Annotated in this window: 55 protein-coding genes and 1 tRNA gene (2 of these 56 cut by a window edge); 33 read left to right on the forward strand and 23 right to left on the reverse strand. The window is 35.1% G+C overall.

Going from position 1 to position 57,671, the window contains the following annotated elements; all coding sequences use genetic code 11:
* The 3 genes in view from rnr to AABM59_RS00270 are tightly spaced (at most 40 nt apart) and all read left to right on the forward strand, a layout consistent with a single transcriptional unit that may run on beyond the window.
* On the forward strand, nt 1-937 hold the final stretch of the coding sequence (gene rnr, locus AABM59_RS00260) for a ribonuclease R (protein ID WP_338406972.1). It extends 1,244 nt beyond the left edge of the window; 937 of the gene's 2,181 nt are visible here — the last part of the coding sequence; its start codon lies beyond the left edge, outside the window; the stop codon is at nt 935-937.
* Nucleotides 938-942: 5 nt separating this feature from the next.
* Nucleotides 943-1,611, forward strand: a complete 669-nt coding sequence (locus tag AABM59_RS00265) for a head GIN domain-containing protein (protein ID WP_338406973.1) — start codon at nt 943-945, stop codon at nt 1,609-1,611.
* A gap of 40 nt (nt 1,612-1,651) precedes the next feature.
* Nucleotides 1,652-2,329 carry a LysE family transporter gene (locus AABM59_RS00270; RefSeq protein WP_338406974.1) on the forward strand — a complete coding sequence of 226 codons (678 nt, stop codon included), beginning with the start codon at nt 1,652-1,654 and terminating at the stop codon, nt 2,327-2,329.
* A 118-nt stretch (nt 2,330-2,447) separates the two neighbouring features.
* Here the strand turns inward: AABM59_RS00270 and AABM59_RS00275 are convergent.
* A tRNA-Cys gene (locus tag AABM59_RS00275) sits at nt 2,448-2,518 on the reverse strand.
* 139 nt (nt 2,519-2,657) lie between these two features.
* A complete protein-coding gene (folB, locus tag AABM59_RS00280) occupies nt 2,658-3,017 on the reverse strand; it encodes a dihydroneopterin aldolase (protein ID WP_338406975.1) in 360 nt (119 codons plus the stop codon).
* A gap of 117 nt (nt 3,018-3,134) precedes the next feature.
* Between folB and AABM59_RS00285 the strand changes: the two genes are divergently transcribed.
* Nucleotides 3,135-5,225, forward strand: a complete 2,091-nt coding sequence (locus AABM59_RS00285; RefSeq protein ID WP_338406976.1) for a glutamine--tRNA ligase/YqeY domain fusion protein — start codon at nt 3,135-3,137, stop codon at nt 5,223-5,225.
* Nucleotides 5,226-5,600: 375 nt separating this feature from the next.
* Here the strand turns inward: AABM59_RS00285 and AABM59_RS00290 are convergent, their stop codons facing one another.
* Entirely contained in the window at nt 5,601-6,584 is a 984-nt protein-coding gene (locus AABM59_RS00290; protein ID WP_338406977.1) for an SPFH domain-containing protein, read from the reverse strand.
* A 285-nt stretch (nt 6,585-6,869) separates the two neighbouring features.
* Here AABM59_RS00290 and AABM59_RS00295 point away from each other — a divergent pair, with 285 nt between their 5' ends.
* Complete coding sequence (locus tag AABM59_RS00295) at nt 6,870-7,166, forward strand: hypothetical protein (protein WP_338406978.1); 297 nt, start codon at nt 6,870-6,872, stop codon at nt 7,164-7,166.
* Nucleotides 7,167-7,345: 179 nt separating this feature from the next.
* On the opposite strand, the gene gltX is transcribed toward AABM59_RS00295, so the two are convergent.
* A complete protein-coding gene (gene gltX, locus AABM59_RS00300) occupies nt 7,346-8,851 on the reverse strand; it encodes a glutamate--tRNA ligase (RefSeq protein ID WP_338406979.1) in 1,506 nt (501 codons plus the stop codon).
* Nucleotides 8,852-8,936: 85 nt separating this feature from the next.
* Nucleotides 8,937-9,965, reverse strand: a complete 1,029-nt coding sequence (locus AABM59_RS00305; RefSeq protein ID WP_338406980.1) for an alkane 1-monooxygenase — start codon at nt 9,963-9,965, stop codon at nt 8,937-8,939.
* 130 nt (nt 9,966-10,095) lie between these two features.
* Between AABM59_RS00305 and AABM59_RS00310 the strand changes: the two genes are divergently transcribed.
* The 6 genes from AABM59_RS00310 to AABM59_RS00335 all read left to right on the forward strand — a co-directional run bounded on the left by AABM59_RS00310 (nt 10,096) and on the right by AABM59_RS00335 (nt 19,878).
* Nucleotides 10,096-13,353, forward strand: coding sequence for a hypothetical protein (locus AABM59_RS00310; RefSeq protein ID WP_338406981.1), 3,258 nt, complete (start codon nt 10,096-10,098; stop codon nt 13,351-13,353).
* Entirely contained in the window at nt 13,350-13,772 is a 423-nt protein-coding gene (ybeY, locus tag AABM59_RS00315; RefSeq protein ID WP_338406982.1) for an rRNA maturation RNase YbeY, read from the forward strand. The genes AABM59_RS00310 and ybeY overlap by 4 nt, the downstream gene beginning before the upstream one ends.
* A 79-nt stretch (nt 13,773-13,851) precedes the next feature.
* Nucleotides 13,852-15,723, forward strand: coding sequence for a tRNA uridine-5-carboxymethylaminomethyl(34) synthesis enzyme MnmG (gene mnmG, locus AABM59_RS00320; RefSeq protein ID WP_338406983.1), 1,872 nt, complete (start codon nt 13,852-13,854; stop codon nt 15,721-15,723).
* A 134-nt stretch (nt 15,724-15,857) separates the two neighbouring features.
* Nucleotides 15,858-16,706, forward strand: coding sequence for a class I SAM-dependent methyltransferase (locus AABM59_RS00325; RefSeq protein WP_338406984.1), 849 nt, complete (start codon nt 15,858-15,860; stop codon nt 16,704-16,706).
* 246 nt (nt 16,707-16,952) lie between these two features.
* The gene (locus AABM59_RS00330; RefSeq protein ID WP_338406985.1) at nt 16,953-17,510 is read left to right on the forward strand and encodes an OmpH family outer membrane protein; all 558 of its coding nucleotides are present in this window, start codon (nt 16,953-16,955) and stop codon (nt 17,508-17,510) included.
* 97 nt (nt 17,511-17,607) lie between these two features.
* The gene (locus tag AABM59_RS00335) at nt 17,608-19,878 is read left to right on the forward strand and encodes a helix-turn-helix domain-containing protein (protein ID WP_338406986.1); all 2,271 of its coding nucleotides are present in this window, start codon (nt 17,608-17,610) and stop codon (nt 19,876-19,878) included.
* A 60-nt stretch (nt 19,879-19,938) separates the two neighbouring features.
* Here the strand turns inward: AABM59_RS00335 and AABM59_RS00340 are convergent, their stop codons facing one another.
* Nucleotides 19,939-20,874, reverse strand: coding sequence for an SPOR domain-containing protein (locus AABM59_RS00340; RefSeq protein WP_338406987.1), 936 nt, complete (start codon nt 20,872-20,874; stop codon nt 19,939-19,941).
* Nucleotides 20,875-20,976: 102 nt separating this feature from the next.
* Between AABM59_RS00340 and dprA the strand changes: the two genes are divergently transcribed.
* The gene (gene dprA, locus AABM59_RS00345) at nt 20,977-22,077 is read left to right on the forward strand and encodes a DNA-processing protein DprA (protein WP_338406988.1); all 1,101 of its coding nucleotides are present in this window, start codon (nt 20,977-20,979) and stop codon (nt 22,075-22,077) included.
* A gap of 8 nt (nt 22,078-22,085) precedes the next feature.
* On the opposite strand, the gene trpS is transcribed toward dprA, so the two are convergent.
* The gene (gene trpS, locus AABM59_RS00350) at nt 22,086-23,057 is read right to left on the reverse strand and encodes a tryptophan--tRNA ligase (protein WP_338406989.1); all 972 of its coding nucleotides are present in this window, start codon (nt 23,055-23,057) and stop codon (nt 22,086-22,088) included.
* Between the two features lie 217 nt (nt 23,058-23,274).
* On the opposite strand from trpS, the gene AABM59_RS00355 reads away from it, so the two are divergent.
* Nucleotides 23,275-24,003, forward strand: coding sequence for a lysophospholipid acyltransferase family protein (locus AABM59_RS00355; RefSeq protein ID WP_338406990.1), 729 nt, complete (start codon nt 23,275-23,277; stop codon nt 24,001-24,003).
* A 53-nt stretch (nt 24,004-24,056) separates the two neighbouring features.
* Here AABM59_RS00355 and recA read toward each other — a convergent pair whose 3' ends face one another.
* The 4 genes from recA to AABM59_RS00375 all read right to left on the reverse strand — a co-directional run bounded on the left by recA (nt 24,057) and on the right by AABM59_RS00375 (nt 27,255).
* Complete coding sequence (gene recA / locus AABM59_RS00360; RefSeq protein WP_338407082.1) at nt 24,057-25,061, reverse strand: recombinase RecA; 1,005 nt, start codon at nt 25,059-25,061, stop codon at nt 24,057-24,059.
* A gap of 118 nt (nt 25,062-25,179) precedes the next feature.
* Nucleotides 25,180-25,689, reverse strand: a complete 510-nt coding sequence (locus AABM59_RS00365; RefSeq protein WP_338406991.1) for an acyl-CoA thioesterase — start codon at nt 25,687-25,689, stop codon at nt 25,180-25,182.
* A 32-nt stretch (nt 25,690-25,721) separates the two neighbouring features.
* Entirely contained in the window at nt 25,722-26,105 is a 384-nt protein-coding gene (locus tag AABM59_RS00370; protein WP_338406992.1) for a DoxX family membrane protein, read from the reverse strand.
* Between the two features lie 4 nt (nt 26,106-26,109).
* Nucleotides 26,110-27,255: a DNA polymerase III subunit delta' gene (locus AABM59_RS00375; RefSeq protein WP_338407083.1), complete on the reverse strand. Its 1,146-nt coding sequence runs from the start codon at nt 27,253-27,255 to the stop codon at nt 26,110-26,112.
* A gap of 270 nt (nt 27,256-27,525) precedes the next feature.
* On the opposite strand from AABM59_RS00375, the gene AABM59_RS00380 reads away from it, so the two are divergent.
* From AABM59_RS00380 to AABM59_RS00395, 4 genes are all read left to right on the forward strand, one after another.
* Nucleotides 27,526-28,713: a phosphoglycerate kinase gene (locus AABM59_RS00380; protein WP_338406993.1), complete on the forward strand. Its 1,188-nt coding sequence runs from the start codon at nt 27,526-27,528 to the stop codon at nt 28,711-28,713.
* A gap of 106 nt (nt 28,714-28,819) precedes the next feature.
* Nucleotides 28,820-30,859: a LysM peptidoglycan-binding domain-containing protein gene (locus AABM59_RS00385; RefSeq protein ID WP_338406994.1), complete on the forward strand. Its 2,040-nt coding sequence runs from the start codon at nt 28,820-28,822 to the stop codon at nt 30,857-30,859.
* Nucleotides 30,860-30,907: 48 nt separating this feature from the next.
* A complete protein-coding gene (locus tag AABM59_RS00390; protein WP_338406995.1) occupies nt 30,908-31,882 on the forward strand; it encodes a DUF4837 family protein in 975 nt (324 codons plus the stop codon).
* 11 nt (nt 31,883-31,893) lie between these two features.
* Nucleotides 31,894-32,340: a GNAT family N-acetyltransferase gene (locus tag AABM59_RS00395; RefSeq protein ID WP_338406996.1), complete on the forward strand. Its 447-nt coding sequence runs from the start codon at nt 31,894-31,896 to the stop codon at nt 32,338-32,340.
* Between the two features lie 3 nt (nt 32,341-32,343).
* Here the strand turns inward: AABM59_RS00395 and AABM59_RS00400 are convergent, their stop codons facing one another.
* Together AABM59_RS00400 and rnpA are read right to left on the reverse strand one after the other, a co-directional pair.
* Nucleotides 32,344-33,984: a S41 family peptidase gene (locus AABM59_RS00400; RefSeq protein ID WP_338406997.1), complete on the reverse strand. Its 1,641-nt coding sequence runs from the start codon at nt 33,982-33,984 to the stop codon at nt 32,344-32,346.
* Nucleotides 33,985-34,057: 73 nt separating this feature from the next.
* Nucleotides 34,058-34,450 carry a ribonuclease P protein component gene (gene rnpA, locus AABM59_RS00405; RefSeq protein WP_338406998.1) on the reverse strand — a complete coding sequence of 131 codons (393 nt, stop codon included), beginning with the start codon at nt 34,448-34,450 and terminating at the stop codon, nt 34,058-34,060.
* 126 nt (nt 34,451-34,576) lie between these two features.
* On the opposite strand from rnpA, the gene AABM59_RS00410 reads away from it, so the two are divergent.
* From AABM59_RS00410 to AABM59_RS00420, 3 genes are all read left to right on the forward strand, one after another.
* Complete coding sequence (locus AABM59_RS00410) at nt 34,577-35,311, forward strand: lysophospholipid acyltransferase family protein (RefSeq protein WP_338406999.1); 735 nt, start codon at nt 34,577-34,579, stop codon at nt 35,309-35,311.
* A gap of 10 nt (nt 35,312-35,321) precedes the next feature.
* Nucleotides 35,322-36,308: an acyl-ACP desaturase gene (locus tag AABM59_RS00415; RefSeq protein ID WP_338407000.1), complete on the forward strand. Its 987-nt coding sequence runs from the start codon at nt 35,322-35,324 to the stop codon at nt 36,306-36,308.
* A gap of 85 nt (nt 36,309-36,393) precedes the next feature.
* On the forward strand, nt 36,394-37,047 hold the full coding sequence (locus tag AABM59_RS00420; RefSeq protein ID WP_338407001.1) for an HD domain-containing protein: 654 nt from the start codon (nt 36,394-36,396) through the stop codon (nt 37,045-37,047).
* 90 nt (nt 37,048-37,137) lie between these two features.
* On the opposite strand, the gene AABM59_RS00425 is transcribed toward AABM59_RS00420, so the two are convergent.
* The 6 genes from AABM59_RS00425 to AABM59_RS00450 all read right to left on the reverse strand — a co-directional run bounded on the left by AABM59_RS00425 (nt 37,138) and on the right by AABM59_RS00450 (nt 42,491).
* Nucleotides 37,138-37,536 (reverse strand): hypothetical protein, encoded by a 399-nt coding sequence (locus AABM59_RS00425; RefSeq protein WP_338407002.1) that lies wholly within the window; start codon nt 37,534-37,536, stop codon nt 37,138-37,140.
* Between the two features lie 145 nt (nt 37,537-37,681).
* On the reverse strand, nt 37,682-38,464 hold the full coding sequence (locus tag AABM59_RS00430) for an enoyl-CoA hydratase-related protein (RefSeq protein WP_338407003.1): 783 nt from the start codon (nt 38,462-38,464) through the stop codon (nt 37,682-37,684).
* 9 nt (nt 38,465-38,473) lie between these two features.
* On the reverse strand, nt 38,474-39,946 hold the full coding sequence (locus tag AABM59_RS00435) for an ATP-binding protein (protein WP_338407004.1): 1,473 nt from the start codon (nt 39,944-39,946) through the stop codon (nt 38,474-38,476).
* A gap of 3 nt (nt 39,947-39,949) precedes the next feature.
* Nucleotides 39,950-40,495, reverse strand: coding sequence for a CopD family protein (locus AABM59_RS00440; protein ID WP_338407005.1), 546 nt, complete (start codon nt 40,493-40,495; stop codon nt 39,950-39,952).
* Between the two features lie 13 nt (nt 40,496-40,508).
* A complete protein-coding gene (gene hemH / locus AABM59_RS00445) occupies nt 40,509-41,525 on the reverse strand; it encodes a ferrochelatase (protein WP_338407006.1) in 1,017 nt (338 codons plus the stop codon).
* 93 nt (nt 41,526-41,618) lie between these two features.
* Entirely contained in the window at nt 41,619-42,491 is an 873-nt protein-coding gene (locus tag AABM59_RS00450; protein ID WP_338407007.1) for an AraC family transcriptional regulator, read from the reverse strand.
* A gap of 227 nt (nt 42,492-42,718) precedes the next feature.
* Between AABM59_RS00450 and hemA the strand changes: the two genes are divergently transcribed.
* The 13 genes from hemA (at nt 42,719) to AABM59_RS00515 (ending at nt 53,276) form a co-directional block, all read left to right on the forward strand.
* On the forward strand, nt 42,719-44,023 hold the full coding sequence (hemA, locus tag AABM59_RS00455) for a glutamyl-tRNA reductase (protein ID WP_338407008.1): 1,305 nt from the start codon (nt 42,719-42,721) through the stop codon (nt 44,021-44,023).
* A gap of 58 nt (nt 44,024-44,081) precedes the next feature.
* On the forward strand, nt 44,082-45,002 hold the full coding sequence (hemC, locus tag AABM59_RS00460) for a hydroxymethylbilane synthase (RefSeq protein ID WP_338407009.1): 921 nt from the start codon (nt 44,082-44,084) through the stop codon (nt 45,000-45,002).
* Complete coding sequence (locus AABM59_RS00465; protein ID WP_338407010.1) at nt 45,002-45,667, forward strand: uroporphyrinogen-III synthase; 666 nt, start codon at nt 45,002-45,004, stop codon at nt 45,665-45,667. The genes hemC and AABM59_RS00465 overlap by 1 nt, the downstream gene beginning before the upstream one ends.
* 44 nt (nt 45,668-45,711) lie before the next feature.
* Nucleotides 45,712-46,740: a uroporphyrinogen decarboxylase gene (gene hemE / locus AABM59_RS00470; protein WP_338407011.1), complete on the forward strand. Its 1,029-nt coding sequence runs from the start codon at nt 45,712-45,714 to the stop codon at nt 46,738-46,740.
* 2 nt (nt 46,741-46,742) lie between these two features.
* Entirely contained in the window at nt 46,743-47,651 is a 909-nt protein-coding gene (hemF, locus tag AABM59_RS00475) for an oxygen-dependent coproporphyrinogen oxidase (RefSeq protein WP_338407012.1), read from the forward strand.
* 141 nt (nt 47,652-47,792) lie between these two features.
* On the forward strand, nt 47,793-48,785 hold the full coding sequence (gene hemB, locus AABM59_RS00480) for a porphobilinogen synthase (RefSeq protein WP_338407013.1): 993 nt from the start codon (nt 47,793-47,795) through the stop codon (nt 48,783-48,785).
* 1 nt (nt 48,786) lies between these two features.
* Nucleotides 48,787-49,293 carry a DinB family protein gene (locus AABM59_RS00485; RefSeq protein WP_338407014.1) on the forward strand — a complete coding sequence of 169 codons (507 nt, stop codon included), beginning with the start codon at nt 48,787-48,789 and terminating at the stop codon, nt 49,291-49,293.
* Between the two features lie 11 nt (nt 49,294-49,304).
* Complete coding sequence (locus tag AABM59_RS00490) at nt 49,305-49,679, forward strand: c-type cytochrome (RefSeq protein ID WP_338407015.1); 375 nt, start codon at nt 49,305-49,307, stop codon at nt 49,677-49,679.
* Between the two features lie 70 nt (nt 49,680-49,749).
* Nucleotides 49,750-50,229 carry a hypothetical protein gene (locus tag AABM59_RS00495; protein WP_338407016.1) on the forward strand — a complete coding sequence of 160 codons (480 nt, stop codon included), beginning with the start codon at nt 49,750-49,752 and terminating at the stop codon, nt 50,227-50,229.
* A complete protein-coding gene (locus AABM59_RS00500) occupies nt 50,219-50,419 on the forward strand; it encodes a helix-turn-helix transcriptional regulator (protein ID WP_338407017.1) in 201 nt (66 codons plus the stop codon). Before AABM59_RS00495 ends, AABM59_RS00500 begins: the two co-directional genes overlap by 11 nt.
* 9 nt (nt 50,420-50,428) lie before the next feature.
* A complete protein-coding gene (locus tag AABM59_RS00505) occupies nt 50,429-50,929 on the forward strand; it encodes a methylated-DNA--[protein]-cysteine S-methyltransferase (protein ID WP_338407018.1) in 501 nt (166 codons plus the stop codon).
* A 141-nt stretch (nt 50,930-51,070) separates the two neighbouring features.
* Complete coding sequence (locus tag AABM59_RS00510) at nt 51,071-51,784, forward strand: 3'-5' exonuclease (protein ID WP_338407019.1); 714 nt, start codon at nt 51,071-51,073, stop codon at nt 51,782-51,784.
* 52 nt (nt 51,785-51,836) lie between these two features.
* Complete coding sequence (locus AABM59_RS00515; RefSeq protein WP_338407020.1) at nt 51,837-53,276, forward strand: nucleoside recognition domain-containing protein; 1,440 nt, start codon at nt 51,837-51,839, stop codon at nt 53,274-53,276.
* A 120-nt stretch (nt 53,277-53,396) separates the two neighbouring features.
* Here AABM59_RS00515 and AABM59_RS00520 read toward each other — a convergent pair whose 3' ends face one another.
* The 4 genes from AABM59_RS00520 to AABM59_RS00535 all read right to left on the reverse strand — a co-directional run.
* Nucleotides 53,397-54,077 (reverse strand): CoA transferase subunit B, encoded by a 681-nt coding sequence (locus tag AABM59_RS00520; RefSeq protein WP_338407021.1) that lies wholly within the window; start codon nt 54,075-54,077, stop codon nt 53,397-53,399.
* Between the two features lie 91 nt (nt 54,078-54,168).
* Entirely contained in the window at nt 54,169-54,876 is a 708-nt protein-coding gene (locus AABM59_RS00525; protein WP_338407022.1) for a CoA transferase subunit A, read from the reverse strand.
* A gap of 218 nt (nt 54,877-55,094) precedes the next feature.
* Nucleotides 55,095-57,404, reverse strand: coding sequence for a transglycosylase domain-containing protein (locus tag AABM59_RS00530; RefSeq protein ID WP_338407023.1), 2,310 nt, complete (start codon nt 57,402-57,404; stop codon nt 55,095-55,097).
* A gap of 9 nt (nt 57,405-57,413) precedes the next feature.
* Nucleotides 57,414-57,671, reverse strand: partial view of a gliding motility lipoprotein GldH gene (locus AABM59_RS00535; RefSeq protein ID WP_338407024.1) — the 3' portion only. Its footprint extends 222 nt past the window's final position; only the last 258 of its 480 coding nucleotides appear in the window; its start codon lies beyond the right edge, outside the window; the stop codon is at nt 57,414-57,416.

Raw genomic sequence — 57,671 nt, forward strand, 5'->3', positions numbered from 1 at the left:
TCTTAAAATGCAAGATTTAGCTATAGTTTTACGACGAAATAGAATGAATGAAGGCGCTATTTCTTTTGATAAAGTAGAAGTAAAATTCAATTTAGATGATCAAGGAGAACCAGAAGGCGTTTATTTTAAAATATCAAAAGATGCTAATCATTTGATTGAAGAATTTATGCTTTTAGCTAATAGAAAAGTGGCAGAATATATTGGAAAACAAAAGAAAACTTTTATTTATAGAATTCATGATGAACCAAATGAAGATAAATTAATTGCAATGCAAACTGTAATTGCAAAATTTGGTTATAAAATAGATTTCAGAAACAAAGGAGATATTTCTAAATCCTTGAATGCTTTATTAAATGATGTTTCCGGAAAAAAAGAACAGAATTTAATAGACACACTCGCAATAAGAACGATGAGTAAAGCTAAATATTCGACGGATAATATTGGACATTATGGTTTAGCGTTTGATTATTATAGTCATTTTACTTCACCAATTCGTCGTTATCCAGATGTTATGGCGCATCGATTATTACAATTTTATCTCGACGGAGGAAAATCTGTAGATGAAGAAAAATACGAGGCAAAATGTTTACACTCTTCCACAATGGAAGGTTTAGCAACTAATGCCGAACGGGATTCTATTAAATACATGCAAGTAAAATATATGCAGAATCACAACGATCAAGAGTTTTTAGGAGTAATTTCTGGAGTGACTGAATGGGGAATTTTCGTTGAAATTATAGAAAATAAATGCGAAGGAATGGTTCGAATACGTGAAATTAAAGAAGATTATTATACTTTCGACGAAAAACAATATGCCTTGGTTGGTGCTACTACAAAAGCTTTGTTGCAATTAGGCGATGAAATTTACGTTAAAGTAAAAAACGCGGATTTAGTTAAAAAACAATTGGATTTTAATTTTATTAGAAGAAACGAATAAAAAAAATGAAAAACTTACTAATTATTACTTTCGTATTATTAACCCAAATCACACTCTCACAAGTCACGAGAGATCTTGGAGATTTTGACTCGGTTAAAGTTTTTGACAAGCTCAATGTAAAACTAATTCCATCCACTGAAAATAAAGTAATTATCAATGGAAACAGGGAAGATGAAGTTGAAGTGGTGAATAAAAACGGAGAATTAAAATTAAGAATGCCTTTCCCAAAATTAATGTATGGCGATGATATTATTATTACATTATTTTTTAAAAAAATAGAAACTATTGGAGCTAGTGAAGGAACTTATGTTTCGTGCGACAAAACATTTGAACAAACCTCAATAGATTTAGATGCCAGTGAAGGAGCGGAGATAAATTTAGACCTAGATGTCGAGAAAGTAAATGTTAGAGCTGTTACTAGGGGAGTTATTGAGTTATCAGGGGATGCAACGAATCAAAACGTAATTATTACCTCAGGAGGAATTTTCAACGGGAAAGATTTACAAACTTCACAAACAACAGTAAGTGTTTCAGCCGGAGGCCAAGCGTTGGTTTTTGCCGATTTATTAGTAGATGCAAAGGTAAAAGCCGGGGGTTCTATAAGTATTTATGGAAAACCAAAACAAATCAATCAGAAGATAATTTTAGGGGGAACAATTAAGGAAATGCAATAATATTTAATTGAATTTCTATTTTTAATAAATTTTATTTTTAATGATAAACGATATTTTATCTGGTATTCCGTGGGGAATATTTTTAAGTTTTATGATAGGGCCTGTTTTTTTTATATTACTAGAAACTAGTATTGTAAAAGGGTTTAGAGCCGCCTTAGTTTTTGATTTAGGTGTCGTTTTAGGCGATATAGTATTCATCACGATTGCTTATATAGGAAGTTATAGGCTAATCACAAGCCTTAAAGACAACTCCTCTCTTTTTATGTTTGGGGGAATATTGATGCTGTCTTATGGGGTTATTTCTTATATAGGATTACATAAAGAAAAAAAGATTGATACCAATAAAATAGACAACGAGATTATTAGAAAAAACTATTTTGGTTTATTTGTAAAAGGATTTTTTTTAAACATCATTAATATTGGTGTTTTTGGCTTTTGGTTAGCAATTATCATTTCAATAGGACCAAAACTAGAAATGCAAACCTCGAGAATGATGACCTTTTTTACAACAGTAATTATGTCTTATTTATTTGTTGATTGTATCAAGATTGTATTAGCCAAGCAGTTAAAAACAAAGATGACACCCACAAACACTCTTAAAATTAAAAAAGGAATAAGTGTTGTGTTAATGGTTTTTGGTGTTATTTTAATTACCCAAGGTTGGTTTCCCAATGAAAAAGAAAAGTTGAAAGATGTTTTGGAAAGGATAGATAAATAAAAAACAAAAATTACTTAGAATACCCCCACCTAACCGTCCTGATTCAAACCCCTTCTTTACCTAATTTTTCTTAAAAATTAAACATAAAAAAACCTTCAAACCGATTTGAAGGTTTTAGAGGCATCGTCCGGATTCGAACCGGAGTAGGAGCTTTTGCAGAGCCCAGCCTAGCCACTCGGCCACGACGCCATTATTGAATGGACGGCAAAAGTAACTAAAAAGATTAAAGTTTAAAAGATTAAAGTTCAAAAATTTTTAAAAATTAGAAATTGCTTCGCTTGTTCGGGCAAAAACACTATTGAGTAGTAATTTATAATTCCCAATTAACTTAATTTCTAGATTGTTCCATTTCAATAGTAACCGCCTCAACATCACCACCAATTGGTGGATTTAGTTTTGAAACTGCTGTTTTTATCCACAAAACAGATGGAATTTCCTTTAAAGATCTTGTAATAATTCTTTGAACAACGTGTTCTAGTAAATGAGATCGAATAGACATTTCATCTACAACTATGCTATTTAAAAGCACATAATCAACCGTGTCTTTTAATTTATCTGAAATTGATGATTGTTGCAAATCGGTTTTAATTTCTAAATCAACCAAATAGTCAGAACCAATTTTTCCCTCTTCTGTCAAACAACCGTGATAAGAGTAAGTTCGGATATTTTTTAGTTTTATAGTCCCCATGTCTTTAATGTTCAGTTAGTAGCATTCGGTTAAATAAGTAAATAATAACACATCTATTATCTATCTGTCTATTATCTATCATCTAAATTTTTATCTTTGCTAAAATTAAACAAAATTATGTCAACCGAAGATAAATCACTTCATTTTATAGAACAAATCATAGAAGACAACATAACGAGTGGTTTTTCTAAAGATAAATTACGTTTTCGTTTTCCACCAGAACCTAATGGGTATTTACATATTGGTCACGCCAAATCTATTTGTTTGAATTTTGGCTTAGGATTGCGTTATAATGCGCCTGTAAACCTACGTTTTGACGACACCAATCCCGCAAAAGAAGAACAAGAATACGTTGATGCCATTAAAGAAGATTTACAATGGCTGGGTTTCGAATGGGCAGAAGAACGATATGCTTCTGATTATTTCCAGCAATTATACGATTGGGCTGTTCTTATGATTCAGAACGGAAAAGCATACGTCGACAGCCAATCTTCCGAGGATATGGCAAATCAAAAAGGAACACCAACACAACCAGGAGTTGATGGACCATTCAGAAATCGTTCTATTGAAGAGAATTTGACTTTATTTCAAGAAATGAAAAATGGTGATTTCCCTGAAGGAAGCCATGTTTTACGTGCCAAAATAGACATGACATCCACTAATATGTTGATGCGCGATCCATTGATGTATAGAATATTACACCGTCATCATCACAGAACGGGAAGCGATTGGAAAATTTATCCGATGTATGATTTTGCTCACGGTGAAAGTGATTATATTGAGCAAGTTTCGCATTCTATTTGCACTTTGGAGTTTGTTATGCATAAAGAATTATACAATTGGTTTTTAAATCAAATTTATGATGATAAGAAAGTAAAACCCACTCAATATGAGTTTGCTCGTTTGAACTTGAATTATACAGTAATGAGCAAGCGAAAACTGTTGCAATTGGTCCAAGAAAATATTGTTAACGGTTGGGATGATCCAAGAATGCCAACAATTTCAGGCTTACGCCGAAGAGGTTATACTGCGAATTCCATTCGGAAATTTTGCGACATCATTGGGGTTGCCAAACGTGAAAATGTGATAGATGTTTCGCTTTTGGAGTTTTGCTTGCGTGAGGATTTAAACAAGACCGCACCAAGAGTTATGGCTGTTTTAGACCCAATAAAAGTAGTAATCACGAATTATCCATCAGAAAAAGAAGAACTTTTGGATGCCGAAAATAATCAGGAAGACGAAGATGCAGGTTATAGAAAAGTGCCTTTTTCTAGAGAAATATATATTGAAAGAGAAGACTTTTTAGAGGAAGCTCCAGCCAAATTTTTCCGACTGTCCATTGGAAAAGAAGTCCGATTAAAAAATGCTTACATCATTAAAGGAGAAAGTGTTGTAAAAGATTTGGAAGGTAATATTACAGAAATTAATGCCGTCTATGACGAAGATTCCCTTTCAGGAAGTGGGAGTGAAGCCAGTCAACGAAAAGTGGCCGGAACCTTGCATTGGGTTTCCATTAATCACGCCATTGAAGCGGAAGTTCGTTTGTATGACCGACTTTTTATCGACGAATCACCAGATAGCCAAAAAGATAAAAACTTCCTAGATTTTATGAATCCACATTCTTTGCAAATCATAAAAGGATTTGTCGAACCAAGCCTATCCCAAGTTAAACTTGGAGAAAAATTTCAGTTTCAACGTTTGGGTTATTTCAATGTTGATAAAGACTCAGCCGCGTCTAAATTGGTTTTCAATAAAACCGTTGGACTCAAAGATGCTTGGGAAGAAAAAGGAAAAAAAGAAGAAAATTTATTGATGAACACTCAAAAGGAACTCAATAAATATGTCAAAGAAAAAGAAGAAAACACAGCAGAAGCCATTCTAAAATTAATTGTCGACAACATTAAAAGCATTGACAATTTCAGTCTAATCGTAAATACCATTATCAAAAACATAAAAAACGACAACAATTCGTTATTGTTTTCAAATTTAATTTTGAACTTTTCAGACAAGGTTAATGCAAACGACATCGAAAAAGAATCGTTAACAAAACTATATTTGATGTCGTTAAAAAGTCAATTGGCACCGGTTCGGTTTTTTACAATTCAAAATTTAAATAATGATTTACATAATTTTAATGATTTCAAAACACAACTTTCAGAATTAAAAAAAATAGAAAAAAATGAAAAGATCTTGGGGTTATTAATTTAATTTGAACTAAAGTTTTTAACAATTGAAAAATACCTTAATGGGTTGTTTTTTTTGTTATTGACAACACCTATGACACATTATTTTCTATAAAATTCAATAAAAGATGAACACTAAAAAACAGTCTTCTTACAAACAAATAGAATCTAAAAAAATTAAGCTCGAAAAATAACCTAACTATCAGCCAATAGTTTGGAAAGCTCAAAAAAAAGAAGGTTTCACACCAAAAATTATCAACAAAGGTGTTGCGTATTACAAATAAACATTTTTCTGATTCGTGTGTAACTATTCTCGGCGTCACAATTCCAATTATCATCAATTGGTTAAAAAAGAAAAGAGGCCATCAAGCCCCTTTTTTGTGAATTTAAAAAAAAAATATTATTCAGATTCTGTTGATTCGGATTTTTCAGAATCTTTTAATTCGTCATATTCAGTCTTTTTTGGCTTGCCCTTTCGACCTCCTTTTTTCATCATTTCACCCACCTGGTTCGAAGCAGAAAATGATGCCACCATATTATTCAACATATCACTACCAGCTTGCGGAGAATTAGGCAATAAAATTAAATTTGAATTTGCGTCTGCGCCAATAGCTTGTAAAGTGTCATAATGTTGGGTTACTACTATTAACGCAGAAGCTTCTTGCGAATTAATACCCACTTTGTTTAAAACATCAACACTTTCGACCAAGCCACGGGCAATTTCACGTCTTTGATCTGCAATTCCCTGTCCTTGCAAGCGCTTGCTTTCCGCTTCAGCCTTTGCTTTTGCCACAATTCTAATTCTGGAAGCTTCAGCTTCAAACTCAGCTACGGTTTTTTCTCTGTCAGCCGCATTTATTCTATTCATTGCATTTTTAACCTGAATATCAGGATCAATATCCGTAACTAAAGTGTTGATAATCGTGTAACCATAAGTGGTCATTGCCTCGTTTAACTCTCTTTTCACAGCAATAGCAATGTCATCTTTTCTTTCAAAAACATCGTCTAGTTTCAATTTTGGAACTTCGGCACGAACCACATCAAAAACATAAGATGTAATTTGGTCGTGGGGGTATTCTAATTTGTAAAAAGCATCATAAACCGTTTCTTTAACAACCATAAATTGTACAGAAACTTTTAGTTTTACAAAAACATTGTCTTTGGTTTTGGTTTCAATAATAACATCTAATTGTTGAATTTTTAAATTTACTCGACCTGCAATATTGTCGATTAAAGGAATTTTTAATTGAAGACCAGACTGCCGTATGCTTAAAAACTTTCCAAAACGCTCTACCACTACAGAGGTTTGTTGTTTTACGGTAAAAAAAGAAGAAAATAAAATAAACAATCCAATTGAAAGAAGGACGATTAAGGCAATGTTCATAATAAGTAAATTTAAGTTAAAATAATTAACTGTTAAATTACAAAAAAACTTTAGGTCCACCCCTGTTTAATAAAAATTTTATGAAAAAAATAAGTTTTGTTTTTGTTTTCAATAACAGCTTTTGCACAATACAATTATGGGGATTCGAATAGAATAGGAATTTCTATTGGGGTAAATCAATTTAACTTAAATACAAACAATTTTCAAACAAAGCCAGGATCGGTCTTGAGCGTTGGACTTTCAATGTGAGGAAATTTTTATGATGACCGGGACGTGGCTTATGCAATGCAGTTTAGTGAAAAGAATTTTAGTGTTGCCGTAAATAGTGGGTTTACTAAAGAAGACACGAATTATAAATTATCATCAGCCCAAACAACCTTGATGCTAAGCTATAAAATTGTTCAAAATCATTTGAGTATTGAATTTGAATCAACATCCCAAGTGAACGGAAAATTAAAAACCGATTTGTCAAATGAAAACAATATTATTTACGGAACAACATTCCTTGTCAAAGACATTGAAGATGTTTCTAGATTCAATTTTTATCCTACCGTTGGAATTACGTTCGAGGCGAAACACTAAAGGTTAAATATTTATTATCTACAGGGCATCAATAATATTCTTGGGAATTTGAATAGCAAGAACTTAGAAATTGATTTTAAAGGGAGTGCGGGAATTTTGAACGGGAATATTGTTTTGTATTTATAAAAAAGCTTCCGGCCTTTCAAAAGGCGAGAAGCTTTAAATTATATTTTATGATTTTATAAAGAAGCTATTGCTTTCTTAATTCTTTGAATCGTTTCTTCTTTTCCAACGAGCTCCACGATGTCAAATAAATGAGGCCCTTTCAAAGCGCCAACCAAACTCAAACGAAACGGCTGCATCACTTTTCCCATTCCAATTTCGTTTTTAGTCATCCAATCCTTCACAATGGTTTCGATGTTTGCAGCAGTAAAATCCGTTATTTCTCCAAGAACCGAAATCAACTTTTGCATTAAAGCCGGAGTTTCTTCTTTCCAGTTTTTTGATGCTTTTTCGTCATAAGATGTTGGGGCTATAAAAAAGAAATCACTCAATTCCCAGAATTCAGAAACAAAATGAGCGCGTTCCTTAACCAACGAAACTATTTTTATTAAAGAGCTTTCGGGCACAGAATAACCTTTTTCAACCACCACGGCAGCGAAGCTTTTAGCTAAATCTGTATCCTTCTTTTTTACTAAATATTGATGGTTGAACCACTTGTTTTTGTCTGGATCAAATTTGGCTCCCGCCTTATGAACCCTACTCAGGTCGAAAGCGTTTTCTAATTCTTCTAAAGAAAAAATTTCTTTTTCGGTTCCATCATTCCAACCCAATAAGGCTAAAAAGTTGATTACCGCTTCAGGAAAGAATCCCTTTTCCCGATAACCCAACGAAACACCCTCTACTGTTTTCCAATCTAATGGAAACACAGGGAACCCCATTTTATCCCCGTCACGTTTGGATAATTTTCCATTTCCAACAGGTTTCATAATCAGGGGTAAATGGGCGAATTCTGGAGCTTCCCAACCAAAAGCGCGGTACAACATAACGTGTAAAGGCATCGACGGCAACCATTCTTCACCACGAATTACATGAGAAGTTTCCATTAAATAATCATCAACAATATTTGCCAAATGATAGGTTGGCATTCCGTCACTTTTAAACAAAACTTTGTCATCCAAAAGATTGGTTTCAAACTTCACTTCACCACGAATGATATCTTGCAAATGCAAGGTTTCGTTAACTGGAGTTTTAAAACGAATTACAAAATCTTCACCAGCAGCAATTCTTTTAGCGGTCTCTTCAGCAGAGATTGCCAAAGAAGTATCTAGTTTTTCTCGATTGTGCCAGTTGTATATAAATGTTTTACCCTGTTCTTCGTGTTGTTTTCTATGAAAATCTAACCCTTCAGCAGTGTCAAAAGCATAATAAGCATTTCCTGAATTAATTAACTCATCTGCATGTTTTTTATACAAATGCTTTCTTTCGGATTGTTTGTAAGGACCAAATTTTTCATTTTTTCCGATGGTTTCATCTGGAGCAATTCCCAACCACTCTAAGGCTTCTATAATATATTCTTGGGCACCGGGTACAAAACGATTTTGATCTGTGTCTTCAATTCGAAGAAAGAAAACGCCGTTATTTTTTTTGGCAAACAAATAATTGAAAAGCGCGGTACGAACACCGCCGATATGTAAAGGTCCAGTTGGACTTGGTGCAAAGCGCACCCGAACTTGCTTTGACATCTTTGTGATTTTTTTTGCAAAGATAAATTAAATGGATTGGTAGATTGGCAGACTTCTTGAGTTTTTAGATAAAACCTCTAAAATCCTACTTCATTTCTTCGGGTATTCGTTTATTCATAACCGCAAACCAAAGCGGAGGAAAGAATGACAAAATAATAGATGTTGGGTAACCATAAGGCATTTGGGGAGAAATATCGTGATATTCTAAAATTTGATATTTCTTTTGAGATTTATAATGATGATCGCTATGGCGGGTTAGTTCGTAAAGAATAATTCGCCCAAGAACATGATTTGAATTCCAAGAATGTTTCTCTGACACACGTTCATACCTTCCGGATGCGAGTTGGTTTCTTTTTAACCCATAATGTTCTACATAGTTAATGGTTTCCAACAATAGAAAACCCACAATTCCCGCAAACAAAACAAACAAAAACCCTTTGAGTCCACAAAACGAATATATGAGCGCTAAATAACTAATTTGAATTATCGTATACCAAAACATGTCGTTTTTCACAGAAAAGAAGGAACGATTATCAATAGTGTTTAATTTTTTTTGAATTTTCCATGCTTTTTTATAAGTTCCGGTCACGGTTTGAAACCAAAAAGCATATAGATTTTGATTGTATTTTGCCGTTGACGGATCTTCGGGTGTGGAAACATCTAAATGATGTCCATGATTGTGTTCTATAAAAAAATGGGTGTAATGACTTGGGATTAAAAGAAATTTGCCCAGAACCTTTTCAAAAAGATTTTTTCTATGACCCAATTCATGCGCAACGTTAATTCCGTTAGCACTTAGTATAACCCCAAGACTCAATGTCATTCCGATGATTTCGGTTTGAGACACTTCGGTTTGATTAATCTTATACAAACAAAATGCTATTACGCCATATACTATAGGAACATTTAAATAGAGCAATACATCGAAAAACTTGTTTTCTAATCTTTCTGAAACAGCCCCTTGACTATAATTTTTTTTATCTATTGGTAAGAGCAACTCCAAAAAAGGAATTACAACAAAAGCAAACAACAATGCAGAGACCGACCAAAAACCACCTAAATATATTCCCAGAACACCAATAACGGGAATGCTATATGCCCATAAATATTTCATATCAAAAGATTTTTATAAAATTACCAAATCATTTTTAATTCACCAACTATATAAGTTTGATTTATTTTAACTTTTTCTAATTAAGATAAATTAGTACTTTTAGCAGTTCTTTAAACACAAATTATAAATTTTGGAAACGTCAAATTTTATTTATCAAAAATTAGAGCTTTTCATTAAAAAGTTTTACATAAACGAACTCATCAGGGGGATTATTTTCTTTATTGGTTTAGGTTTGTTGTATTTCCTGTTTACACTTTTTGTAGAATATGTTCTTTGGCTTAAACCAACAGGAAGAACATTCTTGTTTTGGGCCTTTGTTAGTGTTGAAACCTTCCTTTTATTTCGGTTTATTTTGTTTCCAATGTTCCAATTGTTCCAACTTAAAAAGGGAATTGATTTCAAAGATGTGTCGAAAATTATTGGCAATCATTTTTGGGAAGTAAGCGACAAACTCACGAATTTCCTTCAATTGTCGAATGACAAAAACCAATCGGAATTATTATTGGCTTCCATAGAACAAAAAGCGAACGCATTGCAACGAATACCATTTGGCAATGCCATTAATTTTAATAAAAACAGAAGGTATTTACCACTTGTGATTTTTCCAATTCTTTTTTTCTTGCTCTTTTATTTGTCAGGAAACAGCAAAATAATTTTACAAAGCTTAAATAGGGTGGTACATTTTCAAGAACAATTTATACGGCCAGCTCCTTTTAAATTTATTGTTTTGAGCAAGGATTTGCAAACGGAACAAAACAAGGATTTTATCATTCTGGTAAAGACCGAAGGAAAAGTGATTCCCGAAAACGCGATGATTTTTATTGGAGACGAAAGTTATTTTATGGAAACTACAAAAGCGGGAGAATTTCAATTTAAAATTGAAAAACCAACATCAAATGTTTTGTTTCACATTGAGGCCAATGCGGTTTCATCTTCTGAATATGAATTAGATGTGTTGGCTGTGCCATCAATCACCAACTTTGAAATGCGGTTGAATTTTCCATCCTATTTGAACAGAAAGGCAGAAATTATAAAAGGAAATGGTAATGCCATTATTCCAGAGGGAACTCGTGTTATTTGGAAAATCAACACCTTAGCAACTCAAAATGTAGAATGGAAAGATTTAACCTCCAATTTCCCTTTTTTAAAATCGGAAAACAACTTCACTTTTGCTAAAAACATTTCTCAAAACACAGAATATCAAATTCTTACTTCGAATGTGAAAGTAATAAATTATGAAAAATTGAATTATCAAATTTCGATAATTAAAGACCAGTTTCCGACAATCATTGTAAATAAAGCTCCCGACAGTTTAAAAGTTGACAAAAGTATTGTTTTAGGACAAATTTCGGATGACTATGGACTTTCTAAGCTCCAAATTGTTTATTACCCTAAAAACAAACCCGAAACACTCAAGCGAGGAACGATTAACGTTAAGAAGGAGGTGTTCGACCAATTTATTTTCGCTTTTCCCGGTAATCTATTCATTGAGCAAGGGGTTTCCTATGAATATTATTTCGAGGTTTTCGACAACGACGCCATTCATCATTTTAAAAGCACTAAATCTTCCGTTTTCTCTAATCGAATTGCAACAGATGAAGAAAAGCAAGACCAAGATTTGCAAGAACAAAACAACAATGTTAATAGATTAGAAAAATCATTGAAAAACCAAGACAAACAAATCTCTGATTTAGAAAAACTTCAAAATTCCAACAAAGAAAAAGAAAATCTCGAATTCAAGGACCGTCAAAAGATAGACGATTTCTTAAAACGTCAAAAACAGCAAGATCAATTAATGAAAAGGTTTGCGGAAAAAATGAAAGACAACATGGATAAATTAAAATCGGATAAAAAAGACGAATTCAAAGAAGATTTGCAAATAAGGCTCGACAATGTTGATAAGGATTTGGAAAAAAACAAAAAATTATTGGACGAACTAAAAGAACTAAATGATAAAATCAAGCAAGAAGATTTGATGGACAAAATGGAGAAGTTTAAACAGAACGCAAAAAATCAAGCCAAGAGTTTAGAACAGTTGGTTGAACTGACCAAGAAATATTATGTCCAGAAAAAAGCCGAACAACTCAAAGACAAACTCGACAAACTTTCAGACAAGCAAGAAAAATTATCAAACAAAGACCAAGAAAATAACATCGAAAACCAAGAAGAAATAAATAAGGAATTTGATAAAATACAAGAAGAACTAAAAGATTTGGATAAAGAAAATAAGGAACTAAAAAATCCGTTGGATGTTGGAATTGACAAAGAACAAGAAAAAAAAATTGACGAGGATTTAAACAAAGCTACCGAAGAATTACAGAAAGACAAGAAAGTAAATGCGAAACCCAAACAGAAAAGCGCCTCCAAGAAAATGAAACAAATGGCCCAAAAAATGGAGCAAAGCATGGAGGGTGGTGAGAAGGAACAACTTGAAGAAGACGTTGCAATGTTGCGTCAAATTCTAGATAATTTGCTTGCTTTTTCGTTTTCTCAGGAAGAGCTAATGGATAAATTCAAAAGTTTTCAAACGGGCTCACCCGCTTTTAATAAAAATTTAAAGCTTCAACAAGATTTAAAACTTCAGTTTAAACATATTGATGACAGTTTGTTTGCGATGTCTTTACGCAACCCAAAACTTGGAGAAAACATCACAAAAGAGTTAGGAAACACCCAATATAATCTAGATAAATCCTTAGAAAATTTGGCCGAAGCCCAAATTCCAAAAGGAGTTTCCCATCAGCAATATGTGGTGTCATCATCAAATAAATTGGCAAATTTTTTGGCCGAGATTTTAAACAATATGCAAATGTCTATGTCGAGTATGGGACCAGGAAAGCCAAAACCCGGACAAGGAGATGGAATGCAATTGCCGGATATCATTAAAAAGCAGGAAGGATTAGCTAAGAAGATACAGAATGGTATAAAAAAAGGACAAAAACCGGGAGAAGGTAAAGAAGGTGAAAACAGAGAGGACGGAGAAGGAGATGCAAAAGCCATTATGGAAATTTACAAAGACCAAAAACAATTGCGGGAGGCTTTACAAAACGAATTGGAAAAACGGGGAATTGGCGGAAACGGTCAAAACACTTTAGAGCAGATGAAGCAAGTAGAAAAACAATTATTAAACAAAGGGTTTAAAAACGAGACTCTCCAAAAGATACTCAACGTCAAACAAGAACTTTTAAAACTCAATAATGCTATGCAACAACAAGGTCAAGAAAACAAACGTCAATCCGAAACCAATAAAAAGATGTTTAACAATCCATCAAAAGCCCTTCCGTCCAACTTATTGGATTATTTAAACAGTATTGAAATATTAAATAGACAATCCTTACCTTTGCGCTCGAATTTCAATCAAAAAGTTCAGGAATATTTCAACACAAAATGACACACTTTAATTACGAAACAGATTTCATTCTTGAGAACGAAGAAACCATTACACAATGGCTATCAAATGTTATCTTGTCAGAAAACAAGAAAGAAGGGGAGATTAACTACATATTTTGCAACGATGACTACTTGCATAAAATCAATCTAGAGCATCTTGGTCACGACACATTAACTGATATTATTAGTTTTGATTATAGCGTTGGAAACGAAATAAATGGGGATATTTTTATTTCCATCGAAAGGGTAAAAGACAATGCTGTCGATTTCGACGTTCCTTTCGACAACGAACTCAAAAGGGTCTTGGTTCACGGGGTTTTACACTACTGTGGCTATAAAGATAAAACCGAAGCAGATGAGCTTTTAATGAGAAAAAAAGAAGATGAAAAGTTAGCTTTGTTTCACGTGGAACAAAAATAATTTTAGGTTGTTTCATGCGAAATATCAGTAAGCACTATTTCACTATTGCTAAATAGTAGAATCATTATAAAGAAGAAAAATGTTTGAAGATGAATATGATGTAATTGTTGTTGGTGCAGGGCACGCTGGTTCCGAAGCCGCCGCTGCAGCAGCGAATTTAGGATCAAAAACCTTGTTGGTCACAATGAGCCTGCAAAACATTGCGCAAATGTCTTGCAATCCTGCTATGGGAGGAATTGCAAAAGGGCAAATCGTGAGAGAAATTGATGCGCTTGGAGGATATTCCGGAATTGTTTCTGACAATACGGCGATTCAATTCAAGATGCTGAACAAGTCAAAAGGCCCTGCAATGTGGTCGCCAAGGGTTCAAAGTGACCGTATGCGTTTTGCTGAAGAATGGAGATTGATGTTGGAAAGAACGCCAAATCTAGATTTTTATCAAGAAATGGTGAAAGGATTGATTATCGAAAACGGAAAAATCAAAGGTATCCGAACTTCGCTTGGAGTTGAAATTAAAGCTAAATCGGTTGTTTTAACCAATGGAACTTTCTTGAATGGATTGATACATATTGGTGAAAAACAATTTGGTGGCGGCAGGGCAGGCGAAAGCGCCGCCTTTGGCATTACCGAAGATTTAGTCAATGCGGGCTTTCAAGCAGGTAGAATGAAAACAGGAACCCCTCCAAGGGTAGATGGAAGATCTTTAGATTATTCAAGAATGAATGAGGAAAAAGGGGATGCCAAACCGGATAAATTTTCATATTCAGACATAACCAAACCTCTTCTTCATCAGAAGTCCTGTCATATGACATACACTTCTCTTGAAGTTCACAATATTTTAAAGGAGGGTTTTGATCGTTCACCTATGTTTAACGGCCGTATAAAAAGCATTGGACCGAGATATTGTCCCTCCATTGAAGACAAGATTAATCGTTTTGCCGACAAGGAAAGGCATCAATTGTTTGTAGAGCCCGAGGGCTGGAATACCGTCGAAGTTTATGTTAATGGGTTTTCTACATCACTTCCCGAAGACATTCAATTCAAGGCTTTGCGTTCGGTTGTTGGTTTCGAAAAAGTGAAATTTTTCCGTCCTGGATACGCCATCGAATACGATTATTTTCCACCAACACAGTTAAAACACACACTTGAAACGAAGTTAATCGAAGGGTTGTATTTTGCCGGACAAATAAACGGAACCACTGGCTACGAAGAAGCGGCTTCCCAAGGATTGATGGCTGGAATAAATGCAGCCTTAAAAGTCCAGGAAAAAGCACCGTTAATTTTAAAAAGAGATGAAGCTTATATTGGAGTTCTTATTGATGATTTGATTACGAAAGGAACCGAAGAACCATACAGAATGTTTACTTCTCGTGCCGAATTCAGAACGTTATTGAGGCAAGACAATGCCGATTTTAGACTAACGCCAATGTCTTACGAAATTGGTTTAGCGTCCGAAAAACGTCTTCGCAGAATGGAACATAAGTTGAACGAATCTGAAAAAATGGTCGCTTTTTTTAAAGAAACCAGTGTTTCTGTAGCTGAAGCAAATCCTATTTTGGAATCAAAAAACACCGCCTTGATTACTCAAGGAGATAAAATGTTCAAAGTGTTTTCCCGCCCGCAAATTGATTTGGAAGATATTATCAAATTCGAAAAAGTAGCTTCATATGTTGCGGAAAATGATTTGGATCAAGAAATATTGGAACAAGCCGAAATTCAAGTGAAGTATTCAGGTTATATCGAAAAAGAAAGAAATAACGCCAACAAACTAACCCGATTAGAAGACGTTAAAATCCCTGAAAATTTCGATTACAACAAGATAAAATCAATGTCGATTGAAGCCAAACAGAAATTAAGCAAGATTCGACCAGTCACGATTTCTCAAGCATCGAGAATTAGCGGCGTTTCTCCAAGCGACGTTTCTGTATTGCTGATTTATATGGGGAGGTAATTAGTTCGCAGTCGAAGTGTTCAGTAATTAGAAAAACAATATTTCGACAGTGTTCCACGTGAAACAAAATAAGATTAACCCTATATAATAAGAGGTTCAGTCGTAAACTGCGACTGAATACTGAATACTAAAACATGGACATTTTAAACAAAAAATATTTTCTTACCGTAAAAGACTATTCGGTTTCTAAGGAAACTTTCGACTTGTATCAAGACGAAGTGTTGGATATGTTAATCACTTTTCCACAACCAAGTATAGAGGATTTAGGCAAGTATTACGAAAGCGTTGATTACATTTCGCACACAGACAGCAAACGTTCGTTGTTTGAAAAACTATACCATTTTATAAAAACTATAGCCTTAAACAACAAACTCGATTTAATAAACTCGCTTCAACCTGATAAAGGCAAAATATTAGATATTGGAGCAGGAACGGGCGATTTTTTATCGGCAGCAAAAAAGGGTGGTTGGCAAACAATAGGGGTGGAACCAAGCGAAAAAGCAAAAGCAATTGCGATAAACAAAGGAGTTTCGTTCGTTGATAAAACAGCAGTATTAGAAAACAATTCCTTTGATGTGATTTCGATGTGGCACGTTTTGGAACATGTTCCAGATTTAGACAAACAAATTAAAGAACTGAAGCGATTGTTAAAACCAACAGGAACATTGATTATTGCTGTTCCCAATTTCAAATCTTTTGACGCAAAACATTATGGAAAATTTTGGGCAGCTTATGATGTGCCCATTCATTTTTGGCATTTTTCGAAAACAGCCATAAAATTACTTTTCGAAAAAGAAGAAATGAAATTGGAAAAAGTCCTGCCAATGAAGTTTGACTCTTTTTACGTGAGCCTACTTTCCGAAAAATACAAATCCGGAAAAATGAATTTTATTAAAGCTTTTTTTATTGGTTTACAATCAAATCTTTCAGCAAAGAAAAATTTCGAATATTCTTCTCACATTTACCTCCTTAAAAACACCTAAATCAATTTTAAGCCGCTTTAAACAAAAGTTTTGTTAGGTTTGGGTGGTTTTTATTGGTTTTTTCTTGGGGCGCCTTATTTGAAGCCTAACGAATCCAATCTAAATAATAAACACTTATGGTTTTTTTAGTTTCGATAGTGAAATCCTATATTTAAAATATTTTTGTATTTTCTTCACTTTTGGTCAATGCTACTTTTTTTTTTATATTTTTGTTGTCAACACTTTAAAAATTAGAAAATCACCAAAATGAAAAAATCGTTATTAATTATTGCGCTTTCAATTTCAATTGTTTCTTGTAACAAAACAGCAGAAGTTAAGGAAGCAAAAACAGCCTATGTAGACACTTCTGTTTTAATGAAAGAATATACAGCCACCAAAGATCTTGATGCTAAATATAAAGCGAAAGGGGAAGAAAAAGGAAGGCAACTTGAAGCCGAAATTGATAGATTCAAACAAGAAGCTTCAAACTTTCAAGCACAAGCACAAGCAAACGGGCAAGCTTGGGCACAACAAAAAGGAGCGGAATTGCAAAGAAGAGAGCAACAATTAGGCCAAGCCCAACAAGCCCTTTCTCAACAATTGCAACAAGAAGGTGGAACAGAAATGGACAGTTTGGTTTCTGGAGTTAAAAAAACCATCAAAGCTTACGGAAAAGAAAAAGGGTATGCATACATTTATGGAACAGGAGATTCTAATGCAACTATTTTATATTCAGAAGACAAATTTGATATCACGAAAGAAATTATCAAATTGCTGAATGACAAGTACAAAGCTCCTGTTGCAAAAGAAGAGGTAAAAAAATAATTTTGTACAATTAGTATATTAAATGTCACGCAATTGCGTGGCATTTTTTGTTATATCAACTTTAAAACAATATTTTAGCTTTTAATTTACACGCCAAATGCAAACTATTTCCGAAGTCGCCGCTTACACCTTGCAATTTGTCAATCAAACGCATCGCTCTATTTTTCTAACCGGAAAAGCTGGAACCGGAAAAACAACGCTTCTTAGAGAAATTATTCAAACCACACACAAAAACACAGTTGTTGTAGCGCCAACAGGAATTGCGGCATTAAATGCTGGCGGCGTAACGATTCACTCGATGTTTCAGTTGCCTTTCGGCGGATTCATTCCCGACAATTCCGCTCCCCATTTTTCAGAAAACATCAAATTTGAAACCAAAGCCACCTTGCGCAGACACTTGAAAATGAGTGGTTTAAAGAAATCTGTTATTCGAAATATGGAATTGCTCATCATTGATGAAGTGAGTATGCTTCGCGCAGACTTATTGGATGCAATGGATTTTATGATGCAAACCGTTCGCAGAAAAAGCACTCCTTTTGGAGGAGTTCAAGTTTTATTTATTGGAGATTTATTGCAATTACCGCCCGTGATTCGGGATGAAGAATGGCGCACTTTAAAAACGTATTACAAAGGAAAATTCTTTTTTCACTCACACGTTATACAGCAAAATCCACCTTTATATATTGAATTGTCCAAGATTTTTCGTCAAACCGATAATGCTTTTATTTCGATTTTGAACAACCTCAGGAACAATCAAATTTCTGCGATAGACATTCAAAACTTGAATCAATATGTAAAACCTGATTTTGATTTGAAAACCAATAAAGGATACATCACTTTGACCACGCACAATGCAAAAGCTGATGCTATGAATGCACAAGCTTTGGAAGATTTAGAAGGGAAATTAGTAACCTATAAACCCGAAATTGTGGGCGATTTCCCGGATAAGATATATCCTGTTGAAGAACATTTAAAACTTAAAGTGGGCGCGCAAGTGATGTTTGTAAAAAACGACTTATCGTTCGATAAAAAATATTTCAACGGAAAAATAGGATTTATACAATCGCTTTCGAGCCAGGAAATACTTATACATTTTCCCGAAGAAAATAAAACTATCGAAGTCGAAAGATATGAATGGCAAAACATCCGGTATAAAGTGGATGAAAACACCAAGGAAATCGAGGAAGAAGTCTCAGGAACATTCGTCCATTATCCAATAAAACTCGCCTGGGCAATAACGGTTCACAAAAGCCAAGGTCTGACTTTTGACAAAGCAGCACTCGACGTTTCGCAGGTTTTCCTTCCCGGACAGGCATACGTGGCATTGTCGCGTTTGCGCTCGTTAAATGGCTTAATTTTACTTTCTCCGTTGCGAATGAATGGCATTTCGAATGATCAAGACGTGATGGATTATTCGCTTAACAAAGCATCGGAAGAAGTTTTAGAGCATTCATTACAATTAGAAACCAGAAATTTTATACAAAACTTTCTCAATAGCAGTTTCGATTGGAGTGATTTGGCACAAGAATGGCGCAACCATAAATTTAGTTATGACGCGAAAGGCGATGGTTCCGAGAAATCGAAACACGCTGTTTGGGCGCGAAAACAATCCGAAGCAATCGAATCCCTTTTGGATCCATCTAGGAAATTCATCCTGCAATTAAACAAACTTTTTAGCCAAGAATCTGTAGATTTGAATCACGTTTTAGAGCGAATAGAAGCTGCGGTCAATTATTTTTTGTTGCCAATGGACAATTTGGTTTTTGAAATCCTTTGGAAAATGGAAGAAGTAAAACGCATCAAAAAAGTAAAGGCCTTTTATGAAGAATTAGTTGTGCTCGAAGAGATGCAAATCAAGTCCGTTTTGCGATTAATGAAAGCCAAATTATTGATAGAAACTGTCGTAAATGGAGAAACAATTTCGAAAGAAAGGCTGTTTTCGGATGAAGTTAAATATTACAAAATTAACAAGTTAAAAATTATCCAAGAAGAATTTAAGGCCGTAAACATAACTTTAATCGAAGATGAGGCCGACTTGGAAAGATACACAAAAACAAAAACACACCCCAAAGAACCTAAGAAACCAACCGTTCAGGAAACCTATGAATTGTGGCTCGAAAAGAACACGATTAAGGAAATTGCAACCATTAGAAAACTCACATCTCAAACTATAGGAACTCATATTGCCAAACTCATTGAATCCGGAACCATCGCAATCACTGCCGTTTTGCCCGAAGATAAAATCCTGGAACTGGAAAAAGCTTTCAGAGGCTACAAAGAAGAAACCCTAAACGGTTTAAAGGAACAATATGGCGAAAAATTCACTTGGGACGAATTGAAAATGTTTAAGGCAAGCTTGAATATTTAATACAAAAAAACTTTTTAAACCAAAAAAAAAAATATTCGATTCGAATAGGTTTTTTTGGGTTTACAAGGGTTCTATCAAAATCCACGCATCGGGGTTGACTGTTTTTTGAATTTCTTGTTTTGCTTTTTGGGCTTCAGTATAAGTAGCGTAACTTCCGTAAAGAACGGGGTATAAACCGTATTTGTTTTGTGGAATCCTCCTTGCTTTATAACCTAAATCCGACAATTTTTCGAAAGATCTTTGAGCATTTTTTTCCTCTCTAAAAGCACCTGCCATAATATGATAGGACATTTTTTCCTCTTTCACCGTAAGTGTAACCGCAGGGATTGGATTTTTAATAAAGAAAGTGGCCTCTTGAATTTTATCTTGCACTTGTTTTTGAACAGCAGTTTCAACAAGAACTGTTTCGTTCGCAATTTGTTGTTGATAAACAGGATAACCAATAGCTCCTGTAACACCCAATCCTAAAACAAAAATTGCGGCATATTTTAAATACACACCCGTTCTTCTTCTTTCAGGGGCCAAGACAATTACTTCATTTTCTTCAAGAGCTTCAATTTTTTGTTCGAATAGTTCTCTTTTCACTTTTGGCGAAACAAAGGCGCTTAATCCAAAAGAATTGGTCAAATAATTAGTTTGTTCGTAAGGCGTAAAAATTAAATTTTTATCAGCGTTAAGCGAAAAACTCCCCACGTTTTTTATGGAGAACAATCCATTTTCCTGTAGCGCTTTTTTCCAATTGAAAACCTCGTATTGAATTGCGCTGACGGCATATTCATAAGATGTTTTTTCCGCTTGCGCAATATGATTGGCCAATAATCCATCGTTGTTTTTTAGATACGCATTGAAAGAAATCATTTTCTTTGGAGGAAAAAACGAATTGGAACTTCCAATTAACTGAGCCGATTGAATTTCGGTCAAAAAAGCCCCGAATCCCGGAACGGTTACACATTGGTAACGGTATAAAAGTTGCGCGATGTATGGTTCAATGTTCATAGTTACAAAGTTACACATTGAAAATAGTTATCAAAATTTTATTCACAATTTTTATTAACAATCTGCATAAATTTTTATACATTTCAACCTCAAACGATTAGTATGACGGAGCAAGAGTTATTTTATTTTTTGGCGTTGCAACAAGTAGAGGGCGTTGGTGATATTATAGCCAAAAAATTGATAAATCATTGTGGAAACGTAGCGTCAGTTTTCGAAACTAAATCACATCAACTTGCTGGAATTGATGGAGTTGGATCTGTATTAATAAAAAACTTAAAGAGTAAATCTATCTTTGAAAAAGCAGAACAAGAACTCGAATTTATAAAAACAAACGAAATTAAAGTGGATTGTTTTCTAGACGATAATTATCCAGAACGATTGAAACATTGCATCGACGGACCAGTTTTGTTATTTTCATCAGGAAACATCGACTTGAAAAACAAAAAAATAATCAGCATTGTTGGAACGCGACAAATCACTTCTTATGGAATGGATTTTTGCCGAAAGTTGATTGAAGATATTGCACCGCTTGACCCCGTAATCGTAAGTGGTTTTGCCTATGGTGTCGATATTTTCGCCCATCAATTAGCGATGGAACACAACTTGCAAACCCTAGGCGTTGTGGCACACGGCTTAAACCAAATTTACCCTAAAACACATAAGAAATATGTTGCCAAAGTAGAACAAAATGGTGGTTTTATGACTGAATTTTGGAGCTCATCCAATCCAGACAAAGAAAATTTTGTACGCAGAAACCGCATTGTCGCAGGAATTTCCGAAGCCACGATTGTCATCGAATCTGCTGATAGGGGCGGTTCTCTAATCACCGCAAATATAGCTAATGATTACAATCGCGATGTTTTTGCTGTTCCGGGAAGAACAACGGACAAATACAGTCAAGGCTGCAACAATTTAATAAAAACCCAAAAAGCGAACCTACTCACCAGTGCTGCTGATTTGGTTTATATCCTGAATTGGGATATTGAAAGTAAAACAAAACCAGTGCAAAAACAGTTGTTTGTCACACTCGAACCAGATGAACAAAAAGTATATGATTACCTTTTAAAAACAGGAAAAGAATTGATGGATATTATCGCCCTTCGATGTGACTTTCCTATTTATAAAATCTCAGGAATGCTCCTGAATATGGAACTCAAAGGTGTGATTAGGCCATTACCAGGAAAATTATTTGAAGCGATATAAATCTTTAATTACTCAAACCCCAATTTTTCTCTTACTCTTCCCAAAACACCATTAGCAACAACGCCTGCTTTTTCGGCGCCGGTTTTTAACAAGGCGTCTATTTCGGCGAGGTGGTTGATATAGTAATTGTATTTCTCTCTTTCGGTTTTAAATTTTTCGACAATCAATTCAAACAAGGCTTGTTTAGCGTGACCGTAACCGTAATTTCCACCTTGATAATTAGCCCTCATTACTTCTATTTGTACTTGCGTAGCCAATAAGGAATAAATAGCAAAAGCATTACAAGTATCTGGGCTTTTTGGATCTTCAAGCGGTGTGCTATCGGTTTCTATACTCATTATTTGTTTGTGCAGGTTTTTGTCATCCAAGAATATATTAATGAAATTATTAGCTGATTTACTCATTTTTCCACCATTAGTTCCTGGAACATACATGGTGTCTTTCTGAATTTTAGCTTCAGGAATCACAAAAGTTTCTCCCATTTGGTGATTGAAACGAGAAGCCACATCGCGCGTGATTTCAAGGTGTTGCAATTGATCTTTGCCGACAGGAACAAATTGGGCGTTGTACAATAGAATGTCGGCAGCCATAAGCATTGGATAGGAAAACAACCCCGCATTGACATCTTCTAATCTGTCGGCTTTGTCTTTGAACGAATGCGCTAATGTCAAGCGTTGGAAAGGAAAAAAACAGCTCAAATACCAAGATAACTCCGCTGTTTGTGGCACATCGGATTGACGGTAAAAAACCACCTTATTTACATCTAATCCACAAGCAAGCCAAGCCGCAGCCGTGCTATACGTATTTTCTCTTAATGTTTTTCCGTCTTTTATTTGGGTTATCGAATGCAAATCGGCAATAAAAAGGAATGATTCGTTTTCGGAATGATTCGACAATTCAATTGCGGGAATGATTGCGCCAAGTAAGTTTCCTAAATGTGGCGTTCCAGTGCTTTGAACGCCCGTGAGTATTTTTGCCATTGTAATTTATACTTAAATAAGTTTTCAAATTTAATGCTTTTATAAATAATTAGCACGGTATTACTTTTTTTTGAGATATTATTTTTGTCATTTCGACGAAGGAGAAATCACACCAACTCTCTTGTTATGTGATTTCTCCTTCGTTGAAATGATATTATTTAAGAATTTTGATAAAATAAAACACAATATTTCGGTTAAAAAAGTAAATTTGGACTCTATGAGAGGAATTAAAATTATTTTTTGGTTGGTTTGGCGCGTTTGGTTTTACATTTTAATGGCCATACCTATTATTATTATGTTCCCCTTTTTGGTGGCTTCTATTTTGACAGATAGCGGCTATCCATACTTTTTTAAAATGGCTAGAATTTGGTCGAAGGTTATACTTTTCGGAATGGGATTTTATTACAAAATAGATAAAGGACAAGAACTAGAAGAGAACAAAAGCTACATGTTTGTTGCCAATCACACTTCGATGGTCGACATTATGCTGATGCTGGTCACAACACGAAAGCCTTTTGTTTTTGTTGGAAAAAAGGAATTATCGAAAATACCACTATTCGGATTGTTCTACAAACGAACTTGTATTTTGGTTGATAGGGGGTGTTCTCGAAGCAGGGGGAAAGTTTTTGAAAGCGCTCGAAAAAGAATCAATCAAGGTTTAAGTATATGTATTTTTCCAGAAGGAAAAGTCCCTGAAGACGAATCTATAGTGTTAGATGAGTTTAAAAATGGAGCTTTTCGTTTAGCGATTGAGCACCATTTAACAATTGTGCCAATAGCTTTTTTAGACAATAAAAAACGATATTCATACACTATTTTTAGTGGTAAACCAGGACTTTTACGAGTAAAAACGCTACCTTTTTTAGAAACTAATGATAAAACAAAATCAGATGTTAATGAAATTCGGGATCACTCTTGGAAATTAATTTACAAGGAGTTAATATAGTCCCATAAAAAGAAACAAAAAAGAGTCCTGCTAAGCGGGACTCTTTTCTAATTTTAAGCATTTTTTTCTTTTATCAAAGCCTTGATTTTGGCCTCTAATTCATCGGCTAATTCAGGATTGTCTTTGATTAAAGCTTTCACCGCATCACGCCCTTGTCCTAATTTGGTTTCACCATAACTAAACCAAGAACCCGCTTTTTTGATGATTTCAAATTCAACGGCCAAATCCAAGATTTCACCAGTCTTCGATATTCCTTCTCCATACATAATATCAAATTCGGCGATTTTGAAAGGTGGTGCCACTTTGTTTTTTACGACTTTCACTTTGGTTCTGTTCCCAAGTACGTTATCTCCATCTTTTATTTGTGTAGAACGACGAATATCCAAACGAACTGAAGCATAAAACTTCAACGCATTCCCACCTGTTGTGGTTTCTGGATTTCCAAACATTACGCCAATTTTCTCTCTCAACTGGTTGATGAAGAAAACCGTACAATTGGTTTTGCTAATAGTTCCCGTTAGTTTTCTCAAGGCTTGAGACATCAAACGAGCATGTAATCCCATTTTAGAATCACCCATTTCGCCTTCGATTTCACTTTTTGGAGTCAAAGCGGCAACTGAGTCAATCACGACAATATCAATCGCGCCAGAACGAATTAAATTCTCGGCAATTTCTAATGCCTGTTCCCCATTATCAGGTTGCGATATGATTAGGTTTTCGATGTCAACACCTAATTTTTCGGCATAATTTCTATCAAAAGCGTGTTCAGCATCTATAAAAGCAGCGATTCCCCCGGCTTTTTGAGCTTCGGCAATGGCGTGCAACGTCAAGGTTGTTTTCCCGGAAGATTCCGGACCGTATATTTCGATCACCCTTCCTCTTGGGTATCCGCCAACTCCCAAGGCTAAATCGATTCCCAAAGACCCAGACGAAATAGTTTCTACCTCCTCAACGGCTTTATCCCCCATTTTCATAACCGTACCTTTTCCGTAGGTTTTATCTAGTTTGTCAAGGGTAAGTTGTAGTGCTTTTAATTTGGCTTCTTTCTCTGAACTCATCTTTTCTTTCATTTTATATTTTGTGTTTCTCTTTTTGTAAAAATACTTCTTTTTTTGGAAGTTTCAACAGGATTTTTTTTCTTAATTATTATAAAGCTAATAGAAAAAGGAATGTGTTTCACACAAACAACGCCTTCAATTCCGTAGCTTCTTCCGGTTTTATTTTTCCTGCAAGTAGCAAACTCAATTGTTTTCTTCTCAAAGCGGCATCGTAACGTTGAATTTCTAGTTCAGTTTCTGGAATTATTGCAGGAACCTCAACCGGTTTCCCTGTTTCATCTACCGCAACAAAAGTGTAAATAGCTTCGTTGGCCTTGGTTCTTTCTCCCGAAAGTCGGTCTTCGACCCAAACATCAATGTAAATTTCCATCGAAGTCTTGAACGCTCTCGATACTTTTGCCTCAACAATCACAACACTTCCCAGCGGAATCGTTTTATTGAACGCCACATGATTTACAGAAGCGGTAACGCCAACCCTGCAGGAATGTCTACCGGCAGCAATGCTTGCGGCACGATCCATTCGGGCTAACAATTCGCCCCCAAAAAGATTATTTAACTGATTGGTTTCACTGGGCAAGACCAAATCGGTTAATATGGTCAAAGATTCTGAAGGATGTTTTGAAGTCATTTTTTATGTAAATTTTATGCTCAATTTTTTTTCTAATTTAACCAATACACCGCCATAACTGCTGGAATAAAATATATAACGATCGTTCTGGCACCATCATAATCTTTAGCTAACCGTTGTCCGAAAAGCAACATCAATAAAGTGATGCAAGAAAAAACAGCTCCATATAACCCAAAGGTTCTTCCATTGCTAACCAATAATTCGACGCAACCAACGACACAAACTATCCCTGAAATTAATTCTAAAACTAGGATGTTCAACAAAGCTAAGTGGACCAGGTTTTTGAGATGAGTTTTAGCAAAATGCCCCTTTAGCCAATCGAGATTATCTTTCCAATGAAAAAGTTTGTCATAGCCTGATTGTATAAAAGTGATGGCTAAAAAAATCAAAATTAAAAACGGTGCAGCGTTATTCATAAGTCTATTTTTTGTGGATTAAACGGGTGAGTTTTATAGATAAATCGGTCAAGATTATTTTGGCGTTTCCATTGCGTTCAATATGGTAAATAGCATCGGACAATTCCTGGAATATTTCTTTAATGTTGTTTCCGTTGACAAAAGGCGCAAAACTTTTAAATTTAAAATCAGCACTGGGCTCAAAATAAACCAAATCTTTTGCCTCATAATTTTGCATTAAACCTTGACGGAAAACATCAATGCAATATTGCAAAAACTTTTTTTGGGTTTCTCTTCCCAAAGCAGCAATTTGTTCACTCCAATGAATTAAATCCGCAATAACAGCAGGATTTCCTTTGGCCTTGAAAGCCGCACGAACCCAAACCACGAACCATTGTTCGAACGGAAATTCGTCGCTATCGTGCTTTAACAAATGCAAGGCTTTATTGTAATTTCCTTGCGCTTGTTGCGCAATTTTAGCGGCTTGTTTTGGTTCTATTTGTTCATGAGAAACCAAAGCCTCGGCAACGACGTTTTCGCTCAATCCAATAAAATGCAACACCTGACAACGAGAACGAATCGTTTGAATGATGTCTTCTTCGTTTTCCGAAATTAAAATAAAAACCGTTTTTTCTGGTGGTTCTTCGAGCAGTTTTAGTAATTTATTGGAAGCAGATATGTTCATTTTATCAGCCATCCAAACAATCATAATTTTATAACCTCCTTCGTATGATTTTAAAGCTAATGATTTTAAAACCTCTTGAGCATCATCGACTCTAATTTCACCTTGTTTGTTTTGAACCCCCAAAACAGAATACCAATCGAACAAACCCCCGTAAGGATTTTCGGCAATAAACAAGCGCCAATCAGCAATGAAATCAATACTTTTTGGTTTAGTTTTAACATCTTCAGTGCTTACTGTAGGAAAAACGAAATGCAAATCGGGATGTGAAATCCTCTGAAATTTTAAATTACAAGCTTCATTAAAACCAGTATTTTCGCCATTTTGATTGCTGCATAAAATGTATTGAGCATAAGCAATCGCCATTGGTAAAGTGCCACTTCCTTCTGGACCAATAAATAATTGTGCATGAGGAATTCTACCCAAACCAGCACTTTGTGTCAAGTGATTTTTGATGTGATCCTGTCCTAAAATTTCTGAAAACTGCATAAGGCAAATATAGAAGAAAATGGTCGATTCTCTAAATTTCATTTGTAAAGTTTTAGAAAATCAGGATTTCAATTTTTTTTATAGTTTTGCCATTATTTTCAGGGTTCAATTCTGCTTTTATTGGATAAAAAAGCAAAAAACAATTTCTTTACTAAATTTACAACGATTGCGTTATTCAATCAAACCTTGTTTTGCCATTTTAGAATTTATCGATTAAATAAAAGTCCTATATTTGCTTTTCTTTCAAAAAAAACTAAAAAAAAAACATCAATGAAAACCATAAATGATTTTGATTTTAAAAATAAAAAAGCCATAATTAGAGTTGATTTTAATGTACCTTTAGACGAAAATTTTAACGTAACCGACACTACCCGAATCGAAGCAGCAAAACCCACAATTGACAAAATTCTTGCCGATGGTGGAAGTGTGATTTTGATGTCGCATTTAGGAAGACCTTCTGGTGTTGAAGAAAAATACTCTTTGAAACATATTTTAAATAAAGTTTCAGAAATACTTGGAATACCAGTTCAATTTGCCGCAAATTGTGTTGGTGAAGAAACAAAAAAAGCTTGCCAAAATTTAAAATCTGGAAGTGTTTTGCTGTTAGAAAATTTACGTTTTCATAATGAAGAAGAAGCAGGAGATGTTGCTTTTGCAAAAGAATTAGCGTCACTTGGAGACATTTATGTAAATGATGCTTTTGGAACAGCCCACAGAGCGCACTCCTCCACAACAATAATCGCACAGTTTTCCCCAAATAAAAAATGCTTCGGACTATTATTGGCAAAAGAAATCGAAAGCTTGAACAAGGTTTTAAGGGATTCTAAAAAACCCGTTACAGCGGTTCTTGGAGGTTCGAAAGTATCTTCTAAAATCACAGTTATCGAAAACATTCTTGACAAAGTAGACCACATGATTATTGGAGGAGGAATGACTTTTACTTTTGTAAAAGCGCTAGGCGGAAAAATAGGCGAATCTATTTGCGAAGATGACAAACAAGAATTGGCATTGGAAATTTTAAGATTGGCTAAAGAAAAAGGAGTTCAAATTCACATTCCGGTAGATGTTGTTGCGGCGGATGATTTTTCAAATTCAGCCAACACTAAAATTGTAGATGTAAGAGAAATTCCTGATGGGTGGCAAGGTTTGGATGCGGGTCCAAAATCATTAGAAAACTTCAAAAAAGTGATTTTAGAATCAAAGACAATTCTTTGGAACGGCCCTTTAGGGGTTTTCGAAATGGAAAGTTTTGCCAACGGCACCATACAACTAGGTAACTTTATTGCCGAAGCAACCGCAAACGGAGCATTTTCTCTTGTGGGCGGAGGAGATTCAGTAGCGGCAGTAAAACAATTCGGATTTGAAGAAAAAGTAAGTTATGTTTCCACCGGAGGTGGCGCAATGCTCGAAATGCTTGAAGGTAGGATATTACCGGGAATTGCAGCAATTTTAGAATAAAAAAGATATTTTTAATAACATTTAAATTAAATTTTAGTTGTAATGTGTTAAGTTTACCAAGAACGGTTGTATAACCGTATAGAACATAGCCTATTGATTAAAAATTATGATTGCAAAAAACCCCATTTTATCGTTTTTATTATTATTGTCTATTCAGTTGTTTTCACAAGAAGTTGCAAGAACAGAACCGAGATTATCCTATTTAGATTCTGTCAAAAACTCCTTTACTAAATATGACATGGCTTCTCGCGTGGACAGTCTTTGGTTAAAAGACTTGACAAATCTGGACTTATACAATGATTTTTCAGGCGACATTCAAGCTATTAATATTGATGAAAAGATAGACTATGAATTGTCTTCCGAATTGTTAAAAGCAAGACTAAAGGCAATGGATGCAAAATCGCCTTTTCACATCGAATACAACCAAGGACTTGAAAATATAATCAAGTCGTTTCTTAAAAACAGAAAAAAATCTTTTGAACGATTGATGGGGGTTTCGGAGTATTATTTTCCAATGTTTGAAGAGGCTTTGGCCAAACAAAATGTGCCCTTAGAGATAAAATATTTAGCTATTGTTGAATCGGCGTTAAACCCAAAAGCAGTGTCTAGAATGGGCGCAACGGGTCTTTGGCAATTTATGTATCAAACAGGAAAGCAATACAAATTAAATGTTGATTCTTATGTTGATGAACGTAGCGACCCTCTAAAATCCAGCGAGGCAGCGGCACAATACATGACAAACATGTATGCGATTTTTGGAGACTGGGAATTAGTATTGGCATCGTATAATTCAGGTCCAGGAAATGTCACAAAAGCGATCCGGCGTTCTGGAGGACAACAAAACTTCTGGAATATTAGAAAATTTCTTCCCAAAGAAACCCAAAGCTATGTTCCCGCTTTTCTTGCCACAATGTACATTTTCGAATACCACAACGAACACGGAATTCATCCAGATAGAGCCATAGTAAATCATTTTTCCACCGATACAATTATGATCAAAAAGCAAATTTCATTCAAACAAATTTCAGATTTGATTGATGTTCCGGTGGCACAATTGCAATTATTGAACCCGTCGTATAAAGTGAATGTGATTCCGTTTTACGAAGATAAAAACCATTTTTTGAGGTTGCCAAAAGACAAAACAGCTGTTTTTACTTCTAATGAAGATCGAATTTATGCTTATGTTCAACATGAAATGGACTTTCGCGAAAAACCTTTTCGGGCTACAAAACCAATTGTTTTAAACGACACAATTAATTATATCACACAAAGCGTTACGATTCCAAGAACAAAATATTACAAAATACGACGCGGAGACAATCTTGGTGGAATTGCAAATAAATATGATGTAAGTGTTGTGGATTTAAAAAAATGGAATAAGCTGAGCAACAATACTATTTCCTATGGAAAAAGTTTAAAAATCATCACTAACGAAAGTGTTGTTAGAACGATAAAAAAAGAACCTAAAACCAATAAAACTTCTTTAGAAATCGTTTCAGAAAACCAAAAAACCGCTTCCACTGAATCAAAAAAACTCAAAGAGGAAACCACCAACAAATCGAATAAAACCGACACATTGTCGGCCTACACGAAAGCGTATCATATAGTTCAAAAAGGAGATAATTTAGGAAACATCGCCAAGAAACACAATGTTACCGTTGAAGAAATTAAGGAATGGAACCGCCTTTCGGATTTAAATATTCAGCTAGGCGCCTCGTTACAGGTTGCCAAAAACAATCCAGAAATAAAAGAAGAATTAACCACAACCATCACAGAAAACGTGGAATATGTAGTTAAAAAAGGAGATGATTTGGGGAATATTTCTAAAAAATTCGGAGTATCAATGGATGATTTGAAACTATGGAACACCTTACACGACAACAATATATCTATAGGAAACAGCTTGATTGTGGTAAAAAAAGAAGTTCTAACGACAAGTGAAACTTCTGCAGAAACGTTCAAGAAAAAAGAAAATTTGGCATCCGTTTCTAAAAAGAATACTACGGATTATTACGTAAAAAAAGGAGATTCTTTATACAGTATTGCCAAAAAACACCCCGGAGTAAGCATATCCGACATAAAAAAATGGAACAATATTCGTGGGGAAGTACTTAAACCCGGAATGAAACTAAAAATAAACGGATAATACAATAATCTTCTATAAATTTGGGGTTTATTTTACAATTGTTTTATAATGAATAAGACCCGTTTTTTATTTCTACTTATTTCGATTGTCTTCTTTTCTTGTGCCAAGAAAAAAGATAATTTACAAAGAAAAACCACTGGAAAAATCAATATTATTTCGGTAATTATTGACGATCAGTTATGGAATGGTGAGATTGGCGATAGCATTCGAAATAAATTTGCATCACCAGTTATTGGACTACCACAAGAAGAACCTCTGTTTACCATAAATCAATATCCCGTCAAACTTATGGAGGGCTTTATGACCGATAGTCGGACGATAATTGTTGTGAAAAAAGAAGACAAAAACAAATTTGAAATAAAGAAAGATCAATACGCATCCCCTCAAACCGTATTTCATATTTCCGGAAAAAGTGGCGCTGAGATTCTTAAAATTATCGAAAAGAACACCCCAAAAATAATTCAAATCATCAAGGAAACGGAAATCACCGAAAACCAAAGAATTATCAATCAATCGCTTCTTAACACGAATGCTATTTCCATGGATTTTCACGCATCTTTTAAAGTGCCCTCCGGTTATTCATATGTGATTAAGAAAAATAAATTTATTTGGTTAAAGAAAGAAATTGTTAGCGGGAACACCAGCCTTTTGATTTATCAGGTTCCAATAGCTTCCATTAAAAAAGACTCAAATTTGATTGCCAATATTATCAAAATGCGAGATTCAGTTGGAGAATTATACATTAGAGGAACTGAACTTGATACAAAAATGATTACCGAAGAAGGATATGCGCCTTATTTTTCTAAAATAGAATTAGATGGAAAAGAATCCTACGAAACAAAGGGTACTTGGGTACTCAAAAACGACTTTATGTCCGGACCTTTCATTAATTATTCAATTGTTGACGAGGAACACAACAGAATCTTGGTTTTGGAAGGGTTTTGTTATTCGCCTTCTAGAGAAGAACGGGATCTAATGCATGAATTAGAGTCAATTATCAAATCAATTAAAATCTTAAAATAAAACCCCGAAACATGAAATTACAATGGAAAACAAAGTCTTTTGAAGATCTTTCTCCACAGGAATTGTATGACATCCTGAAATTAAGAAGTAATATTTTTGTGGTCGAACAAAATTGTGTTTTTTTAGATATGGACGACAAAGACAACCTTTCTTTTCATCTTTTTGGCACATTCGACGATAAAATAGTGGCGTATTCTAGGCTTTTAAATTCTGGAATTAGTTTTGATAACGCTTCCATTGGGAGGGTTGTTGTAGACGCAAACTATCGCGACCGTAAATTGGGTCACGACTTAATGAGAAAATCAATTTCCGGAATTAAGGTTTGTTTTGGCGAAAGTAAAATAACGATTGGAGCACAACTATACCTAAAAAAATTCTACGAAAGTCACGGATTTATTCAAACCGGAGAAATGTACCTGGAAGACGATATACCTCATATTGAGATGAAAAAAACGTAATTTTTATTGCATTTTCAGAATCTCTTTATACTCCGACCCAGAATTCAAAACCTCTACCGCCTTCTTAATTTCTGAGTTTTTTTGTAGGTAATATTGATACAATCCTTCTTGGTATTGATAACGTTTTATTATTTCGTCCACGATTAAATTTGTGATTTCTTGTTTGTTTTTATCCAATAGTTTGTCTTCACTTTTTTGGAGCGCAGTTAACAAATTTTGATATTCGGAGTTAATACTTTCGTCTATTTTTTCTTTTTTAGCTACTGCCAAAGTGTTTTTTAAGGCAAGTTCAGTTTCAGTGTCGAAAGAGAATTTCTGGTCTTTTAAAAATTGTTTAAAATCTAAAAAACCAGCATCAGAAAACAATGGAATTTGATTGCCTATACTCGGGTTTTTATAATAATAAGTGGTTGCATAATTAAAAATCCCATCGTTTTTAATCAAAGCATCGGTTATTGGACTCAACTTGGTTTCCTCGAGTTCTATGTCTGGCTGAATGCCACCACCGTCATAAACAGCCCTTCCTTTTCGGGTTTTAAAAGCGTTGAAATTCTTAGCTTCGGTTTTTGTTGCGATACCATTTTTGTCTTTGTGCGTATAATCTAAAGCCTGAATACACCTTCCAGATGGCGTGTAATAACGCGAAATCGTCACTTTTAACTGCGTTCCATAAGTTAATTCCACAGGCCTTTGAACCAATCCCTTTCCAAAACTTCGGCCGCCAATTATAACCGCACGATCTAAATCCTGCAAAGCTCCAGAAACAATTTCTGATGCAGAAGCACTTTTTCCATTCACAAGTATAACAAGAGGAATCTCAGTATCAATAGGGTCTCTAGAGGTTTTGTAGGTGCTGTTGTGTTTCTCTATTTTTGATTTTGTGGTAACGATTGTTTCGTTTTTTGGAACAAACAAATTACAAACATTAACGGCCTCGTTCAAAAGTCCACCAGGATTTCCTCTTAAATCGAGCACTATTCTTTCTGCCCCTTCTCTTTTCAATTGTTCCAATGCCTCCTTGGTTTCGAGCGACGCTTTGTTGTTGAAACGCGACAAAACGATGTAGCCGGTTTTAGCGTCAATTTTTCCAAAAAAGGGCACCGATTTTATAGCGACTTCATCAAGTACAATTTGGGTGGTATTTATTTTACCTTGGCGCGTGTATTTAACATCCACTTTTGTGTTTTTCGCCCCCCGAAATAGTTGTGACGCATCGTCTTTAAAATCAGATAAAAGTACGTCCCCTATTTGAATAATTTCATCACCGGCTTTAAGCCCAGCTTTGTCAGCAGGAAAATTTTTATACGGTTCTCTGATGATTAATTTATCGTCCTTTCGAGTAATTGAAGCTCCAATTCCGGTATATTCACCCGTGTTATTTATTTTAAATTTTACGACATCTTGCTCGTTGAAATAAACGGTGTAAGGATCAAGACTAACTAACATTCCTTTGATGGCCTTATCCATTAAATCACTAGGATTGGTCTCGTCCACATAGTTTTTATTCAGCTCCTTAAATAACGTGGTGAAAATTTCTATTTGCTTTGCAATTTCAAAAAAATCATCTTTAAAACTAACGCCTACAAATAAAAATGCCGATGCGACAAAAGGAATGATGTGTTTTTTTTTAAAAAGGGATGTCATAAAAATAAATGGGTTTAATTATAAACCACTAAATTAAGAATTATCCATCAGTTATGACAGCGAGACAAAATTCTTATTCCTCATTTTTTATTTGAAGTACAAATTTTTCAAACAATTGAATGGTTTTAGCGTTGATTTGCTCATAAGATAATCGGTCTTTGGTTTGATAAAAAAACATAATAGCATATGGTTTGTCAAGGGTATTAACAAGCAAATGTTTGTTTAATCGATACGCCTCTCTTAAAAGCCTCTTGAAGTAATTTCGATCCACGGCATTCTTAAATTTTTTTTTGGAAACCGAAACACCCATTTTTATTTTTTGTCCAGAATCTTCGGGAATACCATAATCGCTTTCCACATAAACCAGTCTCAAAGGATATTTTGACACGGATTTACCTTTAGAAAAAAGCAAATCTATCGTGATTTTACTTTTTAACTTTTCGTTTTTTGGATAAGTGAAATTCATTTTGGTTTTAAAAATAACAGGGGTTTTAATAAGCAAAGGTACAATTAAACCCTAAACAGCATTATTGTTTGGGATTAAAATACCGCTAAAGATATATTTCTTATTTTTGCACCTTAAATTTTCAAGATGCAAAAGCTAATTTCGTATCCTATTTCTGTTATTTATTATTTGTGTTTCGGACTTATGTTGGTTGTTTTTCATCCGACACAGTGGTTTTGTTTCAATGTTTTTGGCTATCAAGCCCATAAAAAAAGCGTTGATTATTTAAATTTTTTTTTATTGAGATGTACTAATGTTTTGGGAACGACTTACACTTTCAAAAACAGGGAATTAATTCCAAAAGGAGTTCCGGTTATTTTTGTGTCCAATCATCAAAGTTTGTACGACATTGTTGCTATGATTTGGTATTTGCGACGTTATCATTGCAAGTTTGTGAGCAAAAAAGAATTAGGAAAAGGAATCCCTAGTGTTTCCTATAATTTACGCCACGGCGGTTCCGCTCTTATTGATCGTAAAGACCCCAAACAAGCCATTCCAGCTATAAAAATATTGTCTGAATATATCGAAAAACATACCCGATCAGCAGTAATTTTTCCGGAAGGAACCCGAAGTAAAACAGGTGTTCCAAAAGAATTCGCGCAAAGTGGATTAAAAATTTTATGTAAATATGCACCATCGGCTTATGTTGTTCCAATAAGTATCAATAATTCATGGAAAATGGTTAGATTTGGTTTTTTTCCACTTGGTTTGGGAAATCACCTTACCTTTACCATTCACAAACCACTTTCTGTAAAAGAATTGTCGTTTGAAGAATTGTCACAAAAGGTCGAAAAAGCAGTGGTAGAAGGAATTAAAAATTAAAACAAATACAATGTCTATAAAAAACATTCGATTAGAAGTAATGCAACTTTTGGAGAAGAACGTTAACGGTTATGTTGACCAATATTTAATACCTGTTGAGAAAATTTGGCAACCGTCTGATTTTTTGCCTAATTCAGAAAGTGACACTTTTTTTGAAGAAGTGAAAGAATTACGTGAAATAGCCAAAGATTTACCCTATGATTTTTGGGTTGCCATGGTGGGCGACACAATCACCGAGGAGGCTTTACCCACTTATGAATCCTGGTTAATAGAAATAGAAGGCATAGATAATATTGAAAGAAACGGATGGTCAAAATGGATTCGCCAATGGACCAGTGAAGAAAACCGTCACGGAGATCTACTGAATAAATATTTGTATTTATCAGGTCGTGTGAATATGCGAGAAATCGAAATGACGACACAGTACCTTATCAGTGATGGATTCGATATTGGAACCGGTAGAGATCCATATAAAAACTTTGTGTACACCAGTTTCCAAGAATTAGCGACTTATGTTTCTCACAACAGGGTTTCCCAATTGGCTAAAAATTATGGAGATAACAAATTATCCAAAATGTGCAAAATGATTGCAGGAGATGAAATGCGCCATCATCACGCCTACAGCGAATTTGTTAATCAGATTTTTAAATTAGACCCTAGTGAAATGATGCTTGCGTTCCAATATATGATGAAACAAAAAATCGTAATGCCAGCGCATTTTTTAAGGGAATCGGGACAAAAAATAAGTTCTGCTTTCGAACATTTCTCAGATTCAGCACAGCGTATGGGTGTTTACACAGCCAGCGATTATGTTGATATTATGCAGAAATTAATTGAAAAATGGCAAATCGACAAGATTTCAGGATTAACAGACGAAGCCGAAAAAGCAAGAGATTATTTAATGAAATTACCAGCAAGAATGGCAAGAATTTCAGAGAGGTTGGTTATTCCACAAGAATCATTTATTTTTAAATGGGTCGAGCCGGCAAGAATCTAATAGAATTGAATTAAAAATATTTAATGTTGAATTTTTAAGGAGGAACTAACCCTAAGATTCAACATTTTTTTTAAACAATATTAGCATGAATAACGAAAACCCAATCAACAAAACAATTCTTTTTGTAAAGTCAAAACTAGAAAACGCCGAAGGTGGACACGACTGGTTTCATATAGAAAGAGTTTTTAAGAATTCGGTAGCGATTGCTAACAATGAAGTTTGTGACGTTACCGTAGTTAAATTAGGGGCTTTACTCCATGATATTGCGGACAGTAAGTTTCACAACGGAGACGAAACTATAGGTCCAAAAACAGCACGCGAATTTCTTGAAAGCGAAAACATTGATGAAGCCACAATCGCACATGTTATAAATATTATTGAAAACATATCTTTCAAAGGCGGAAACATTGCTGCAAAATTCACATCAATAGAACTCGATATTGTTCAAGACGCCGACCGATTAGATGCTATGGGCGCCATTGGAATCGCAAGAACTTTCAACTATGGAGGTTTCAAAAACAGATCGCTATATAATCCTAAAATTGCTCCAAATCTTCACATGAGCAAAGAAGAATATAAAAACAGCGAAGCGCCAACATTGAATCATTTTTACGAAAAATTACTACTTTTAAAAGACAAAATGAATACCGAAACCGGAAAAAAAATTGCCCAAGAAAGACATCGGTTTATGATGACTTTCCTTTCGCAATTTTATGCGGAATGGGATGGAGAGAAATAGGATTTTAGATTAAGGATTAATGATTTTTGTGTTAATAAAAAAAACTGTCTGTTTTAAGGGTTTTACACACCTGAAATCAAAAATTAGCAATCAAATTCCTTTTATCTTCATTTCCAAAATCACATCCGAGGCATTCTTGAAAGTTGGAGCTTGCTCAATGATACTTCCCACTCGTTTTTTATTGAGTTTGAAGGTAATGTCGTTCTCGGTGGTGAACAAAAGTGCCGTTAAAAACGGATTATTCATATAGGGTGCCAACACAAAAAAAGCTTCTTCTAAAGAATGAAAACTCTCTATCTCTTCGGTCTTGTACTTGGTGGTTAGCGAAAGGATAAAAACGTCGTTTTCTAATAAAACGGGACGCACATAAATGTTTTTCAGTTCGGTATCGCCAATGGTTTTTGCCAGTGTTAATTTTGCATAAGTGTGGTTTTCAATACTTTCTTTTACTTGTTCCCAAAATTGGGCAAATATGGGTTGGTATGACATAAGTTATTAATTTATTAGATTGTTTTCAGAAATGTGTTTTTAAAATTATACTTTTTTGATATTACAATCAAAAAAAGTATAATAATATGATATTTGAAGTAATAAATGCGATTGGATGGGTTGCCCACTAATTACTGCACATTTTTTATTTTCCTTTAAATTCCGCTTTCCTTTTTTCCAAAAAAGCCGATGTTCCTTCCTTGAAATCTTCGGTGGCAAAGCATTCACCAAAAGCCTTAATTTCCAAATCAAACCCATCCACTCCAGACACAAAATTAGCGTTTACAGCTTCGATAGCTTTAGAAATAGCAACGGGAGAATTTTTCATAATCCTAGTAGCAAGCGTCATATAAGTCAAGAATAAGTCCGATTGTGGCACCACGTGATTCACTAATCCGTAGATTTTTGCAGTTTCAGCATCAATCATTCCTGCGGTCATAATCATTTCCATTGCTCGTCCTTTTCCAACAAGTTGAGGCAAGCGCTGTGTTCCGCCGTAACCAGGAATCACGCCAAGCGAAGTTTCTGGCAAGCCCATTTTTGCATTGTCAGAAGCGATTCTAAAATGGCATGCCATTGCTAGTTCCAGTCCGCCACCAAGTGCAAAACCATTAATGGCGGCAATTACTGGAGTTTTCATGTTTTCGATAAAATCGAATAACAATTGCTGTCCTTTTGCAGCCAATTTTGCCCCTTCATTTTCCGAAAAATGAGCAAATTCAGAAATATCAGCGCCAGCTACAAAAGCTTTGTCCCCACTTCCGGTTATTATAATTACCCGAACTTCTGAATTTTTATCAACCATCTCTAAAGTTTCATGCAACTCTAAAATCGTGGCTCTGTTTAAGGCATTTAACTTTTCTGGACGATTGATAAAAATAGTGGTGATGCCTTTTTCGTGTTCTAAGATGATGTTTTCTAGTACCATAACTTTTTTTTATTGATTGATTATAGGAAGTGAAACCGTAAAGATCGTTCCTTTTCCCTTTTGTGATTCTAGTGTAATCGTGCCTTTATAATTTTCGATAATGTTTTTGATAATTCCAAGACCCAATCCCATTCCGCTTGTTTTTGTTGTGAATTTAGGTTGGAAAATCCGATTAAAATCTTCAACAGCTATTCCTATTCCATTGTCGGTAACAACTATTAAAACAGTGTTGTTTTGCTTTTTTATTTTTACGGCTATTGCTTTCTTTTCTTGATTTTCGGGAATAGATTGAATTGCATTTTTGACCAAATTAGTAATGATTCGGATGAGTTGTGTTCGGTCAATTTTCGAAATAATCTCGTGTTCTTCTGCCTCAAAATGGATGTATTCTTCATTGAAAATATCCATCGTCAGTTCTACTACATCAACCACATTCAATGTTTCGTTTTGTTGCGCTGGCATCGAAGCAAAGTTCGAAAATGCTGAAGCAACCGAACTCATTGTGTCGATTTGCTGTATCAAGGTTTCGGAATAATCGTTGATTTTTTGTTTCAGGTTCGGGTCGTTAGGATCAAATTTTCTTTGAAAACTTTGCACCGTCAATCGCATTGGCGTAAGCGGATTTTTGATTTCGTGCGCCACTTGTTTAGCCATTTCCTGCCAAGCTTCTTCACGTTCGCTTTGAGCCAATTTTAGAGCGCTTTCCTCTAATTCATCGACCATTGCGTTGTAAGCTTTTATCAAAAGATTGATTTCTTTGCTGCTTGCTTCAAGGACAATTTTTTCATTTTTCTGGTTTAAGCTTGTTTCGCTCAATTTATCAGAAATCGTCTTGAGGGATTTTGTAATATAGGACGAAAGAAAATAAGCTACGGCAAATGCGACCAAGAGCATAAAAGTGTATACTTGTGCCAATCGCATCAAGAAATTTTGCAGTTCCGTTTGATAATAGCTATCATCTTCCACATAAGGCAAATTCAAGATTCCCAAGGGTTTAAACTTATCGTCTTTTATTAAACTATGCGAAGAACGGTTCTTTTTTCCGTCGATGGTTTTGATGTCAATATAACGTTTTTCGACGGAAGATTGGACGAGTTTTACAATGTATTTAGGAATTGGAGGTGAAACGGGATCAATCGAAAATTTCGATTTCGAAGATTTTAAAAGCTTTCCGCCCAAGCTATAAATATTGATTTCTAGGTTGTGAATATCTGATAATTCGTGAATTTTATCCTTAAATATCAACGAGAGATTATTTGGAGTAAGTGGATAAGTCGTATTCGAAAGCACATAATTGATATTCTCTTTTATAGCGTCTTCCTTGCGATCGAGCCGTTCTTGATGGTATTTTTTTGCTTCGTTTTTGAATTGGAAAATCGAAATTGTGGCTAGCAAAACCGAAGCGACAATTATCAATACAATCATCGAAAGGAAAATCCTGATTCGCAGGGAAAGCATCGATATTTTGAAGTCTTTAAACATTTTTTAGGGGTTGTTTTTCTCTCGAATTCTTTTGTAAAATTTAAAACCCAGCATAATCAAAATCGAAAATGACATAACACCAACAACTCCATAAATCCAGTTAACGGCGTTTTTCAGAATGACCAAAAACACTACGGCAAACAAGATGATTGTGGCAACTTCGTTCCACAAACGCATAAAATTGGAAGTATATTTAACTTCATTATTTTGCAATTGCAAATAAATTTGGTGGCATTTAAAATGATAAATAAACAATAAAACCACAAAAACCAATTTCACCTGCATCCATGACATTCCTAGTAAATCAGGGTTTAAATGCAATAATGAAAGTGCAAAAACGGTTGCTAAAACCGCACTTGGCCACGTGATAATATACCACAAACGATAGGTCATTATTTTGTATTGTTTTTGCAAAATTTCCTTTTCAGGCGATGGCATATCGTTGGCTTCAATTTGGTAAACAAATAGGCGAACAATATAAAAAAGCCCCGCAAACCAAGTGATTACAAAGATAAGGTGAAGCGATTTTAGGTAGTTGTAAAGTTCCATTTTTTATACACTATTAATTTTTTGCCCAATTTGCAATCCAATTTGCAACAGTTTGACACCATTCATCGCCATCGTTCATACAAGGAATAGCTATGAAATTTTCACCTCCGTGCTCTTTAAATTCATGGCCGGCTTCTATTGCAATTTCTTCTAAAGTTTCTAGGCAATCTGACACAAATGCAGGGGTAACTACCGCCAAGTTCTTAATCCCTTTTTCAGGCATTTTGTTCACTTCCACATCGGTGTAAGGAGTTAGCCATTTGTCGCCCGCCAATCGAGATTGGAACGTTTGGCTGTGTTTTCCTTCTGGAATTCCTAAATATTTCACTACCTGTTTTGTGGTTTCATAACATTGGTGACGGTAACAAAATTCGTGTGCTGGCGAAGGCGTGTTACAACAAGAGCCATCAATTTTGCAATGCGATTTTGTGATGTCGGTTTTACGAATATGACGCTCAGGAATTCCGTGATACGAAAACAATATATGATCGTATTCAAATCCTTCTAAATGTTTTTTAATTGAATTAGATAAACTTGAAATATAATCTGGTTTGTTATAAAACGCGGGCACAATTGTAAATTCCATCTCAGGAAAATATTTTTTTCTATGCTCTTCTGCCAATTCTAAAATGGTAGTTGTAGAAGCCATCGCGTGTTGCGGATAAAGTGGAAACAACATCACTTCGTCAACACCCTTGTCTTTTAATTCTTGTAATCCTTTTAAGATTGACATTTTACCATAACGCATTGCCAACGCTACAGGAATTGAAGACAATTGCTGTGCTTTTTCCTGCATTCTTTGAGAAATAACCACTAACGGCGAGCCTTCTTCCCACCAAATTTTAGCATAAGCCGCAGCTGATTTTTTAGGTCTGGTTTGAAGAATGATACCACGAACTAACAGCGCCCGTAATAAAAACGGAACGTCAATCACGTATTTATCCATTAAAAATTCGTCTAAATAAGGCTTTACATCTTTTGTGGTTGGACTTTCCGGAGAACCTAAATTAACTAATAATACACCTTTCATTTCTTTCTTTTTTTTGATAAAAGTAATTTAAACTTGTTTTTTAATTTTGTGTTTAACTATTTTTTAGACTTTGTTTATTGTTTAAAAACGGCACTACGTATTTTGGTTTATGGCCATCAAATATTTTTTGGGAGTGGTGGCAAATTTCTTTTTAAAAGCGGCAATAAAATGACTTCCGGTGCTGTAGCCAATTTTCAGCCCTACTTCATTTACATTATAAGAACCGCTGTCTAATAATTTGCGAGCAAAATCCATTTTATAATCAAATAGAAATCCATAAACGGTATCGCCATAAATTTGTTTGAATCCCATTTTTAATCGTTTTAAATTCAAACCAACTTCATCCGCCAATTCTTGTAATCCGGGTGGTTCAGCCATGTTTGCAATAATGATTTCCTTTGCTTTTTTTATTTTCAAAACATTCTCTTCATCTATCAAAAACGGACACTGTTCTGCGTTTGGATCTTCGGTTCGGTTAAAATACAAACTCAACAACTCGTATCCTTTTCCTTTATAATATAAATTTTTTATTGAAGGATGTAAGTTGTAATGAAATAATTGACTTAAAACAATCGCCATCGATGGACTAATATCACCTTCTTTATAATATTTTTTATCCTTGTTGTCATCACTCAAAAAAGTGATGTAATTAGCCTCGGAAGAAAATAAATTATGGAATTTTTTAATCGAAATAACAACAGAAATTACCCAAGAATTTGGCTCTATTTCAAGGTTTATAGGCAGCTCTTTTTGTGGATTGTATAATAGCAGCGATTTCTCCTCTCTTAAGTCCAAGGCATAATTCCCCTGGTTGAAAATAAACTTTGCTTTTCCTTTTAACCCAAAGTGAAATTGGATCAACCCGCTTTTAACTTCACGCTGGGTATAATAAACTTCATCACTGTCGTTTTCGAAACGGAGTAGGGTAAAGTCATCTTCAATTGTTATAATATCTCGAGAACTCATTGCGACATTTTTTATTAGTAAATATGATAATTATTAGGTTTTTGCGTATTATAAACTAGTGAATTTGTTTTTCAAAGGCCTAATTTCATTACAAAAATAGTGTTTTTTACAAGAAAAATAATATTTATCAATTAAAAATCATTCAGCGACACAAAAAGTACTTTTAGCGTTACTTTAATAGAAACCTTAATTATAAATTTGTCGAGCATTTCAGAAAAATATTGTTTATGGAAAATCTAAATTTATCAAAATATAAAACTTTCTACTCTATCGGGTTGAGTTATGAGAAAGCTGATGCAAATGTTAGAGGGAAATTCAGCTTGGACGCTACAGCAAAAACAAGTGCATTGCTTCAGGCTAAAGTAGACGGATTAGAAAGCTTAATCATAATTTCAACCTGCAACCGCACCGAAGTTTATGGATATGCAGAACATCCTTTCCAGTTGATCAAATTGATTTGCGAAAACAGCAAGGGCACTGTTGAAGAATTCCAGAAAGTAGGATTTGTATATAAAAACCAAGAAGCTATAAACCACTTGTTTCGAGTTGGGACCGGTTTAGATAGCCAAATTCTTGGGGATTTTGAAATTATAGGCCAAATTAAAAACAGTTTAGAAGAATCAAGATCGCTGGGTTTAATCAATGCTTTTTTAGACAGATTGATTAATACGGTTATCCAAACCAGTAAAAGAATAAAAAACGAAACCGAAATCAGCTCAGGAGCAACTTCTGTTTCTTTCGCGGCGGTTCAATACATAATGAAAAGCGTTGAGGATATTGGCAACAAAAACATCCTGCTTTTTGGAACAGGAGAAATAGGTAGAAACACCTGTGAAAACCTAGTAAAACACACCAAAAACAAAAAAATAACCTTAATTAATAGAACGAAAAGCACCGCCGAAATATTAGCTGGAAAACTTAATTTGGTTGTAAAAGATTATTCAGATTTGCATCAGGAATTACAAAAAGCCGATGTTTTGGTCGTGGCAACAGGAGCCCACAATCCAACCATTGACAAGGCGATACTGAATTTAAAAAAAACAATGTTAATTTTAGACTTGTCCATTCCCAAAAATGTTCATACGAATGTCCAAGATTTAAAAGAGGTAACTTTAATTCACATGGATCATTTATCACAAATGACAGACGACACACTCGAAAGAAGGAAACAACACATTCCTGCTGCTGAGGCCATTATCGAAGACATGAAATTAGAGCTTAATATTTGGATGAATGGTAGAAAATTTGCGCCAACAATTCACGCATTGAAATCAAAACTGAACGATATTGTAGCCGGGGAATTGACTTTGCAGCGTAAAAAAACACCCAATTTTGACGAAGAACAAGCCGAATTAATTGGCTCCAGAATAATTCAAAAAATCACCAATCATTTCGCTAACCACCTAAAAGACGAAAACACCTCAGTTGATGAAAGCCTCGATTTTATTGAAAAAATATTCCAAATAGGTTTTACAACTCCCCAAAAAGAAACTTCACTAGCGGAAGAGAAATATAAGATTACTTTATCGTAATAACCACAAATAAACTTAATGACCCTTAACTTCTTAATGGTTCAAAAAAAAACAAAGAATGGTTCAAAAAGTTATTAGAATTGGGACTCGCGATAGCGAATTAGCACTTTGGCAAGCCCACACGGTCCAAAAAAAATTAAATAATTTAGGCTATAAAACCGAAATTATCGCCATAAAATCTCAAGGCGATATTCTACTTGACAAACCACTTTACGAACTCGGAATCACAGGAATTTTTACAAAAACACTCGATATTGCCATGATAAACGGCCAAGTTGACATTGCGGTACATTCGATGAAAGACGTTCCAACGGCTTTGCCAATTGGGATTATTCAAGCTGCAGTTCTTGAAAGAGCCAATACTTTGGATATTTTAGTTCACAAGGGAAACCTTGATTTTCTGGAAGGAAACGGAACAATTGCTACCGGAAGTTTGCGTCGTCAAGCGCAATGGTTGAATAAATATCCCAATCATAATGTAGTCGATTTACGTGGAAACGTAAATACTCGAATGCAAAAATTGAATGAAAGCGATTGGAACGGAGCTGTTTTTGCTGCTGCTGGATTGGAACGTATCAATTTAAAGCCTATCGATTTTATCGATTTGGATTGGATGATTCCCGCACCAGCTCAAGGCGCAATGGTAATTGTTGCTATAGCAAACGATGAATTTTGTAAAGAAGCAGTTGCCCAACTTAACGACCTCGAAACCGATATTTGTACCTATATAGAAAGACAATTTCTAAAAACATTGGAAGGTGGTTGTACGGCACCAATTGGAGCACTTGCTCGATTTGCGGAAGACACTATCGAATTTAAAGGCGTTCTTTTTTCATTAGATGGAAAAGAAAAATTTGAAGTCGAAAAGACGGTTTCAATTGGGGAATGGAAGAAACTAGGGTTTCTATTGGCTAAAGAAATTTTAGATAATGGAGGAGCAGAACTTATGAATTCTATTAAAACAGCATTGAAAAAATAATGAGTAAACAAATCCAGATACTTTCGACAAAAACACTTTCAAAGGTCCAGAAACAGGAATTAGTAAATGCTAATTTTAATGTGTTGGAAGCTGATTTTATTGCCACACAAAACCAAAGTTTTGAACTTAAAGATATTTTCGATAATTTGATAATTACAAGCCAAAATGCCGCTCAAAGTATTTTACTTCATTCAAAATGTTCAGCATTAAAAACTAAAAATGTTTTTTGTGTAGGTATGAAAACGAAAGCGTTATTAGAAGAAAACGGTTTTAATGTCATAGTTTACGTCGATTATGCTTCTGATTTGGCAGAAATCATCACTTTGATTTATTCCAGTGAAAGCTATACTTTTTTTAGTGGTAATTTGCGAAAAGAGACTTTACCAAAAGCACTAAAAGAAGCTAAAATTAAGTTTAATGAAATTCAGGTTTATGAAACGACTTTAACACCTCAAAATATAAAAACTACAGTCGATGGAATACTGTTTTTTAGCCCATCAGCTGTTGAAAGTTATTTGAAGGAGAACAAAATAAAAGCCGAAATTTGCTTTTGTATTGGCAACACAACTGCCGAATCATTGGAAAAAGCAACAAAAAATATAATAGTCGCAGATCAGCCTTCGGTTGAAAATGTGATTGATGATGTAATCGAAGAATTTAGATAATTGGGTTTATATCTGACAGGTATTTAAAACAAAACAAACAAAAAATGATAAAGAACGACCTATTTTTAAAAGCATTAAGAGGAGAAACAGTAGAGCGCCCACCAGTTTGGATGATGCGTCAAGCCGGAAGATATTTGCCAGAATTCATCGCTTTGCGTGATAAATATGATTTTTTTACGCGTTGTCAAACACCAGAATTAGCCGCTGAAATTACCGTTCAACCCATTCGTAGAATTGGTCCTGATGTTGCAATTTTGTTCTCAGACATATTGGTTATCCCACAAGCAATGGGAATTGAAGTTTTGATGAAAGAGAATTTCGGCCCGTTTTTACCCAATCCAATTCGTACTATTCAGGATGTCGAAAAAGTAATTGTTCCTAATATCCAAGAAACTTTGGGTTATGTAATGGACGCTATAAAATTGACCAAAGAAATGTTGAACGATGAAGTTCCGTTAATTGGTTTCGCAGGTTCGCCTTGGACAATTTTCTGTTATGCTGTGGAAGGAAAAGGATCAAAAAGTTTTGATACTGCCAAAGGATTTTGTTTTTCAAATCCAGTTGCAGCGCACGTATTATTGCAAAAAATTACTGACACTACTATTTTATATTTGAAAGAAAAAGTAAAAGCTGGTGTTGATGCCGTTCAAATTTTTGACTCTTGGGGCGGAATGCTTTCGCCAGTTGATTATCAAGAATTCTCTTGGAAATACATCAACCAAATTGTAGAAGCTTTGGCAGACGAAACACACGTTATTGTTTTCGGAAAAGGATGTTGGTTTGCCTTGGGAGAAATGGGAAAAAGCAAGGCTTCGGCATTGGGAGTTGATTGGACATGTTCTCCACGAAATGCAAGATATTTGTCGGGAGGAAACATCACATTGCAAGGAAATTTTGATCCAAGTCGTTTGCTTTCGCCAATTTCTGTAATCAAGAAAATGGTTCACGAAATGATTGACGAATTCGGAAAAGACAAATATATTGCTAATTTAGGTCACGGTATTTTACCAAATATTCCTGTAGATCACGCGAAGGCATTTATCGATGCAGTGAAGGAGTATAAGCAGAAATAGAAATGAAAAATAAATTTTACCAATACATACAAACCCTTCAAGACCAAATCTGCACAGGATTGGAAGTGGCCGATGGCGAAACTAAATTCCGTGAGGATATTTGGGAACGACCAGAAGGTGGGGGTGGACGAACACGCGTAATAGAAAATGGAGCAGTTTTCGAAAAAGGCGGTGTCAATATTTCTGCTGTGCATGGAAACCTACCTGAAGCTATGCAGAAAATGTTCAATGTTGGCGAAGCTGATTTTTTTGCCTGCGGATTGAGTTTGGTTTTGCATCCAAAAAACCCAATGGTTCCAACAGTTCACGCTAATTGGCGCTATTTCGAAATGTATGATGATGAAGGAAACGTGATTCAGCAATGGTTTGGTGGTGGTCAAGATTTAACGCCTTATTATCTGTTTGAAGAAGATGCAAAACACTTTCATCAAACCTGTAAAACCGCTTGTGACAAACACAATCCTGATTTTTATCCAAAATATAAAAAACAATGTGACGACTATTTTTGGAATTCACATCGCAATGAAGGGCGAGGAATTGGGGGATTGTTTTTCGATTATTGCAAAGCAACAGACGAAATGTCAATGGAAAATTGGTTTAATTTTGTGTCCGAAGGCGGTAATAGTTTTCTGGAAGCGTATGTTCCAATTGTAGAAAAAAGAAAAAACTTATCCTATTCGGAAGATAATAGAACTTGGCAAGAAATCCGTCGTGGAAGATATGTCGAATTCAATTTGGTGCACGACAAAGGCACTCTTTTTGGCTTAAAAACCAATGGCAGAATTGAAAGTATATTAATGAGTTTACCGCCACACGTTCAGTGGGTTTATGGCCATCATCCTAAAAAAGGAAGCGAAGAAGAAAAAATATTAAAAGTGTTAGAGAACCCAAAAAATTGGATTGTAGATTGACGATTGCTTCGCCAATTCGAGCTAAGCTCTCGGGTTACGATTTGTGATTTACTTCGTCTATTCGCTATCGCTCGAGTCAGATTTTCTGTTGTCTCCAATTTGTTTTAAATCAAAAATAATCAATTGTTAATCAAAAATCATATGTTCCCATTACAAAGAAACCGCCGTTTAAGAACCAACGAATCCATTCGTTCCCTAGTTCGTGAAACCACATTAAGTCCAACCGACTTTATGCTTCCTATGTTTGTTGCTGAAGGAAAAGACGTTAAAATTCCCATCGCATCTATGCCCGGAATCTACCGCCATTCTTTAGACAACACGATTAAAGAAGTCAAAGAAGCTTGGGATTTAGGTATCAAAGCGGTCAATATTTACGTAAAAGTAAGCGAAAATTTAAAAGACAATGCTGGCGTTGAGGCTTGGAATAAAAATGGGCTAATGCAGCAAACCATTCGCGCCATCAAAGATGCCGTCCCAGAAATGATTGTGATGCCGGACGTAGCCTTAGATCCATATTCTATTTATGGTCACGACGGCATTATAAAAAACGGACAAATCGTAAACGACGCGACGATTGAGGCATTGACACTAATGAGTTTGAGTCACGCCGAAGCCGGTGCCGATTTTGTTGCGCCAAGCGATATGATGGACGGTCGTGTGCTTGCCATCCGCAAAGCATTGGAAGAAAACGGACATCACAATGTAGGTATTATGAGTTATAGCGCTAAATACGCCTCTGCATTTTATGGCCCATTTCGTGATGCTTTAGACTCCGCCCCTGTAGATTTAAACAATGTTCCAAAGGACAAAAAAACATACCAAATGGATTATGCCAATCGCATTGAAGCCATTCGTGAAACATTGGATGATGTTGCCGAAGGTGCTGACATTGTGATGGTAAAGCCAGGAATGGCCTACCTTGACATCGTTCGAGAAGTAAAAAATGCAGTTCTTGTTCCAGTTGCGGTGTACCAAGTTTCTGGCGAATATGCGATGGTTAAAGCCGCTGCCGAAAGAGGCTGGTTGGATCACGACCAAATTATGATTGAACAATTGTACTGTATCAAAAGAGCTGGAGCCAATATTATTTCGACTTATTTTGCCAAGGAAGCTGCAATAATTTTAAATAAATAGAATGAAAAAAATCTTCCTTGTCTTAGTACTTTTCAGCAATATGATATCAGCACAAACATTTATCACAGAAAATTTTGTTGAGAAATGGGAGAATTCTAAATCCTATTTACTACAAATGGCAGAAGCAATGCCCGAAGAAAAGTATACTTTTAAACCAAGTGAAAGGGAAATGAATTTTAAAGAGCAAATTATACATATTTTAGACAATATGAATTGGCTTAGTGAAACCTATTTTACCACAACTAAATATCAAAAAAGAGACTTTAGCTCAATTAAAACAAAGGCTCAAGTCCTTGCCGAAATCAATACTGTTTTCGAATTAGCCAGAACAAGAGTAGTAGCTAATAAAACTATAGATTTTAGCGAAAAAGTAGTGCTTTTTGGGGGTCCTAAATCCAAATTACAAATCCTCAACCTAATGCAAGACCACGTTTCACATCACCGAGGGCAGATAATCGTATATTTAAATTTGTGTCAAATTCAGCCTCCAAAATACGTGGGTTGGTAAATCTTTTATAAATGAAAAAATTAATTTTAGTAGTGGCTTTAGCAGCCATAGTATCTTGTAAAAAAGAGAGTCAAGAATCCTTTGGGAAATCCGAAACCACAACCGAAGTTCAAAGCCCAGAAGTCTTAGGAAAGGAAATTTTCGAAGGCAAAGGGGCTTGTGTTGCTTGTCATAAAACAGATGTAAAACTTGTTGGACCAAGTCTTCAGGATATTGCAAAAATATATAAAGAAAAAAACGGGAATATGGTAAGCTTTCTTAAAGGGGAAGGCGAACCAATCGTTGACCCAACACAATATGAAATAATGAAGACTAATTTTGCCATAACAAAAACCTTAACAGACGAAGAATTAAAAGCTTTGGAAGCTTATGTTTCTTCATATTAAAAAAGTAAAGTTTATTTGTCATATTGGAAAACAAAGCATACATTTGTTTGAACTTTAAAACGTATTAAATATGAAAACCAATTATTTATTTCCCAATTATTTAAAAAAAAGTAGTGGAATAATTCTATTACTTTCATTCTTTGCACTAATTTTAATTCCAATTATTAATGAAAATGGAAGAACATTAAAATTAGAAATAAATGTTTTCGCTATATTTTTTAATGAAGGTCTCACAGTTAAAAGCATAGGCTGGACAAAAGAAGATATACTGCAAGAAATAATAGGGATAATATTAATTCTTAGTGGACTTATGTTTGCTTTTTCAAAAGAAAAAACTGAAGACGAAATGATTTCCAAAATCCGCGTAGAAAGTCTAGTTTGGGCAATGTATGTAAATTATGCTGTTCTAATATTTTGCATTCTTTTTATTTATGGACTATCTTTCTTAAGTGTAATGATTTACAATATGATTACCCTTTTATTTTCTTTTATCATTCGATTTCATTGGATGATTTATAGAAACAATAAAATTTATAATTATGATGAATAGCGTAAAAACACAACGTGCCATTGCTAATATTACTCAAGCACAACTCGCCGAAAAAATTGGAGTAAGTAGACAAACTATAAATGCAATTGAAGCAGGGAAATACGCTCCGTCCACTGTTTTAGCATTGAAAATTTCAAAACTATTCGACAAATCTGTAAATGATATTTTCGAATTGGAATCAACTGATTAGTTACATAATATGAAAACAACTTTCGTTAAAACACCTTTAGGAATTGCTAAAATTAGTGGTGATGAAAACGGAATTTCAGTAATATCAGTTTCTGATGAAGGAGACTCGAGAGCAAAGCTAGAACAGGCGAAGCAAATTTCTTCAATAATTCCAACCGTTTTAAATGAAGCCGTTTCACAACTTAAGGATTATTTCGATGGCAATAGAACTAATTTTAGTTTCAAATTAAATCCTACAGGAACCGAATTTCAACAAAAAGTGTGGCTAGGATTGCTCGAAATCCCTTTTGGAAAGACTATGAGTTATATGGAATTGTCTAAGAAACTGGGCGATGTCAAAGCCATTCGTGCAGTGGCTTCAGCCAATGGAAAAAACCCTCTTTGGATTGTTGTTCCTTGCCACAGAGTCATAGGAACAGATGGTTCACTCACAGGATACGCCGGAGGATTGTGGCGAAAAAAATGGTTGTTGGAACACGAAAACCCTAGCGATCAACAAAGTCTTTTTTGAAAATCTAACACGAATTTCACAAATTGTCACGAATTAAAAGAATAGATTAATAAATTTGGTTAATTTTAAAATTCTAATACGTTTGTGAAATTATTTTAAGTGTTATGAATTCGTGCTAATTCGTGTTTAAATTATATAGGTATGATAGAAAAAATAAACCTCAATAACATTCTGTTTCTTGACATTGAAACCGTTCCAGAAGCAGCCGATTTTAATGAGTTGGATGCTGAAATGCAAGATCTTTGGGGACACAAAACCCAATACCAACGTAAAGACGAATACACGCCAGAAGACTTTTATGATAGAGCAGGAATTTGGGCAGAGTTCGGAAAAATAGTCTGTATTTCCGCCGGATATTTTACCATCAAAGGCGACATTCGAAATTTTAGAGTGACTTCTTTTTTTGGAGAAGAAAAGAAAATTTTGCACGATTTTACAAACCTTTTGAACAATCATTTCAATCAGCCACAACACGTATTGTGTGGCCATAATGCTAAAGAATTCGACATTCCGTATATTGCCCGCCGCATGATTATTAATAACATTTCCATCCCTAACAAGCTCAATTTATTTGGAAAAAAACCATGGGAAATTCCACATCTCGATACATTGGAGTTATGGAAGTTTGGTGATTACAAGCATTATACTTCTCTAAAATTAATGTGTAAAGTACTCGGAATCCCATCTCCAAAAGGCGATATCGACGGAAGTCAAGTGGGTCGTGTATATTATGTTGAAAAAGACATCGACCGTATTGTAACTTATTGCGAAAAAGACACTATTGCCGTAGCGCAGATTTTCCTTCGACTAAGACGAGAAGATTTATTGATTGAGGAGGAAATTATTCACGTTTAAATTACTTTTTAAACTTTACACATAAATAATTACATTTACAAAAAAAGAGGTTATGGTATTGAGTAGATTTTGGCTGGTGATTTTTATTTCTTCAATTGCATTTGTGATTTTTAGTTTGTTTTCTGGCAACAGTTATACAATTGACAATGTTTTAAACGGAAAAAAAGACGACCCCATTCTGATCGCTGAAAAATATATTGATCAGGTTCCAGTATTCATAAGAGATAGCATTATGAGGGCTCCGGATCAAACCATGATTGTCAATCGTGATTCGCTAAATGTAGATTATACTTATGTTTACAATAACAGGGTAGTGAAAATTTTTAGTGGGGTTCAAAAATCGGATGGTTTATTACCCACTTGCAAAAGCACATTACTTGATTTGATGTTGCCACTTATGGCTTATTTGGCTTTTTTCTGTGGCTTGATGGAACTTTTAATTATTTCTGGAGCATCCGAAAAACTGGCTAAAGTATTGAGCCCAGTTTTTGTAAAAGTGTTTCCAAGTATTCCTAAAAATCACCCATCTATTTCCTATATGACCTTAAATTTTTCTGCTAATTTCTTAGGGTTAGATTCAGCCGCAACACCCTTTGGATTAAAAGCGATGGAGAGTTTACAGGAACTGAATCCCGACAAAGATCGAGCTAGTGATGCACAAATTATGTTTATGTGCTTACACGCTTCGGGGCTTACCCTAATAGCAACCTCTATAATTGGCTATCGTGCTGCTGCCAATGCAAGCAACCCTGCTGATGTTATGTTGCCCTGTATCATCACCTCATTTATTGGTACAATTGCTGCTTTTCTTATAGTTGGAATTAAACAAAAAATTAATTTCAAAAGCGCTTCTTTAGTAACAACATTAATGGTGTTAATTGCTGCAATTGTAGGTTTATTGATGTATGTAAACCATTTAGATATAATAGGTAAAAATTATTTTACCTCTAATCTTTCAGCGTTAATATTGGTGGGTATTATTATTTTTACTTTGATTTTTTCCTTTGTTAAAGAGAAGGATTTTGCAGCTGCTAATACTACTGTTTATGAAGCTTTTGTGGCAGGAGCCAATAACGGTGTTAAAACAGGCGTTGTCATTTTTCCTTATGTTTTGGGAATGTTAGTAGCCATTTCTTTATTCAGAAACAGTGGTTTATTTGAAATTATTAGTAACTGGATTGCTTTTGCTTTTTCTAATATGGGCGTAAGTAAAGAAATCACAGATGCTTTACCAGTAGCATTGCTAAGACCTTTTAGTTCTGCAGGATCACGAGGGTTTTTGATTGATTCGATGAATACTTTTGGTGCCGATTCCTTAACGGGAAGGTTAAGTAGTATTTTTCAATGTAGTGCTGAAAGTACTTTTTATGTGATTGCGGTTTACTTTGGTTCCGTTAATATAAAAAACACCCGTTACGCACTTGGAACAATGCTTTTGGTAGATTTAATTTGTGTAATTACAGCTATTTTTGTGGCGACTTGGTTTTTTTAGAGAAAAATTTAACCCCAAAGGTTCAAAGCTTTTCGAAAGCTTAGCAAAGAGTCCTATAATAATAAAACCGTTTATTCTTATTGAGTAAACGGTTTTTGTTTTTTGGAAACTTTGACAAAGTTAATCGTGATATTCGGCAACTTGCTCAATCACCATTTCGGGAATTTCTCCTTCGATAATTAAGTTCGCTTCGGTAGAAGTAATGATGTGTTCTACTGAAACACCTGGCGCACGTTCTAAGAGTTTAAAACCTTTTGGAGTTACTTCTAAAACGGCTAATTCCGTAACTACTTTTTTTACACAGCCAACACCTGTTAAAGGTAAAGTACATTTTTTAAGAATTTTAGATTCACCGGCTTTGTTGATGTGCATCATAGCCACGATAATATTTTCGGCAGAAGCGACTAAATCCATTGCGCCACCCATTCCTTTTACCATTTTTCCGGGAATTTTCCAGTTGGCAATATCTCCGTTTTCGGCAACTTCCATTGCGCCAAGAATTGTCAAATCGACGTGCTGCCCGCGAATCATACCGAAACTCATCGCCGAGTCGAAGAAAGAAGCGCCTTGTAAAGTCGTAATGGTTTGTTTTCCGGCGTTAATTAAGTCTGCGTCTTCCTCTCCTTCAAAAGGGAAAGGGCCCATTCCTAGAACGCCGTTTTCGCTTTGAAACTCCACGTCAATTCCTTTTGGGATGTAGTTTGCCACTAAGGTTGGAATGCCAATTCCGAGGTTTACAAAATAATTATTTTGAACTTCTTGGGCGATGCGTTTTGCGATATCTTCTTTTGTTAAAGCCATGATTTTATGTTTTGAACCATTAAGAAATTAAGGATTTTGAACCATATTAAAAAACACAAGTTCAGTTTTCGAATGGATTACTAAAAACGGATTATAGAACACTTTTTTTTCTCACCGTTCTCTGCTCGATTCTTTTTTCGTATTTCTCGCCTTGAAAAATGCGTTGTACGAAAATTCCAGGAATATGGATTTGGTTTGGATCTAATGTTCCGGCCTCTACTAATTCTTCGACTTCGGCGATGGTAATTTTTGCTGCACCAGTCATACAAGGATTAAAATTTCGGGCAGTTCCTTTGAAGATGAGGTTTCCTGCGGCATCTCCTTTCCAAGCTTTTACAATAGAAAAGTCAGCTTTGAAAGCGAATTCCATCACGTGCATTTTTCCGTTGAATTCTCGGGTTTCTTTTCCAATGGCCACTTCGGTTCCGAAACCCGCAGGTGTAAAAAAAGCGGGAATACCAGCTTGAGTTGCGCGACATCTTTCTGCGAGAGTTCCTTGTGGAATAAGCTCCACATCGAGTTCGCCGGAAAGCATTTGTCTTTCAAATTCGGCATTTTCTCCCACATAGGAAGAAATCATTTTTTTGATTTGTTTCTTTTGTAAAAGGAGTCCGAGACCAAAATCATCTACTCCGGCATTGTTAGAAATACAGGTGAGGTTGTTGGTTTCTTTTTTTACTAGCTCTGCAATGGAGTTTTCCGGAATGCCACACAGCCCAAAACCACCAAGCATTAAGGTCATCCCGTTTTCGATTCCTTGGAGCGCTTCTTGTACGTTTTTAACTTTTTTGTTGATCATAATAATTAGGTTACTAATTCCCTTTGAAAGGGAAGAAAATCAAGATTGATATATTATTTTGAAAACAAATGCCCTAGCCCAGATGGCAGTGATATCCTTTTTATTGCTTCTTTAGCAAGGAAAAGATTTATCGAACAGCTGGAAATAGCTCCAAACTAAAAAAATCCTCTAAAAAAAGATTTCTTTGTTCCGATAGTTACCAGAACCCGTAATTACGACTATAATCCAAATTCTTCGGTATTTTGTTCAATATCGATACTGTCTTTTACTTTTGGGGCGGTAAAACAATCCACTTTTATGGAAAGGTTTGGAGGTCTTTCGAAATCTAATTTTGAAACTTTGAGATTTTCGTCTGCATAACAAAGTTTCATAAAATAACCCCAAATTGGAAGCGCTGCGGTTGCCCCTTGACCATAAGTTATGGATTTGAAACGAGCAGAACGGTCTTCACACCCAACCCAAACGCCAGTAACAAGATTAGGAACCATTCCCATAAACCATCCGTCAGACTGGTTTTGTGTGGTTCCGGTTTTCCCTGCGATTGGGTTTGTAAACATATACGGATAACCTGTCCAGCGATTATCGCCACTTCCACCACCTTGTGTTCTCAATCGTGCGCCAGAGCCACTTTCAGTAACACCTTCGAGTAATTTGATAACGGCAAATGCGACATCTTTATTTAATACGTCGTGCGATTCGGGAATGGGCTCAAAGATGACCACCCCGCTTTTGTCTTCTATTCGGGAAATGAATTGAGGTTTTACATATACGCCTTGGTGCGCAAAAGTTCCATAAGCCGCCACCATATCTTCAACGGTAACATCAACAGCACCTAGGGCTATTGAGGGTTGTGCGGGAATATCAGATTTTACACCCAGTTTGTGTGCCATTTCCACAACGGCCTCAGGGCCTGTTTTGTCAATTAATTTAGCTGAAATGGTGTTAATTGAATTTGCCAATCCTTGCTTCAATGTAACCATTCCCTTGTATTTATTGTCGGAATTTCGTGGTTCCCAATCTGCAGTAACGTGATGACGCCCTTTGTGAATCATAAACGGACCATCTATAATAGTGTCGCAAGGCGACATTCCTAATTGCTCGATGGCGGTTGCGTAAACAAAAGGTTTGAAAGTGGACCCCACTTGTCTAGCTCCTTGTCCCACGTGATCGTACTGGAAATATTTGTAGTTTATTCCGCCCACCCAAGCTTTTATTCCACCCGTTTGGGGATCCATTGCCATTAATCCGGATTGCAAAAAATGTTTGTAATATCGGATGGAATCTAAAGGAGTCATAACGGTGTCTTTTTCTCCCTTCCAAGTGAAGACGGTCATTTTAGTTTTTATGTTGAATTTTTTTATTATTTCTTCATCGCTTTTTTCTTCTTGTTTCATCAAGTACCACCTGTTTGACGATTTCATCGCTTGTTTCAAAATACGCTGGGTTTCAACATCAGAAATATTTACAAAAGGAGCATTTTTATTGTTTTTAGATTGAAGGAAAAATTCTTCTTGAAGGTTTTCCATATGTTTTGTAACTGCTTCTTCGGCGTGCAGTTGCATTCTAGAATCGATAGTGGTATAAATTTTTAAACCGTCTTTGTAAATGTTATAATCAGAACCATCGGGTTTTTTGTTTTCATCGACCCATTTCTTCATATAATCACGCAAATATTCTCTAAAATAAGTTGCGGTTCCTTCGCGGTGACTTTCGAGTTTAAAATGTAAAACGATAGGTTCGTTTTGTAGTTTTTCTTTTTGAGATTGCGTGATGATATCGTTTTTTGCCATTTGAGCAAGGACCACATTTCTACGATTGGTTACACCTTTAATGTTTCTAACAGGATTGTACAATCCCGAATTTTTAAACATTCCTACAAGCATTGAAGATTCGTCTATGGTTAAATCTTTTGGTTCTTTCGAAAAATAAGTCTTTGCCGCTGAACTTACTCCAACAGAATAATTACCAAAATCATACACATTGCAATACATTGCGATTATTTCGTTTTTAGTATATTGTCTTTCTAAACGGATGGCAATAATCCATTCCTTAATTTTTTGTACAATTCGAAAAGGCAGAAATCTAGAACCTTCACCGTGAAATAATTGTTTGGCTAATTGCTGTGTTAAGGTACTTGCTCCACCGGTAGTTCCTAAACTAGCGATTGCCCTCAACGTTCCTCTTCCATCAATTCCGGAATGTTCATAAAAACGCTCGTCTTCAGTAGCGACAAGCGCTTGAACGAAGTTTTTAGGTAAATCGGAGTATTTTAATTGGGATCTATTTTGCTCAAAATACTTACCTAAAATAACCCCATCGGTCGAGATGATTTCGGTAGCTAAATTAGAATCTGGATTTTCTAAATCTTCGAAAGAAGGCATCGGGCCGAGAAGTCCCCAAGAAGCAAATAAGAAGAACACCATAACACTTCCCATTCCATAAAAGAAAATTTTCCAAAAATTCTTTTTATAATAGGTTATGTTATCTTGGTTTTTTTTTGCTTGATTGTTGTTTTTTTGAGCAGCCATAATTCTATGTTAGTCTATTTTTTCTATTCTGAAACCCACATCGGTAATTCCCTCTAAAGCCAAAACCCCAGAAATTTTTCCACTTTCCCTAACCGCCTGTTTAATGTGAACTTTAGATATTCCGTTCAGTTTTGCTTTGTCTTTGTAGAGCAACTTGCTTTCCTTTATGTCGGTAAATCCATCACCTAAAAGGCTTCCATCTGGATTTGCCATTTGGTATTCAAGCGTATCGACTTTTGTAAAACCATTCGTTTTTTCTAATGACAC

It is taken from the genome of uncultured Flavobacterium sp. (assembly GCF_963925185.1).
In the GTDB taxonomy this organism is placed as follows: domain Bacteria; phylum Bacteroidota; class Bacteroidia; order Flavobacteriales; family Flavobacteriaceae; genus Flavobacterium.

Coding starts and splice junctions, on each gene's coding strand:
- AABM59_RS00265 (WP_338406973.1), top strand. CDS start 943: ATGAAAAACTTACTAATTATTACTTTCGTATTATTAACCCAAATCACA.
- AABM59_RS00270 (WP_338406974.1), top strand. CDS start 1,652: ATGATAAACGATATTTTATCTGGTATTCCGTGGGGAATATTTTTAAGT.
- folB (WP_338406975.1), bottom strand. CDS start 3,017: ATGGGGACTATAAAACTAAAAAATATCCGAACTTACTCTTATCACGGT.
- AABM59_RS00285 (WP_338406976.1), top strand. CDS start 3,135: ATGTCAACCGAAGATAAATCACTTCATTTTATAGAACAAATCATAGAA.
- AABM59_RS00290 (WP_338406977.1), bottom strand. CDS start 6,584: ATGAACATTGCCTTAATCGTCCTTCTTTCAATTGGATTGTTTATTTTA.
- AABM59_RS00295 (WP_338406978.1), top strand. CDS start 6,870: ATGCAGTTTAGTGAAAAGAATTTTAGTGTTGCCGTAAATAGTGGGTTT.
- gltX (WP_338406979.1), bottom strand. CDS start 8,851: ATGTCAAAGCAAGTTCGGGTGCGCTTTGCACCAAGTCCAACTGGACCT.
- AABM59_RS00305 (WP_338406980.1), bottom strand. CDS start 9,965: ATGAAATATTTATGGGCATATAGCATTCCCGTTATTGGTGTTCTGGGA.
- ybeY (WP_338406982.1), top strand. CDS start 13,350: ATGACACACTTTAATTACGAAACAGATTTCATTCTTGAGAACGAAGAA.
- mnmG (WP_338406983.1), top strand. CDS start 13,852: ATGTTTGAAGATGAATATGATGTAATTGTTGTTGGTGCAGGGCACGCT.
- AABM59_RS00325 (WP_338406984.1), top strand. CDS start 15,858: ATGGACATTTTAAACAAAAAATATTTTCTTACCGTAAAAGACTATTCG.
- AABM59_RS00330 (WP_338406985.1), top strand. CDS start 16,953: ATGAAAAAATCGTTATTAATTATTGCGCTTTCAATTTCAATTGTTTCT.
- AABM59_RS00335 (WP_338406986.1), top strand. CDS start 17,608: ATGCAAACTATTTCCGAAGTCGCCGCTTACACCTTGCAATTTGTCAAT.
- AABM59_RS00340 (WP_338406987.1), bottom strand. CDS start 20,874: ATGAACATTGAACCATACATCGCGCAACTTTTATACCGTTACCAATGT.
- dprA (WP_338406988.1), top strand. CDS start 20,977: ATGACGGAGCAAGAGTTATTTTATTTTTTGGCGTTGCAACAAGTAGAG.
- trpS (WP_338406989.1), bottom strand. CDS start 23,057: ATGGCAAAAATACTCACGGGCGTTCAAAGCACTGGAACGCCACATTTA.
- AABM59_RS00355 (WP_338406990.1), top strand. CDS start 23,275: ATGAGAGGAATTAAAATTATTTTTTGGTTGGTTTGGCGCGTTTGGTTT.
- recA (WP_338407082.1), bottom strand. CDS start 25,061: ATGAGTTCAGAGAAAGAAGCCAAATTAAAAGCACTACAACTTACCCTT.
- AABM59_RS00365 (WP_338406991.1), bottom strand. CDS start 25,689: ATGACTTCAAAACATCCTTCAGAATCTTTGACCATATTAACCGATTTG.
- AABM59_RS00370 (WP_338406992.1), bottom strand. CDS start 26,105: ATGAATAACGCTGCACCGTTTTTAATTTTGATTTTTTTAGCCATCACT.
- AABM59_RS00375 (WP_338407083.1), bottom strand. CDS start 27,255: ATGCAGTTTTCAGAAATTTTAGGACAGGATCACATCAAAAATCACTTG.
- AABM59_RS00380 (WP_338406993.1), top strand. CDS start 27,526: ATGAAAACCATAAATGATTTTGATTTTAAAAATAAAAAAGCCATAATT.
- AABM59_RS00385 (WP_338406994.1), top strand. CDS start 28,820: ATGATTGCAAAAAACCCCATTTTATCGTTTTTATTATTATTGTCTATT.
- AABM59_RS00390 (WP_338406995.1), top strand. CDS start 30,908: ATGAATAAGACCCGTTTTTTATTTCTACTTATTTCGATTGTCTTCTTT.
- AABM59_RS00395 (WP_338406996.1), top strand. CDS start 31,894: ATGAAATTACAATGGAAAACAAAGTCTTTTGAAGATCTTTCTCCACAG.
- AABM59_RS00400 (WP_338406997.1), bottom strand. CDS start 33,984: ATGACATCCCTTTTTAAAAAAAAACACATCATTCCTTTTGTCGCATCG.
- rnpA (WP_338406998.1), bottom strand. CDS start 34,450: ATGAATTTCACTTATCCAAAAAACGAAAAGTTAAAAAGTAAAATCACG.
- AABM59_RS00410 (WP_338406999.1), top strand. CDS start 34,577: ATGCAAAAGCTAATTTCGTATCCTATTTCTGTTATTTATTATTTGTGT.
- AABM59_RS00415 (WP_338407000.1), top strand. CDS start 35,322: ATGTCTATAAAAAACATTCGATTAGAAGTAATGCAACTTTTGGAGAAG.
- AABM59_RS00420 (WP_338407001.1), top strand. CDS start 36,394: ATGAATAACGAAAACCCAATCAACAAAACAATTCTTTTTGTAAAGTCA.
- AABM59_RS00425 (WP_338407002.1), bottom strand. CDS start 37,536: ATGTCATACCAACCCATATTTGCCCAATTTTGGGAACAAGTAAAAGAA.
- AABM59_RS00430 (WP_338407003.1), bottom strand. CDS start 38,464: ATGGTACTAGAAAACATCATCTTAGAACACGAAAAAGGCATCACCACT.
- AABM59_RS00435 (WP_338407004.1), bottom strand. CDS start 39,946: ATGTTTAAAGACTTCAAAATATCGATGCTTTCCCTGCGAATCAGGATT.
- AABM59_RS00440 (WP_338407005.1), bottom strand. CDS start 40,495: ATGGAACTTTACAACTACCTAAAATCGCTTCACCTTATCTTTGTAATC.
- hemH (WP_338407006.1), bottom strand. CDS start 41,525: ATGAAAGGTGTATTATTAGTTAATTTAGGTTCTCCGGAAAGTCCAACC.
- AABM59_RS00450 (WP_338407007.1), bottom strand. CDS start 42,491: ATGAGTTCTCGAGATATTATAACAATTGAAGATGACTTTACCCTACTC.
- hemA (WP_338407008.1), top strand. CDS start 42,719: ATGGAAAATCTAAATTTATCAAAATATAAAACTTTCTACTCTATCGGG.
- hemC (WP_338407009.1), top strand. CDS start 44,082: ATGGTTCAAAAAGTTATTAGAATTGGGACTCGCGATAGCGAATTAGCA.
- AABM59_RS00465 (WP_338407010.1), top strand. CDS start 45,002: ATGAGTAAACAAATCCAGATACTTTCGACAAAAACACTTTCAAAGGTC.
- hemE (WP_338407011.1), top strand. CDS start 45,712: ATGATAAAGAACGACCTATTTTTAAAAGCATTAAGAGGAGAAACAGTA.
- hemF (WP_338407012.1), top strand. CDS start 46,743: ATGAAAAATAAATTTTACCAATACATACAAACCCTTCAAGACCAAATC.
- hemB (WP_338407013.1), top strand. CDS start 47,793: ATGTTCCCATTACAAAGAAACCGCCGTTTAAGAACCAACGAATCCATT.
- AABM59_RS00485 (WP_338407014.1), top strand. CDS start 48,787: ATGAAAAAAATCTTCCTTGTCTTAGTACTTTTCAGCAATATGATATCA.
- AABM59_RS00490 (WP_338407015.1), top strand. CDS start 49,305: ATGAAAAAATTAATTTTAGTAGTGGCTTTAGCAGCCATAGTATCTTGT.
- AABM59_RS00495 (WP_338407016.1), top strand. CDS start 49,750: ATGAAAACCAATTATTTATTTCCCAATTATTTAAAAAAAAGTAGTGGA.
- AABM59_RS00500 (WP_338407017.1), top strand. CDS start 50,219: ATGATGAATAGCGTAAAAACACAACGTGCCATTGCTAATATTACTCAA.
- AABM59_RS00505 (WP_338407018.1), top strand. CDS start 50,429: ATGAAAACAACTTTCGTTAAAACACCTTTAGGAATTGCTAAAATTAGT.
- AABM59_RS00510 (WP_338407019.1), top strand. CDS start 51,071: ATGATAGAAAAAATAAACCTCAATAACATTCTGTTTCTTGACATTGAA.
- AABM59_RS00515 (WP_338407020.1), top strand. CDS start 51,837: ATGGTATTGAGTAGATTTTGGCTGGTGATTTTTATTTCTTCAATTGCA.
- AABM59_RS00520 (WP_338407021.1), bottom strand. CDS start 54,077: ATGGCTTTAACAAAAGAAGATATCGCAAAACGCATCGCCCAAGAAGTT.
- AABM59_RS00525 (WP_338407022.1), bottom strand. CDS start 54,876: ATGATCAACAAAAAAGTTAAAAACGTACAAGAAGCGCTCCAAGGAATC.
- AABM59_RS00530 (WP_338407023.1), bottom strand. CDS start 57,404: ATGGCTGCTCAAAAAAACAACAATCAAGCAAAAAAAAACCAAGATAAC.